At 69.2% G+C, this 57,334-nt stretch carries 51 protein-coding genes and 1 pseudogene (2 of these 52 running past the window's edge); 33 read left to right on the top strand and 19 right to left on the bottom strand.

Annotated elements, in window-relative coordinates:
* Positions 1-1,023: the 5' portion of an NAD(P)/FAD-dependent oxidoreductase gene (locus ACZ63E_RS14050; RefSeq protein WP_465336323.1), read on the bottom strand. 156 nt of this gene lie to the left of the window's left edge; 1,023 of the gene's 1,179 nt are visible here — the first part of the coding sequence; it begins with the start codon at positions 1,021-1,023; the stop codon falls past the left edge of the window.
* An 80-nt stretch (positions 1,024-1,103) separates the two neighbouring features.
* On the opposite strand from ACZ63E_RS14050, the gene ACZ63E_RS14045 reads away from it, so the two are divergent.
* The 8 genes from ACZ63E_RS14045 to ACZ63E_RS14010 all read left to right on the top strand — a co-directional run bounded on the left by ACZ63E_RS14045 (position 1,104) and on the right by ACZ63E_RS14010 (position 7,633).
* The gene (locus tag ACZ63E_RS14045; RefSeq protein WP_465336322.1) at positions 1,104-2,468 is read left to right on the top strand and encodes a WS/DGAT/MGAT family O-acyltransferase; all 1,365 of its coding nucleotides are present in this window, start codon (positions 1,104-1,106) and stop codon (positions 2,466-2,468) included.
* Positions 2,469-2,585: 117 nt separating this feature from the next.
* Complete coding sequence (gene pqqA / locus ACZ63E_RS14040; RefSeq protein WP_465312752.1) at positions 2,586-2,681, top strand: pyrroloquinoline quinone precursor peptide PqqA; 96 nt, start codon at positions 2,586-2,588, stop codon at positions 2,679-2,681.
* Positions 2,682-2,684: 3 nt separating this feature from the next.
* The gene (gene pqqC / locus ACZ63E_RS14035; protein ID WP_465336321.1) at positions 2,685-3,374 is read left to right on the top strand and encodes a pyrroloquinoline-quinone synthase PqqC; all 690 of its coding nucleotides are present in this window, start codon (positions 2,685-2,687) and stop codon (positions 3,372-3,374) included.
* Positions 3,371-3,637: a pyrroloquinoline quinone biosynthesis peptide chaperone PqqD gene (gene pqqD / locus ACZ63E_RS14030; RefSeq protein WP_465336320.1), complete on the top strand. Its 267-nt coding sequence runs from the start codon at positions 3,371-3,373 to the stop codon at positions 3,635-3,637. Before pqqC ends, pqqD begins: the two co-directional genes overlap by 4 nt.
* Complete coding sequence (gene pqqE / locus ACZ63E_RS14025) at positions 3,628-4,692, top strand: pyrroloquinoline quinone biosynthesis protein PqqE (RefSeq protein WP_465336319.1); 1,065 nt, start codon at positions 3,628-3,630, stop codon at positions 4,690-4,692. Before pqqD ends, pqqE begins: the two co-directional genes overlap by 10 nt.
* The gene (pqqB, locus tag ACZ63E_RS14020) at positions 4,689-5,522 is read left to right on the top strand and encodes a pyrroloquinoline quinone biosynthesis protein PqqB (RefSeq protein WP_465336318.1); all 834 of its coding nucleotides are present in this window, start codon (positions 4,689-4,691) and stop codon (positions 5,520-5,522) included. Before pqqE ends, pqqB begins: the two co-directional genes overlap by 4 nt.
* Positions 5,523-5,646: 124 nt before the next feature.
* Complete coding sequence (locus ACZ63E_RS14015) at positions 5,647-6,156, top strand: ArsR/SmtB family transcription factor (RefSeq protein WP_465336317.1); 510 nt, start codon at positions 5,647-5,649, stop codon at positions 6,154-6,156.
* 247 nt (positions 6,157-6,403) lie between these two features.
* Positions 6,404-7,633: an MFS transporter gene (locus ACZ63E_RS14010; protein WP_465336316.1), complete on the top strand. Its 1,230-nt coding sequence runs from the start codon at positions 6,404-6,406 to the stop codon at positions 7,631-7,633.
* On the opposite strand, the gene ACZ63E_RS14005 is transcribed toward ACZ63E_RS14010, so the two are convergent.
* The 4 genes from ACZ63E_RS14005 to ACZ63E_RS13990 form a co-directional block, all read right to left on the bottom strand.
* A complete protein-coding gene (locus ACZ63E_RS14005) occupies positions 7,611-8,063 on the bottom strand; it encodes a MaoC family dehydratase (protein ID WP_465336315.1) in 453 nt (150 codons plus the stop codon). The two genes, ACZ63E_RS14010 and ACZ63E_RS14005, sit on opposite strands and share 23 nt — an antisense overlap.
* Positions 8,064-8,344: 281 nt before the next feature.
* The gene (locus ACZ63E_RS14000; protein ID WP_465336314.1) at positions 8,345-8,533 is read right to left on the bottom strand and encodes a hypothetical protein; all 189 of its coding nucleotides are present in this window, start codon (positions 8,531-8,533) and stop codon (positions 8,345-8,347) included.
* A 127-nt stretch (positions 8,534-8,660) separates the two neighbouring features.
* Positions 8,661-10,043 (bottom strand): amidase, encoded by a 1,383-nt coding sequence (locus ACZ63E_RS13995; RefSeq protein WP_465336313.1) that lies wholly within the window; start codon positions 10,041-10,043, stop codon positions 8,661-8,663.
* Positions 10,040-11,038, bottom strand: coding sequence for a D-2-hydroxyacid dehydrogenase (locus ACZ63E_RS13990; protein WP_465336312.1), 999 nt, complete (start codon positions 11,036-11,038; stop codon positions 10,040-10,042). Before ACZ63E_RS13990 ends, ACZ63E_RS13995 begins: the two co-directional genes overlap by 4 nt.
* A gap of 101 nt (positions 11,039-11,139) precedes the next feature.
* Between ACZ63E_RS13990 and ACZ63E_RS13985 the strand changes: the two genes are divergently transcribed.
* Genes ACZ63E_RS13985 through ACZ63E_RS13975 form a run of 3 tightly spaced genes read left to right on the top strand, consistent with a single transcriptional unit; the run spans position 11,140 to position 13,407 of the window.
* Entirely contained in the window at positions 11,140-11,880 is a 741-nt protein-coding gene (locus ACZ63E_RS13985; protein ID WP_465336311.1) for a maleate cis-trans isomerase family protein, read from the top strand.
* A gap of 59 nt (positions 11,881-11,939) precedes the next feature.
* Complete coding sequence (locus ACZ63E_RS13980; protein WP_465336310.1) at positions 11,940-12,686, top strand: maleate cis-trans isomerase family protein; 747 nt, start codon at positions 11,940-11,942, stop codon at positions 12,684-12,686.
* Position 12,687: 1 nt separating this feature from the next.
* On the top strand, positions 12,688-13,407 hold the full coding sequence (locus ACZ63E_RS13975) for a GntR family transcriptional regulator (RefSeq protein ID WP_465336309.1): 720 nt from the start codon (positions 12,688-12,690) through the stop codon (positions 13,405-13,407).
* 223 nt (positions 13,408-13,630) lie between these two features.
* On the opposite strand, the gene ACZ63E_RS13970 is transcribed toward ACZ63E_RS13975, so the two are convergent.
* Genes ACZ63E_RS13970 through ACZ63E_RS13960 form a run of 3 tightly spaced genes read right to left on the bottom strand, consistent with a single transcriptional unit; the run spans position 13,631 to position 16,674 of the window.
* Positions 13,631-14,095 carry a DUF4262 domain-containing protein gene (locus ACZ63E_RS13970; protein WP_465336308.1) on the bottom strand — a complete coding sequence of 155 codons (465 nt, stop codon included), beginning with the start codon at positions 14,093-14,095 and terminating at the stop codon, positions 13,631-13,633.
* A gap of 60 nt (positions 14,096-14,155) precedes the next feature.
* Positions 14,156-15,214 (bottom strand): tartrate dehydrogenase, encoded by a 1,059-nt coding sequence (locus ACZ63E_RS13965; RefSeq protein ID WP_465336307.1) that lies wholly within the window; start codon positions 15,212-15,214, stop codon positions 14,156-14,158.
* Positions 15,211-16,674, bottom strand: a complete 1,464-nt coding sequence (locus ACZ63E_RS13960) for an NAD-dependent succinate-semialdehyde dehydrogenase (protein WP_465336306.1) — start codon at positions 16,672-16,674, stop codon at positions 15,211-15,213. Before ACZ63E_RS13960 ends, ACZ63E_RS13965 begins: the two co-directional genes overlap by 4 nt.
* Before the next feature lie 92 nt (positions 16,675-16,766).
* Between ACZ63E_RS13960 and ACZ63E_RS13955 the strand changes: the two genes are divergently transcribed.
* The gene (locus ACZ63E_RS13955) at positions 16,767-18,023 is read left to right on the top strand and encodes an aspartate aminotransferase family protein (RefSeq protein ID WP_465336305.1); all 1,257 of its coding nucleotides are present in this window, start codon (positions 16,767-16,769) and stop codon (positions 18,021-18,023) included.
* Between the two features lie 2 nt (positions 18,024-18,025).
* Positions 18,026-18,523 (top strand): DUF3830 family protein, encoded by a 498-nt coding sequence (locus tag ACZ63E_RS13950; protein ID WP_465312772.1) that lies wholly within the window; start codon positions 18,026-18,028, stop codon positions 18,521-18,523.
* Between the two features lie 541 nt (positions 18,524-19,064).
* Here ACZ63E_RS13950 and ACZ63E_RS13945 read toward each other — a convergent pair.
* The gene (locus ACZ63E_RS13945; RefSeq protein ID WP_465336304.1) at positions 19,065-19,886 is read right to left on the bottom strand and encodes an aldo/keto reductase; all 822 of its coding nucleotides are present in this window, start codon (positions 19,884-19,886) and stop codon (positions 19,065-19,067) included.
* A 156-nt stretch (positions 19,887-20,042) separates the two neighbouring features.
* On the opposite strand from ACZ63E_RS13945, the gene ACZ63E_RS13940 reads away from it, so the two are divergent.
* The 7 genes and pseudogenes from ACZ63E_RS13940 to ACZ63E_RS13910 all read left to right on the top strand — a co-directional run bounded on the left by ACZ63E_RS13940 (position 20,043) and on the right by ACZ63E_RS13910 (position 27,020).
* The gene (locus ACZ63E_RS13940; RefSeq protein WP_465336303.1) at positions 20,043-20,801 is read left to right on the top strand and encodes a PE-PPE domain-containing protein; all 759 of its coding nucleotides are present in this window, start codon (positions 20,043-20,045) and stop codon (positions 20,799-20,801) included.
* A gap of 143 nt (positions 20,802-20,944) precedes the next feature.
* Entirely contained in the window at positions 20,945-22,330 is a 1,386-nt protein-coding gene (locus ACZ63E_RS13935; protein WP_465336302.1) for an FAD-binding oxidoreductase, read from the top strand.
* 5 nt (positions 22,331-22,335) lie between these two features.
* On the top strand, positions 22,336-23,889 hold the full coding sequence (locus ACZ63E_RS13930) for an acetolactate synthase large subunit (RefSeq protein WP_465336714.1): 1,554 nt from the start codon (positions 22,336-22,338) through the stop codon (positions 23,887-23,889).
* Positions 23,890-23,930: 41 nt separating this feature from the next.
* Positions 23,931-24,728, top strand: a complete 798-nt coding sequence (locus ACZ63E_RS13925) for an SAM-dependent methyltransferase (protein WP_465336301.1) — start codon at positions 23,931-23,933, stop codon at positions 24,726-24,728.
* A complete protein-coding gene (locus tag ACZ63E_RS13920) occupies positions 24,725-25,528 on the top strand; it encodes an SAM-dependent methyltransferase (RefSeq protein WP_465336300.1) in 804 nt (267 codons plus the stop codon). Before ACZ63E_RS13925 ends, ACZ63E_RS13920 begins: the two co-directional genes overlap by 4 nt.
* Positions 25,529-25,630: 102 nt before the next feature.
* Positions 25,631-26,032: pseudogene (locus tag ACZ63E_RS13915) on the top strand (histidine phosphatase family protein); the annotation flags it as partial.
* A gap of 181 nt (positions 26,033-26,213) precedes the next feature.
* A complete protein-coding gene (locus tag ACZ63E_RS13910) occupies positions 26,214-27,020 on the top strand; it encodes an SAM-dependent methyltransferase (protein ID WP_465336299.1) in 807 nt (268 codons plus the stop codon).
* Here the strand turns inward: ACZ63E_RS13910 and ACZ63E_RS13905 are convergent.
* Entirely contained in the window at positions 27,017-28,432 is a 1,416-nt protein-coding gene (locus ACZ63E_RS13905) for an MFS transporter (RefSeq protein WP_465336298.1), read from the bottom strand. The genes ACZ63E_RS13910 and ACZ63E_RS13905 overlap by 4 nt on opposite strands.
* Positions 28,433-28,518: 86 nt before the next feature.
* A complete protein-coding gene (locus ACZ63E_RS13900; protein WP_465336297.1) occupies positions 28,519-28,968 on the bottom strand; it encodes a DUF3761 domain-containing protein in 450 nt (149 codons plus the stop codon).
* Between the two features lie 164 nt (positions 28,969-29,132).
* Between ACZ63E_RS13900 and ACZ63E_RS13895 the strand changes: the two genes are divergently transcribed.
* The 3 genes from ACZ63E_RS13895 (at position 29,133) to ACZ63E_RS13885 (ending at position 33,032) form a co-directional block, all read left to right on the top strand.
* Entirely contained in the window at positions 29,133-30,191 is a 1,059-nt protein-coding gene (locus tag ACZ63E_RS13895; protein ID WP_465336296.1) for a sensor histidine kinase, read from the top strand.
* A 7-nt stretch (positions 30,192-30,198) separates the two neighbouring features.
* On the top strand, positions 30,199-30,867 hold the full coding sequence (locus ACZ63E_RS13890) for a response regulator (protein ID WP_465312781.1): 669 nt from the start codon (positions 30,199-30,201) through the stop codon (positions 30,865-30,867).
* A 113-nt stretch (positions 30,868-30,980) separates the two neighbouring features.
* On the top strand, positions 30,981-33,032 hold the full coding sequence (locus ACZ63E_RS13885) for an MMPL family transporter (protein ID WP_465336295.1): 2,052 nt from the start codon (positions 30,981-30,983) through the stop codon (positions 33,030-33,032).
* Here the strand turns inward: ACZ63E_RS13885 and ACZ63E_RS13880 are convergent.
* A complete protein-coding gene (locus tag ACZ63E_RS13880) occupies positions 33,029-35,365 on the bottom strand; it encodes a GH92 family glycosyl hydrolase (protein ID WP_465336294.1) in 2,337 nt (778 codons plus the stop codon). The genes ACZ63E_RS13885 and ACZ63E_RS13880 overlap by 4 nt on opposite strands.
* A gap of 120 nt (positions 35,366-35,485) precedes the next feature.
* Here ACZ63E_RS13880 and ACZ63E_RS13875 point away from each other — a divergent pair, with 120 nt between their 5' ends.
* Positions 35,486-35,752 (top strand): hypothetical protein, encoded by a 267-nt coding sequence (locus ACZ63E_RS13875; protein WP_465336293.1) that lies wholly within the window; start codon positions 35,486-35,488, stop codon positions 35,750-35,752.
* Between the two features lie 41 nt (positions 35,753-35,793).
* Here ACZ63E_RS13875 and ACZ63E_RS13870 read toward each other — a convergent pair whose 3' ends face one another.
* Together ACZ63E_RS13870 and ACZ63E_RS13865 are read right to left on the bottom strand one after the other, a co-directional pair.
* A complete protein-coding gene (locus ACZ63E_RS13870; protein ID WP_465336292.1) occupies positions 35,794-37,965 on the bottom strand; it encodes a 3-hydroxyacyl-CoA dehydrogenase NAD-binding domain-containing protein in 2,172 nt (723 codons plus the stop codon).
* A gap of 8 nt (positions 37,966-37,973) precedes the next feature.
* A complete protein-coding gene (locus ACZ63E_RS13865) occupies positions 37,974-39,185 on the bottom strand; it encodes an acetyl-CoA C-acetyltransferase (RefSeq protein WP_465336291.1) in 1,212 nt (403 codons plus the stop codon).
* 147 nt (positions 39,186-39,332) lie between these two features.
* Between ACZ63E_RS13865 and ACZ63E_RS13860 the strand changes: the two genes are divergently transcribed.
* The 3 genes from ACZ63E_RS13860 (at position 39,333) to ACZ63E_RS13850 (ending at position 43,525) form a co-directional block, all read left to right on the top strand.
* Positions 39,333-40,535, top strand: a complete 1,203-nt coding sequence (locus ACZ63E_RS13860) for a TetR/AcrR family transcriptional regulator (RefSeq protein WP_465336290.1) — start codon at positions 39,333-39,335, stop codon at positions 40,533-40,535.
* A 981-nt stretch (positions 40,536-41,516) separates the two neighbouring features.
* Entirely contained in the window at positions 41,517-41,714 is a 198-nt protein-coding gene (locus ACZ63E_RS13855) for a hypothetical protein (RefSeq protein WP_465336289.1), read from the top strand.
* A 2-nt stretch (positions 41,715-41,716) separates the two neighbouring features.
* Positions 41,717-43,525, top strand: coding sequence for an HEXXH motif domain-containing protein (locus tag ACZ63E_RS13850; RefSeq protein ID WP_465336288.1), 1,809 nt, complete (start codon positions 41,717-41,719; stop codon positions 43,523-43,525).
* Positions 43,526-43,530: 5 nt separating this feature from the next.
* On the opposite strand, the gene fxsT is transcribed toward ACZ63E_RS13850, so the two are convergent.
* The 4 genes from fxsT to ACZ63E_RS13830 all read right to left on the bottom strand — a co-directional run bounded on the left by fxsT (position 43,531) and on the right by ACZ63E_RS13830 (position 51,590).
* Positions 43,531-47,925: an FxSxx-COOH system tetratricopeptide repeat protein gene (fxsT, locus tag ACZ63E_RS13845; RefSeq protein ID WP_465336287.1), complete on the bottom strand. Its 4,395-nt coding sequence runs from the start codon at positions 47,923-47,925 to the stop codon at positions 43,531-43,533.
* 1 nt (position 47,926) lies between these two features.
* Positions 47,927-48,985 carry an AAA family ATPase gene (locus ACZ63E_RS13840; protein ID WP_465336286.1) on the bottom strand — a complete coding sequence of 353 codons (1,059 nt, stop codon included), beginning with the start codon at positions 48,983-48,985 and terminating at the stop codon, positions 47,927-47,929.
* Positions 48,963-50,456, bottom strand: a complete 1,494-nt coding sequence (locus ACZ63E_RS13835; protein ID WP_465336285.1) for a VMAP-C domain-containing protein — start codon at positions 50,454-50,456, stop codon at positions 48,963-48,965. Before ACZ63E_RS13835 ends, ACZ63E_RS13840 begins: the two co-directional genes overlap by 23 nt.
* 93 nt (positions 50,457-50,549) lie before the next feature.
* Positions 50,550-51,590, bottom strand: coding sequence for an effector-associated domain 2-containing protein (locus tag ACZ63E_RS13830; RefSeq protein WP_465336284.1), 1,041 nt, complete (start codon positions 51,588-51,590; stop codon positions 50,550-50,552).
* On the opposite strand from ACZ63E_RS13830, the gene ACZ63E_RS13825 reads away from it, so the two are divergent.
* The 6 genes from ACZ63E_RS13825 to ACZ63E_RS13800 all read left to right on the top strand — a co-directional run bounded on the left by ACZ63E_RS13825 (position 51,583) and on the right by ACZ63E_RS13800 (position 56,551).
* A complete protein-coding gene (locus tag ACZ63E_RS13825; protein WP_465336283.1) occupies positions 51,583-52,788 on the top strand; it encodes a low temperature requirement protein A in 1,206 nt (401 codons plus the stop codon). The two genes, ACZ63E_RS13830 and ACZ63E_RS13825, sit on opposite strands and share 8 nt — an antisense overlap.
* Before the next feature lie 100 nt (positions 52,789-52,888).
* On the top strand, positions 52,889-54,184 hold the full coding sequence (locus ACZ63E_RS13820) for an acyl-CoA dehydrogenase family protein (protein ID WP_465336713.1): 1,296 nt from the start codon (positions 52,889-52,891) through the stop codon (positions 54,182-54,184).
* Between the two features lie 22 nt (positions 54,185-54,206).
* Positions 54,207-55,409, top strand: a complete 1,203-nt coding sequence (locus ACZ63E_RS13815; RefSeq protein ID WP_465336282.1) for an acyl-CoA dehydrogenase family protein — start codon at positions 54,207-54,209, stop codon at positions 55,407-55,409.
* Positions 55,410-55,456: 47 nt separating this feature from the next.
* Positions 55,457-55,672, top strand: coding sequence for a hypothetical protein (locus ACZ63E_RS13810; RefSeq protein ID WP_465336281.1), 216 nt, complete (start codon positions 55,457-55,459; stop codon positions 55,670-55,672).
* A 93-nt stretch (positions 55,673-55,765) separates the two neighbouring features.
* Positions 55,766-56,374, top strand: coding sequence for an N-acetylmuramoyl-L-alanine amidase (locus ACZ63E_RS13805; RefSeq protein WP_465336280.1), 609 nt, complete (start codon positions 55,766-55,768; stop codon positions 56,372-56,374).
* The gene (locus ACZ63E_RS13800) at positions 56,375-56,551 is read left to right on the top strand and encodes a hypothetical protein (protein WP_465336279.1); all 177 of its coding nucleotides are present in this window, start codon (positions 56,375-56,377) and stop codon (positions 56,549-56,551) included.
* Here ACZ63E_RS13800 and ACZ63E_RS13795 read toward each other — a convergent pair.
* Positions 56,540-57,334, bottom strand: the 3' portion of a protein-coding gene (locus ACZ63E_RS13795) for an alpha/beta fold hydrolase (RefSeq protein WP_465336278.1). The gene runs 267 nt beyond the window's last position; the window shows 795 of its 1,062 coding nt (coding positions 268-1,062); its start codon lies beyond the right edge, outside the window — the gene reads right to left on this strand; the stop codon is at positions 56,540-56,542. The genes ACZ63E_RS13800 and ACZ63E_RS13795 overlap by 12 nt on opposite strands.

The following is a 57,334-nucleotide window of genomic DNA, read 5'->3' as shown; positions in this document are numbered from 1 at the left end:
GGTCGCGTAGAAGAACCGCGACAGGAGGACGCTTTCCCCGATGATCTGGTTGCGGTCCGGCGTCATTTCGTACAGCCCGGCCCAGGCGGTCCGGACTCCGGCGTCGACCACGGCCGGAATCCGCCGCCCGGCCACCTCGGCCAGCCGCGGCAGCCACTCGCCGGCTTCGTAGTGGATGTCGAAGCCCGGGAAGCCGTCGTCGTCGCAAACGGACATCGCCAGACCTGCACCCTCCCGATGGAAGTAGAACGCCGACGACATCTCTATGGTCAGCGGCACCTGCTCCGGCAGGTCGGGCACAGGTCCGGTGAAGACGACCTGCCGCCGAAAGGGACGCACCGGCAGGTCCAGCCCGGCAAGCTCCCCGACGCGCCCCGACCACGCACCTGCCGCGCACACGACCGCGCCGGTCCGGACGAACCCCGCCGACGTGTTAACGCCGGTTAACTGATCGCCGTCCCGCTCGATGCCGGTGACCTCCACGCCAGTCCGCAGCTGCGCACCTTTCGCGCGCGCAGCTCTCGCGTAGCCCTGCACGACCGCGTCCGGAGTCGCCTTCGCATCGTCCGGCGACCAAAGCGCGGCGACCAGGCCGTCCGTCTCCAGCAGCGGCATGACGCGCTTCGCTTCGGAGGGCTCGAGCAGGTAGCTCCGGACGCCGTGCGCCTGTTGCAGCTCTGCGCAATGTCCGAATGCGGGCACGTCCGCGGGGTCGGTGAGCAGGTACAGGTAGCCGTCCCGCCTGAAGTCGATCTCGACGCCGAAGTCCTCGGAGAAAGCGCTGTACGCCGCGAGCCCGCGCAGGCCCAGCTCGACGTTGACACCGCTGGTGAACGACGAGCGGATGCCGCCGGCCGCCTTCGCCGTCGAGCCCTCGCCCAGGCCGTCGCGCTCCAGCAGCAGGACGTCCACCCCGGCCTCGGCCAGCCGGAACGCGCAGCTCACCCCGATCACCCCGCCGCCGATCACGACACACTCGGCCATCGGTGGCAAGGACGTTTCCCCAGCGCCGCGGACGGTCATACTCGCCAATGTAGAACGTGATCCACCCACGGTCGCCGAGCGCGTAGAGTCGGCGTGCCGAGTGCGGAAGGTGATGTCCCATGGCGATGATGCCCGTGACCGACTCGATGTTCCTCCTGGTCGAAACGCGCGAGCATCCGATGCACGTGGGCGGTCTGCAGCTGTTCAAGAAACCGGACGGCGCGGGCCCGGACTACCTGCGCGACGTCCGCCGGAACCTGCTCGAATCGGACAACATGCGGTCGGTGTTCCGGCGCCGCCCGGCCCGCCCGGTCAACACGATGGGTCACGTCGCCTGGCGGGCCGAGACCGACCTCGAGCTCGACTACCACTTCCGGCACTCGGCGCTGCCGCAGCCGGGCCGCGTCCGCGAGCTGCTGGAGCTGACGTCACGCTGGCACAGCACGCTCCTCGACCGGCACCGCCCGCTGTGGGAGACCCACCTCATCGAAGGCCTGGCCGACGGCCGGTTCGCCGTCTACACCAAGGTGCACCACGCGCTGATGGACGGCGTCTCCGCGTTGCGGCAGCTGCAGGGCACGCTGTCGGACGACCCGGGTGACCTGGACTGCCCGCCGTGGTGGGGCAGCCGGCGCAAGCCCGGTGAAAAGCCCGCCAAGAGCCCTCGCTCGCTCCTCGAGACCGCGGGCAAGACCGTCAACCAGCTCGCCGGCCTGGCGCCCGCCGCGATGAAGGTGGCGCGGGAGGCGTTCAGCGAGCACACGGTGACCCTGCCGGGGCAGGCGCCGCGGACGATGTTTAACGTCCCGATCGGCGGCGCGCGGCGGTTCGCCGCGCAGTCGTGGTCGCTCGATCGCGTCCGGAAGGTCGCCAACGCCGGCGGAGTGTCGCGCAACGACGTGGTGCTCGCGATGTGCTCCGGCGCGCTGCGCGACTACCTCATCGAGCAGCGCGCGCTGCCGGACGCGCCGCTCGTCGCGATGGTGCCGGTGTCGCTGCGCCGCCAGAACGACCCCGGCGAAGCGTCGGGCAACAACATCGGCGCGCTGCTGTGCAACCTCGCCACCGACCTGCCGGACGCGGGCAAGCGGCTCGTCACGATCCACCAGTCCATGCGCAACGGGAAGCGGCTGTTCTCGGAGCTGACGCCGTTGCAGACGCTGTTGTTATCGGCCGTTAACGTCGCGCAGCTGGGCGTCTCGCCCATCCCGGGCGTCGTGAACAACACGCGCCCGCCGTTCAACCTGGTGATCTCGAACGTGCCCGGCCCGCGCAAGCAGATGTACTGGAACGGCGCCCAGCTCGACGGCATCTACCCGGCGTCGGTGCTGCTCGACGGCCAGGCCGTCAACATCACGCTGACCAGCAACGGCGACAACCTCGACTTCGGCGTCACCGGCTGCCGGCGCAGCGTGCCGCACCTGCAGCGGATCCTGACGCACCTCGACACGGCGCTGGTCGAGCTGGAGGCCGCGGTCAGGTAGCACCGGTGAGCGGCACCCGCACTCGGCCATCGGAAGGAAAGTTTCCGAACTGCTCTGGCCAGCTCGCTCTCCGCGCTCCTACGGTGGCGGAGATCAGTTCCGCGAGAGGAGCAGGAAATGACCGAAGGCACCGAAGTGTGGACCACGCCCGACTTCGTCGAATACGAAACTCCCATGGAGGTGACCGCCTACGCGGCTCGCATGGCGGACTGAACCGTGACCGTCGAGCCATTGCCGGAAAGCGCATTCACAGCTGAGCTGCGCGGTCTTTCCGGCCGGTACTGGGGCACGCACCCGTTCCACCACCGCTTGCACGCGGGTGAGCTGACCGAGCGCGGGTTGCGCGTCTGGGCGGCCAACCGCTGGTACTACCAGCAGGCGCTGCCGCAGAAGGACGCGGCGATCATCAGCAACTGCCCCCTGCCGGAGATCCGGCGGCACTGGCTCGACCGGATCGTCTACCACGACGGCACCACCGCCGGGGACGGCGGCGCCGAACGCTGGCTGCGCCTCTGCGCCGCGGTCGGCCTCGACCGCGACGAGGTGCTCGACCAGCGCCACGTCGTCCCCGGTGTCCGCTTCGCCGTCGACGCCTACGTGAACTTCGCGCGCACCAAGCCGTGGTGGGAGGCCGTAGCCTCCGGCCTCACCGAGATGTTCGCCGGGCACCTGATGCAGCAGCGCGTCGCGGACATGCTGGCGAACTACGCGTGGATCGCGCCCGCGGACCTCGCCTACTTCACCAACCGGATCGACAAGGTCTCCGGCGAGGGCAAGGACACCCTCGACATCGTGGTCCGCCACTGCGTCACGCGCGAACAGCAGGACCGCGCGATCGCCGCACTGGCCTTCAAGTGCGACGTCCTGTGGACCATGCTGGACGCGATCGAGCGGGCGGCAGGATGATCACCGCGGCGTCCATCCCACAGCTGCGCCGCGGCGTGCGACTGTCCTTCGACCACGTTCGGGAGACGCACGTGCTGCTGTTCCCCGAAGGTGTCCTGGTGCCGAACGCCACCGCGGCCGCGGTGCTCGAACTCTGCGACGGGGCGCGATCCGTCACCGAAATCACGACGGTCCTGGGAAAGCGCTTTTCCGGCGTCCGGGCCGACGACGTCCTCGACGTGTTGTCCCGGCTGGGTGAACGGCGGGTCGTCGCATGGACGTGACCCCGCCGCTCGGCCTGCTCGCCGAGCTGACCCACCGTTGCCCGTTGCATTGTCCTTATTGCTCCAATCCTCTTGAACTCGTGTCGCGCGACGCCGAGCTGTCCACCGAGGACTGGATTTCGGTGCTTTCGCAGGCACGCGAGCTGGGCGTGCTGCAGGTGCACATGTCCGGCGGTGAACCGCTGGCCCGCCCCGACCTGCCGGAGCTGGTGGCACACGCCGGCGAACTCGGCTGCTACGTCAACCTCGTCACCTCCGGGCTGGGGCTCACCGCGGCGCGGCTGGACGACCTCGTCGAACGCGGCTTGGCGCACGTCCAGCTGTCGGCGCAGGGCGCAACGCGGGAGCGCGCGAACCTGCTGGCCGGCGCCAAGGCGCACGACCGAAAGCTCGCCGCGGCCGCGCTCATGAAGGCGGCTGGTCTGCCGCTGTCGCTGAACGTCGTGCTGCACCGGCAGAACCACGACGAGCTGGCCGGGATCATCACCCTGGCCGAGCGGATGGGCGCCGACCGGCTGGAGCTGGCGAACACCCAGTACTACGGCTGGGCGCTGCGCAACCGCGACGCACTGATGCCGACGCCGGCCCAGCTCGAGGCCGCCGAGCCGATCGTGCGCGCGGCCGTCGCGCGGCTGCGCGGCACGATGGAGATCGTCTACGTCGTCGCCGACTACTACGAGCCGTACCCGAAACCGTGCATGTACGGCTGGGGCGCGCGGCAGCTGACCGTCGCGCCGGACGGCACCGTACTGCCCTGCCCGGCGGCGTCGGCGATCTCGACACTGCAGCTGTCCTCGATACGGGACACCCCGCTCGCCGACATCTGGTACCGCTCCGAGTCCTTCAACGCCTACCGCGGCGAGGACTGGATGGCCGAGCCGTGCCGCACGTGCGACCGCCGCGGGCTCGACTTCGGCGGCTGCCGCTGCCAGGCGTTCCTGCTCACCGGCGACGCCGCGGCGACCGACCCGGTGTGCTCGCGGTCGCCGCAGCGCGACGTCGTCGACCTGATCCTGTCCCGGCCGGGCACGTCCGAGCTGGTCATGCGCCGGTGAAGGTCATCCTGCTCGGCACAGCCGCGGGCGGCGGTTGTCCACAGTGGAACTGCGCGTGCCGGTTGTGCACGTCCGGGCTCCCGCCGCGCACGCAGGACTGCGTCGCGGTAAGCGCCGACGGCGCCGGCTGGTACCTGCTCAACTGCTCACCCGACATCCGGTCCCAGATCCTTTCCACGCCGGCGTTGCGGGCCGGGCCCGGCCCGCGCGAGATCCCGGTGCGCGGAGTGCTGCTCACCGACGCCGAGCTGGACCACTCGCTGGGTTTGCTGATGCTGCGCGAGTCGGGCGGTCTCCCGGTGTGGGCGCCCGACGCGGTGCGGCAGGGGCTCTCGCCCGTGCGCGCGATCCTCGACAGCTACGGCGGCTGGGACTGGCGGCCGCCGGAGGACCTGCCGGGACTGCGCGTCGCCTGCCTTCCCGTGAGTGACAAGCGGCCGAAGTACGCAGCCGCGCAGGACGGCCCGTGGGTGGTCGCCTACCGGATCGAGGACCCGGCCACCGGCGGTGTGCTGGTGTACGCGCCGTGCCTGAAGAGCTGGCCGCCGGGCTTCGACTCGTTCGTGGAGGGTGCATCTCTGGTGCTGCTCGACGGCACGTTCTACGCACCGGACGAAATGGCCGGCGTCGACGGGCCGGACCAGCTCGCGATGGGGCACCTCCCGATCACCGCGAGCCTGGCCCGCATCACCGGGCGGCCAGGACCACGCTGGGCGTTAACGCACGTTAACAACACGAACCCGGCGCTGGACCCGACATCCCCCGAGCACGCCGCAATGCTGACCGCCGGCGCACTGCTCCCGGCGGACGGCACGGAGTTCTCGCTCTAGGCGACGCCTTCGGGAGCGGCGCCGGCGACCTGAACGGCGTCGGCGGTGATCAGACGAATGCGTCAGTCTTCCCGGCCAACGAAACCCCCAAATAAGTCTTTGACAGTCGTGGCAGACTCGGACCATGCCCCACGACCACCTGCGTGTCCTGGCCCACCCGCTGCGCATGCGCATCCTGTCCCTCCTGACGGGCACGGCGATGAGCGCGGCCGAAGCGGCGCGAGAGCTGGACGACACGCAGGCCAACATCAGCTACCACCTGCGCCGCCTGCACGAAGCGGGCCTGGTGGAGGTGGCCGAGGAGGTCCAGATCCGCGGCGGCCGGGCGAAGCGCTACCGCCACCACCCGGACTCGGGGCGCCGCCTGACGCGCCACGACCCCGCGGAGGAGCAGCTCTTGACGAAAGCCATCGCGGGCGAGCTGCTCCGGCGGGCGAGTTCCCGTGCGGCGGACCGCCCGGCATCGCTGACGGACGCGGAGCTGTGGGTGGACCCGGCGGTCTGGGCGGGGTTGCTCGAGCGGGCGACGGCGTTGAGCCAAGAGCTGCACGACGCGGCGCAGCCACCGCGAACCCCGGGGACGGTGCGGGTCAGCGCAAGCGTGGCCCTGTTCGAACTGGGCGAACCGCGGTGAGCGCGCAGCCTGGGAGGTACGACGCCGGTGCCCGTCGGCGCGCTCGCGGAGCGGCTAGAGCATCGCTACTGGCCGTCGTCGCAGCGAAGCGGCTACGCCCGCGTCCGCGGCCAACCACAAGCAGCCGCGTGAACGCTCGTTAACCGAGCCGCCTGAACTCCGCCGCCAAGCTTCGCGCGAATCCTCTTGTCCCACCGGCCGTCACCCTCGCCGTCGAGTTGCCACCCACGCCCCCGGAGCTTCTCCCATGAACCCACTGCTCGCCCCGCTGCGCGAGACCCGCTTCCGCGCCCTCGTCACCGGCCGGACGTTCGCCGACTTCGCCAACGCCGTCGCGCCCTTTGCGTTGGCCTTCGCGGTCGTCGACCTGACCGGGTCGGCCGTTGATCTCGGGATCGTCGTCGGGGCTCGGTCGATCGCCAACGTCCTGCTCGTGCTGTTCGGCGGCATGCTGGCCGACCGGCTGCCGCGGTCGGTGATCCTGCAGGGCACCGAAACCGCGGCCGCGCTCACCCAGGCCGCCATCGCCGCGAGCGTCCTTTGTGGATTCGCCTCGATCCCGCTGCTGGTCGGGCTCAGCCTGCTCAACGGCGCCGTCTCGGCGATCTCCCTGCCCGCAGCCGCCTCGCTCACGCCGTTGACGGTGCCTTCTCCGTTGCTCGCCCAGGCGAACGCGCTGGTCCGGCTACTCTCGAACGTCGGCCGCATCGCCGGCGCCGGGCTCGCCGGGATCCTCGTCGCGTTCGTCGGCTCCGGCTGGGCGCTCGCCGGGAACGCCGTGCTGTTCCTCGCCGCCGCGCTGTCGTACCGCCGAATCCGGCTGCCGCGCGGAGAGCGGATCCCGGGCAGCCGTCCGCTCGCCGAGCTCGCCGTGGGTTGGCACGAGTTCCGCGCCCGCTCGTGGGTGTGGCTGGTGGTGCTGCAGTTCATGGTGGTCAACGCCGTGAACGCGGGCGCCCTCCTGGTGATCGGCCCGCTCGTCGCCGACGAGACCTTCGGTCGCACCGGCTGGGGGCTCGCGCTGGCCGTGCAGACCGCGGGGTCACTGCTCGGCGGCATCGTCGCCGCGCGCTGGCAACCGCGCCGGATGCTCCTGATCGGCGTCGCACTGGTCATGGTCGACGCGCTGCCGATGCTCGCCCTCGGCGAGACGCCGTACCTGCTGCCGCTGTTGTTCGCGATGTTCCTGTCCGGGATCGCGATCGAGCAGTTCTCCGTCGCGTGGGACGTGTCGCTGCAGGAGAACATCCCGCCCGCCAAGCTCGCCCGCGTCTACTCCTACGACATGCTCGGCTCGTTCGTCGCGATGCCGCTCGGCCAGATCAGCGCCGGTCCCCTAGCCGAAGCCGCCGGCCACGAGGCAACACTGCTCGGCGGCGCGGCCCTGGTCATCGCCGCGACGGCGCTGGTGCTGGTCAACCCGCAGGTGCGCGGCCTGGTCCGCCACGCACCGGTCAGCTCGGGCGAACCAGGATGAAGTTCAGCAGGCTCGCACTGAAGACGACATCGTCCCCCGCGTCGACGAGCTCGACGTGCGTGCGCACCAGCCCACGATCCGGCTTCGAACGGGAGAGCCGCGCCTCGGTGACGGTCGCCCGCAGCCGAAGCACGGCCCCCGGTCGCACCGGACGCGGCCACCGCAGCTCGTCGACGCCCGGGCTCCCCAGACTGGACACAGTGGACAGGTAGTGGTCGGCGTAGAGCCGCATCATCAGGCTGGCGGTGTGCCAGCCACTGGCGATCAGCCCGCCGAAGGGCCCCTCCGCCGCGGCGATCGCGTCGGTGTGGAAGCTCTGCGGGTCGTAGCGCCGGGCGAATTCGAGGATCTCGGTCTCGGTGACCTCAACGCTGCCGCAGTCATAGGTCGTGCCCTGGACGTAGTCCTCGAAGTAGCGGTCGCTCGTCATGGCCGCAGCGTGCCACAGACGAAAGGCTCAGCATCGATTGCTCCCACGGCACGCGGTTGTCCCCACCCTCAGCCGGTTGTGGACAACTCCGGCGCGAAACCCCCGAAAAGCCAGAACCGCCCACACCGCCCGATAGACTGGCCAGGGGGCCGACCCCCGGGATAGGGCGGGCCCTGGCCGGGATCGCTCCGGCGCGAGAGGTGCACTCGCTTTGGCCACGGAGAGCTGCTGGTTCTGACCGTGGAGAGCTCCTGGTTCGCCCGGCGCGAGAGCTGCTCCGGTCAACGTCTCGCGCGAGGTTCCGGCGTCAGGTCGCGGTGGCCGTCGAGGCGCCACCAGTTCTCCAGCGTCTCGCGCAACGCCTTCAGCAACTCGCCGCCCGTCTCCAACGGGACCAGCGCCGCCTTGCCGTCGTCCACCCGGACCGCCGCCGCCAGGCGGTCGCCCTGCTCGATCAGGCCGACCACCACCCGGGTTGGCTGTCCGGCCGCGTCTACCGTGGGAATGGCTCGTTCGTACCGCCAGCCTGGAGCGTTCACCCGGCCGACAGTGGCACAGCTTTCTCCGCGACGGCCCGGGTTTCACCCTCAAGTGTGGTCAGGCGGCCGCCCAGGGCCGGACTTCCTCCAGGAGCTTCGCCACGGCCAGCACGAGGTCGTCCGAATGGCGCGGACCGACGATCTGCAGGCCCACCGGCAGCCCCGCGGACGTGCGGCCGGCCGGGACGCTGATCGCCGGCTGCTGCGTCATGTTGAACGGGTACGTGAACGGCGTCCACTCCGGCCACTCGCTCAGCCCGCTGCCCGGCGGCACGTTGTGCCCGGCTTCGAACGCGGCGATCGGGATCGTCGGGGTGATCAGCACGTCGTAGCGCGTGTGGAACTCGCCCATCAGGATGCCCAGCGCAGCCCGCTCGGCCGTGGCGTCGAGGTAGTCGCTCGCGCTCCACGTCTTGCCCAGCTCCCAGACCTTCCGCAGGCCCGGGTCGGTCCGGTCCTCGGAGCCCGGCGGGAACGAGTCGAGCAGCTTCGCCGCACCCGACGACCACAGGACGTCGAACGCCGGCTTCGGGTCGGCGAACCCCGGGTCGGTCTCCTCGATGTGCAGCCCCGCGTCGCCCAGCGCGCGCACCGCCGCCGCGACGATCTCGGCGATCTCCGGGTCGACGTCCACATACCCGAGCGTCGGCGAGAAGGCGGCGATCAGGCCCCGCACGTCCCGGCGGACGGCCTCGCGGAACGACGCCACCGGCGGCGCCAGCGCGGCCGGGTCACGGTGGTCGGGCATCGACAGCACGTCCAGCAGCAGCGCGGTGTCGTCCACCGAACGTGCCATCGGTCCGGCGTGCGACAGCGGCCCGAACGGGCTCGCCGGGTAGAGCGGGATCCGGCCGTGGGTCGGCTTGAGCCCGACGATCCCGCAGAACGACGCCGGGATCCGCACCGAGCCACCGCCGTCGGTGCCGACCGACAGCTCGCCCATCCCCGCCGCGACGGCCGCGGCGCTGCCGCCGCTCGAGCCCCCCGCGGTCTTCGACGGGTCGACCGGGTTGCGCGTGATGCCCTGCAGCGGGCTGTCGGTGACGCCCTTCCAGGCGATCTCGGGCGTGGTCGTCTTGCCGAGCAGCACCAGGCCGGCCTCACGCATGCGCGCGGCGACCGGGCTGTCGACGTCCCACGGCTGGTCCGCGCTGATGCTCTTCGAACCCCGGACGGTCGGCCACCCCTGCGTGAGGAACATGTCCTTGATCGAGGACGGCACGCCGTCGAGCAGGCCGATCGGGTTGCCGTCCCGCCACCGGATCTCGGACGCCTTGGCCTGTTCGAGCGCCCCGTCGGCGTCGACGAGACAGTAGGCGTTGCACTCGCCGTCCCGGTCCTCGATGGCCTGCAGCGCGTTTTGCGTCGCCTCGACCGGCGAGAGTTCGCCGGTCGCGTACGCGGCGACGAGCTCGCTGGCGGTCAGCATCCTGTCGTTCATCCGGCTCCCTGGTTCCCCGACGGCACGTAGCCGAGCGACTTGTCGACGACATTGCGCAGCGGCTCCCCAGCGCGCCAGCGGCGGAAGTTCTCGGCGAACACCTCGACCAGCGTGTTCCGCCAGCCGACGAAGTCGCCGGACATGTGCGGCGAGACCAGCACGTCCGGCATGCGCCAAAGCGGGCTCTCCGCGGGCAGCGGCTCGGTGTCGAACACGTCGAGCGCCGCGCCGGCGATGGTCTTGTCCGCGAGCGCCGCGACCAGGTCCGAGGTGACCACCAGCTCACCCCGCCCGACGTTCACGAACCGCGCGGACGGCTTCATCGCGGCGAACACACGCGCGTCGAACATGCCTTTGGTGTGCTCGGTCAGCGGCGCGACGGCGACGACGTAGTCAGCGTGCGGCAGAAACTCGATGAGCCGCGAAGACTCGTGCACAACGCCGAAGTCAGGGTCGCCGGTACGTTCCCGCCGGCCGGCGCCACTGACCCGCATCCCTGCGGCGCGCAGCAGCCGCGCGATGGCCCGGCCGATCGGCCCAGTTCCGACAACCACGACCTCGCGCCCGGCGATGCGCTCGCTCTCGCGGTGCTGCCAGCGACCTGCGAGCTGCAGGTCGCGAGACCGCGCGAAGTCCTTCGCGAATGCCAGCACGACGCCGAGCACGTACTCCGCAATGGCGTCGTCGAAGACTCCGCGCGAGTTGGTCAGGAGGACGTCGCTCTCGACCAGCCCGGGGAACAGCACGGGGTCGACGCCCGCGCTGGCGATGTGCAGCCAGCGCAGCCGGTCGGCGGCGTGCCAGGCGCCCGGCACTGCTGTGGAGAGGAAGTCGTAGACGAAGAGTGCGTCCGCTCCGGCCAGGGCATCCGCGAGGCCGGCCGCGTCCGTGTAACGCACGACCGCCCCGGATTCGACAGCACGCATGTCCGGTGGACGGTGCTCGCCGCAGAGCACGGCCAGGACGGGAGTTTCCCGGTTTTCCGAGGCGATCACGTTGACACGGTAAAAGCGGCTCGTATGATTGTCAACAATCCGAGGAACGACCCCCGGAGCACCGGACGTGTCAAGTTCAGACGTATTCCGGAGGCTGAGCCTTGGATTTCGACTTCCTGGCGTTCGACGGCCCGCTGGCGCAACGCGGCATCGGGGTCATCGCGCCCTTCGACCTCGCACTGGAGCGCGAGCTCTGGCGATGGGTGCCGATGGAGGTGTCGCTGCACCTCGCCCGCACGCCGTACGAGCCCGTGCCGGTGAGCATGGAGATGGCACGTCTCGTCAGCGACAGCCACCACCTGGCCAGCGCCACCCGTGACGTGCTGCACGTCGAGCCCGAGGTGGTCGCCTATCTCTGCACGTCGGGCAGCTTCGTCAACGGCGTCGACTACGAGCGCTCCCTGACCAAGGCGATCTGCGACGCAGGCGCACCGGACGCGGTCACCACCTCGGGCGCGCTGGCGGAGGTGCTGCACCAGCTCGACCTGCACCGCGTCTCGGTGCTGACGCCCTACGACGCCGACCTGACCGCAGCTCTGCACGACTTCCTGGGCGAGCTGAACGTCGAGACGGTGGCCAGCGACCACCTCGGACTGGGCGGCGGCATCTGGAAGGTCAGCTACCGGACGATCGCCGAGCGGATCCTCGCCGCCGACCACGGCGACGCCGAGGCGATCTTCGTCAGCTGCACCAACCTCCCGACCTACGACCTGATCGAGCCGCTGGAAGCAGCGCTCGGCAAGCCGGTGCTCACGGCCAACCAGCTGACCATGTGGGCGTGCCTGCGCCGGATGAACCTGCCGATCGTCGGACCCGGGAAGTGGCTTCGTGACGTGTCGTGAAGGATTTCCTTGACCAGCCCTCTAGGATTGTCGACAATTTGCGTCCCTCCGGAGGTTTCGTGACCACCATCGGTTTCATCTACCCCGACCACGCGGCCGAAGACGACTACCCGCTGGCCGAGCAGCTGCTCGGCGGCGCGGCGGCCGACGAGGGCGACATCCGGCTGGCGGTCGAGCACATCTACGGCACCGACAAGCACGCGGTCGCCGAACTGCTCGACCTCGGCAGCGAAGCCCGTCTCGCCGACGGCGCCGCCCTGCTCGGGAAACACGAACCGGACGCGGTCGTCTGGGCGTGCACCAGCGGCAGCTTCGTCTACGGCTGGGAAGGCGCGCGCGACCAGGCCGACCGCCTCACCGCCGTCGCCGGGGTGCCGGCCTCCAGCACCTCCTTCGCGTTCGTGCACGCCGCGCGTGCTCTGAACGTCAAGCGGGTCGCCGTCGCCGCGAGCTATCCAGACGACATCGCCCAGCTGTTCGTGGACTTCCTCAAGGCCGGCGGTGTCGAAGTCGTCGCGATGGCCAGCGCCGACATCATCACGGCCGCGGAGGTCGGTTCGATGACGCCGGAAGCCGTCATCGAACTCGCCGTCAGCCACGACCACCCGGACGCCGACGCCGTGCTGGTGCCGGACACCGCGATGCGGACACTCCAGGAGATCAACGCGGTCGAATTCGCGCTGAAGAAGCCCGTGCTGACCGCCAACCAGGTCACCGTCTGGGAAGGCCTGCGCCTGACCGGACAGCACCGGCTCGTCCGCTCGCTCGGCGCACTCTTCCGGCATCTGCCGGACGGGAGCGCCTGAGATGGCGCTGCCACCGGGCATGCTGCCCGAGATCGAGCCGGTGAGCCGCGAGTCGACGGCCGCGGTCATCGCGCGTCAGCTGCGCGACGCGATCATGACCGGCGCCCTCCCGCCGGGCACCCAGCTCGGCGAAACCGAGCTGGCCTCACGGTTCCAGGTGTCACGGGGGCCACTCCGGGAAGCGATGCAGCACCTGGTATCCGAAGGCCTCCTGCGCAGCGAGCGGCACCGTGGGCTGTTCGTGATCGACCTCGAGCCCGGCGACGTCTACGACATCTACGCCGCCCGCTCCGCGATCGAACGGGCCGCGATGATCCGCGCCGTGCGTGGCGGGGAACGGGACCGGATCGCGGACGTCCTCGAGCACACCGTCACGGAGATGGCGACGGCCGCGAGCGAAGACGACCCGAGCGCGCTTTCCACGGCGGACCTCAAGTTCCACGAGGCCCTCATCAACGCCTCCGGCAGCAAGCGGCTCGTCCGGATGGCCCGGACCCTGCTCATCGAGACGCGGATGTGCCTGACCGCGCTTCAGAGCACCTACCAGCGGGTCGAGGAACGGGTGGAGGAGCACACGAAGCTCATCCAGGCCCTGCGCGACGGCGACGAGGACACGGCGCTGGCCCTGCTCGACTCGCACATGGAGGACGCGGTGCAGCGGCTCGCGCCGGGGACGAGCCTCAAAGAGGGGCACGCCCCGCCGGTGCCGGGAAACGCGTGATCGGAGCGCCGACGCCCGTGATCTGACGGCCGACACGCGTGATCGCAGAGCCGACATGCGTGGTTGCGAGGCCGGCACACGCACCCGGACGAACGGTTCGCGGGCCGGAACGGACGACGCGCGCACCCGGACGGTCTTTTCCCGCGCCGGAAAGGACGGCACGCGTACCTGGACGGACGGCACCGGTATCGGGAAGCAGCCCACCGGCACACCGCACCCGCAGTCAGCGCGCATGACGGACTCCCAGGACCGGCTGGCCACCACGGCCGTCGCGGAAATCCGCGGACCACGGGAAACGGCCCCGCGGATCCGCGTACACCAGTTGCAGCGCACGGACTCCCGGGCCGTACAGCGCCACCGCGAACACCAGGTGCGCGGACGGCTCCGTGACCGGAACGACCTCGATCGGCGGTTTGCCGCGCAGCGCAACGGATTCCCCCGGCGAGGGCGGCGTTGCATGCAGCGCGTGCAAAGCCATGTCGTTGAGCAGTTGCGCGGCCTCCGGCACGGGCAAGCCGGTCACGACCAGTTCGGGCAGGCTGTACCCGCTGAGGCCGATCGTGTAGGCCCACGGCGGGTACAGCCCGCTCCCTTCCACGCCCTGCACAAGCCAGCCCCGGTCGGCCACGCCGTCCCGAAGCCGTTCCACGTACCCGGATCTGTCCGGGTCCTCGCACTGCCAGCACATCGGTGCCTCCTCCCCCTCGATGGACTTGGGGCCACCGTGCCGGAGGGCACCGACAAAAACTCAGCCCAGCGCTTCGGCCACCGCCGTGCCGAGCCGTTCTGTGGTATGCGTGCCGCCGAGGTCGGGGGTCCGCACGCGGCCCTCGTCGAGCACCCGGTCCACCGCGGTCCGGATCGCTTGCGCGGCAACGGTTTCGCCCAGGTGTTCGACCAGCATCGCGGCCGCCAGGATCTGTGCCACGGGGTTGGCAATCCCCTGTCCCGCGATGTCCGGAGCACTCCCGTGGACGGCCTCGAACATCGACGGGAATTCACCCGATGGGTTGATGTTGCCGGACGGCGCCATGCCGAGTCCGCCGGTGATCGCGGCCGCGAGGTCGCTCAGGATGTCGCCGAAGAGGTTCGACCCCACGATGACGTCGAGCCGGTCCGGCGCCTGGACCATCCGCGCCGCCAACGCATCCACGTGCATCTGTTCACTGTGGACATCGGGGTACCCCGCCGCGACCTCGGCGAAGATCTCGTCCCAGAACGGCATCGAGTGGATGAGCCCGTTCGACTTCGTCGCCGAGCAGACGCGCAAAGACCGCGTCTGCGCCAGCTCGAACGCGTACCGGATGATCCTTTCGACACCGACACGCGTGAAGACCGACTCCTGCAGCACGAACTCGTCGGGACGGCCAGCGTTATGCCGCCCGCCGATCGCGGAGTACTCCCCTTCGGAGTTCTCCCGGACGATGACCAGCTCCAGCTCCTCGGCCTTCCGGCCGGCCAGCACGGACGTCGTGCCTGGCAGCAGCCGCACCGGGCGCAGGTTGACGTACTGCTGGAACGCGCGCCGCAGCGGGATCAGCAGGCCCCACAGCGAAACGTGGTCCGGCACGCCGGGGAAGCCGACCGCGCCGAGCAGGATGCCGTCGAACGCCGAGAGCTGCGCGACACCGTCCTCCGGCATCATCGCGCCGAGCTGGGCGTACCGCTCGCAGCTCCAGTCGAACTCCGTCCATTCCAAGGAGAAGCCGAAGAGCGCGGAAGCTCGGTCGAGGACCTTGCGGGCCTCGACCGTGACGTCCACGCCGATCCCGTCGCCGGGGATGCTCGCGATGCGGTAGGAGCTCACAGGGCCACCGCGATGTACTTGGTCTCGAGGAACTCCTCGATGCCGACCGTGCCGCCTTCGCGGCCGAGCCCGGACTGCTTGATTCCACCGAAGGGCGCCGCCGGGTTCGAGACGATGCCCTGGTTGAGCCCGATCATGCCGGATTCGAGCGCTTCGGAGACGCGCAGCGCGCGCTTGAGGTCGCTGGTGTAGACGTAGGAGACCAGGCCGAACTCGGTGTCGTTCGCCTTCGTCACCGCCTCTTCTTCGGTGTCGAAGGGCGTGATCGGGGCGACCGGCCCGAAGATCTCCTCGTGCGTCAGCCGCGCCTCCTGCGGGACGTCGGTAAGCACAGTGGCCTGGTAGAAGTGGCCCGGACCGTCGACGCCGGAACCGCCAGTAAGCACCTTTGCGCCGCGGTCAGTGGCGTCCTTGACCAGCTCTGTCACCTTTTCGACGGCCTTTTCGTCGATCAGCGGTCCGACCACGACGTCCTTCTCCGTGCCGCGGCCCATCGGCAGGGCCTGCATGCGCTCGGTCAGCCGCCGGGAGAACTCTTCGACGACGCCGCGCTGCACGTAGAACCGGTTGGCGGCGGTGCAGGCCTCGCCGATGTTGCGCATCTTCGCCTGCATCGCGCCGTCGATGGCCGCGTCCATGTCGGCGTCGTCGAAGACCAGGAACGGTGCGTTGCCGCCCAGTTCCATCGACGTCCGCAGCACCTTGTCGGCGCACTGCTCCAGCAGCTTCCGGCCGACTCCGGTGGACCCGGTGAACGAGAGCTTGCGCGCCCGCCCGTCGCGGATCAGCGGCTCCATCACGCCGCCGGAGTCGCTGGTGGTGATGACGTTGAGCACGCCTTCGGGCAGTCCGGCCTCGGCGAGGATGCCGGCCAGCGCGAGCATCGACAGCGGCGTCTGCGCGGCCGGCTTGATCACCGAAGTGCAGCCCGCGGCGATGGCCGGGCCGATCTTGCGGGTGCCCATCGCCATCGGGAAGTTCCACGGCGTGATCAGCAGGGTCGGCCCGACCGGCTGCTTGGTGATGAGGAACCGGCCCGTGCCGTTCGGGGCGGTCGCGAAGCCGCCGTCGATCCGGACGGCCTCCTCGGCGAACCAGCGGAAGAACTCGGCGGCGTAGGCGATCTCACCCTTCGACTCGGCGAGCGGCTTGCCCATCTCGAGGGTCATGAGCAGGCCGAGCTCGTCCTGGCGCTGCATCAGCAGCTCGTACGCCCGGCGCAGGATCTCTCCGCGCTCCCGCGGCGCCATCTTCGCGAAGTCCGCCTGGGCGGCGACGGCGGCATCCAGAGCTGCAACGCCGTCCGCCGGGGAGGCGTCGGCGACCTGGCACAGCTCTTTGCCGGTGGCCGGGTCGACCACCGGGAACGTCTTCCCGGACCCGGCGGCGACCCACTTGCCGCCGATGAACAGTTCCTTGCCGACCGCGTCGACGACGCCGGACTCGGTGCTCGCGCTCATCCCGACTGCTCCTCACGTGTTGTCCCGAGGGCCATGCTATGGATATTGTCAACAATCGACAACCCGCTCAACCGACCAAGGAGCACGCTGCCATGGCCCAGCTATCTCCGCTGCTCAAGCAGGCAACGCCCGTCGTGGTCGACCACGGTGAAGGGGTTTACCTCTACGACGTCGACGGCAAACGCCACCTCGACTTCACCGCCGGCATCGGCGTGACGAGCACCGGGCACTGTCACCCACACGTCGTGCGCGCGGCGCAGGAGCAGATCGGCAAGCTCGTCCACGGGCAGTACACGACCGTGATGCACCAGCCCCTGCTCGAGCTGACAAAACGGCTCGGCGACGTCCTGCCGAGCGGGCTCGACTCGCTCTTCTACTCGAACTCGGGCAGCGAAGCCGTCGAAGCTGCGTTGCGGCTTTCGCGGCAGGCGACAAAACGTCCGAATGTCATCGTCATGCAGGGCGGCTTCCACGGCCGAACCGTCGCGGCGGCGTCGATGACGACGTCCGGAACGCGGTTCAGCGCCGGCATCGGCCCGCTGATGGCGGGCGTGCACGTCGCGCCGTTCCCCTACGCCTACCACTACGGCTGGGACGAGCAGACCGCCACGAAGTTCGCGCTGCGCGAGCTGGACTACCTGTTCCAGACGGTCAGCGCGCCCAACGAGACCGCCGCGATCTTCGTCGAGCCCGTGCTCGGCGAGGGCGGGTACGTCCCGGCCAACACGGAATTCATGGCCGGGCTGCGCGAGCGCGCGGACCGGCACGGGATCCTGCTCGTCGTCGACGAGATCCAGACCGGTTTCGGCCGCACCGGGAAGTTCTGGGGGCACGACCACTTCGACGTCTCCCCCGACATCGTGCTCATCGCGAAGGGCCTGGCCAGCGGCTTCCCGCTGTCGGGCATCGCTGCTTCGCAGGAGCTGATGGCGAAGGCGCTCCCGGGTTCCCAGGGCGGCACGTACGGCGGCAACGCCGTCTCGTGCGCCGCGGCGATCGCGACGCTCGAGGTCATCCAGCAGGAGAACCTGGTGGAGAACGCCGCCGAGCGCGGACGCCAGCTGCTCGAAGGCGCGCGAGTGATCGCGGACAAGACGCCGGCCATCGGCGAGGTGCGGGGGCTCGGCCTGCTGGTCGGTTCGGAGTTCACCACCGCCGAGGGCGAGCCGGACGCCGCGACCGCGGCCGCCGCGCAGCAGACCGCCGCCAAACACGGGCTGCTGCTGCTCACCTGCGGGCCGTACATGAACGTCGTGCGCATGGTGCCGCCGCTGATCGTCAACGCCGAACAGGTCGACGACGCGCTGCGCACCTGGGGCGAAGTCGTCGCCTCCGTCACGGGGAGCTGAGCATGGCCCGGTACATCACGATCACCCTGGACAAGCGCGGGGTGACCTGCCGGGCGAGGCTGCTCGACGACGAGGCGCCGCGCACCTGCAAAGCGGTGTGGGACGCGTTGCCGCAGAGCGGCTCGGCCTATCACGCGAAGTACGCGCGCAACGAGGTCTACACGCTCGTGCCGCCGTTCGCGGAGCCGAAGCCCGGGCGGGAGAACCCGACGATCACGCCGATCCCCGGTGACGTCGTGTACTTCGGGTTCGAAGCCTGGGAGATCGGCAACCCGGCGTACGGCTACGACGAAGACAGCGAAGCGCACAGCGACCAGGGCGCGACCGACCTCGCGATCTTCTACGGGCGCAACAACCTGCTGATCAACGGGGACGCGGGCTGGGTGCCCGGCAACGTATTCGCCACGATCGAGGAGGGCCTGGCCGAGATGGCGGCGGCCGCGCAGGATCTCTGGTTGCGGGGCGTCGAGGGCGAGACGCTCTCGTTCGCGCGAGCCTGAATCCTTTACCCGGCAAGGGGACGCCGGGTGCGGATCTCCGCACCCGGCGTCCCCTTTTTGCGTTTCCCGCCACCCGAAAGGGTGATCATCGCGAATTCACCTTTCGTGTCCGGTGATCACCACATCGAGCTACGCGAGTGCCCAGGATGCCGGATCAAGGTCGGAACTACCGACGGTGATGTTCACCCCGCTCGCTACCCAGGGTGGTTGACCGCCAAAGCGGGTACCCCGGCGTCAAACACGAAGGGATTACGTGTTTAGCATGGGAAGATTCCGCGGTGTTGGTGTCGTTCGGGAATGGCTCTTTGACACCTCGCCAGCACGGTGAAAACCTGATTCCGCTCTCCACGGAGAGCACTCCAGGGAATCCATGAGTTATTCGACAAGGAGCCATTCCATGCAGATGTTCGCCCAGCACGCCCACTACTGCCACGACATTCTCACCGGCGCGCTGGCGCACCTGGCGCACGTTCTCGGCTGGCTCGTCTGACCCAGGCGGGAGCCGGACGCCCGGCCGCGGGAAACCGCGGCCGGGCCGCTTTCACGCCAGCGCGTCCAAGCGCCGGAAATCGTCGTCGGAAAGCGTGATTCCGGCGGCGGCGCAGTTTTCTTCGAGGTGCGGAATCGAAGACGTTCCAGGAATGGGAATCACCACCGGTGAACGGCGGAGCAACCAGGCGAGGGACACCTGAGCGGGTGTCGCACCGAGGCCGGCCGCGACCTTTCCGAGCGCTCCGCCCGCCGTCGCGTGGTCACCCCGCGCGATCGGCAGCCACGGGACGAACGCGATCCCCTCGCGCTCGCAGTACTCGAGAACGTCGTCCGACGCGCGGTCCGTCAGGTTGTAGCGGTTCTGCACGCTCGCGATGGGCGTGATGGCCCGCGCTTCGGCGAGCTGCGCCACGCTGACCTCGGACAACCCGATCCGGGCGACCTTGCCCTCCGTCCGCAGCCGGGCGAGCGCACCGATCTGGTCGGCGAGCGGCACCTGCGGGTCGAGGCGGTGCAGCTGCAGCAGCTCGAGCCGTTCGACGCGCAGCCGCCGCAGCGAGAGTTCCGCCTGCTGCCGCAGGTACTCGGGCCGGCCGAGCGGCACCCACTCGCCCCGGCTCGGGCGCGCGTGGCCGCACTTCGTCGCCACGAGCAGCCCCGGATAGGGGTGGAGCGCGTCGGCGAGCAGCTCTTCGTTCAATCCCAGGTCATAGGCGTCGGCGGTGTCGAAGAAGGTCACGCCGAGCTCGGCCGCGCGGCGCGCGACGGCAGCGGCGCCGTCGGGCACGTGGTCCCATTCCGTGAGCCGCATGGCGCCGAAACCCAGCCGCCGCACGGAAAAGCCGTCTTCGAAGGTGTGCGTCGATGTCATGCCGGGAAGCATCACCCGGCGCGGAGTCACCCACCAGAGATTTAGTCAGGACTAAATCCTCGTCTGTAATCGGCTGATCACCGGTTTCATCCGGATTTCATCAACCCTCCCTAACGTCCGCCGCGGCAGTGATCAACTGACGGAGGGGACTGCGAAGTGAAGAGGTTGAAACGGCTTTCGCTGATCGGCGCCGCAGTGGCGGCGCTCGTCACCGGATTCGTCACCACACCAGCCGCGCACGCCGAAGGCGCGCACTACTACATCCTGATCGGCGGGACCTGCAACGGGAACGCGGACCAGTACCAGGAACCGTGGCTGCGCGGCGGGATCCGCAAGGTCGTGAACTACCCGGCCGGCGCGTCCGGGCTCCCGGGACCGTGCGGCGCGACACCGATGGACCAGAGCGTCGCCATCGGCCGTGAGGAGGCGAAGCGCATCGCCCAGGATTCGTTCAACGAGGACCCGGGCGGCGAGTTCACCGTCGTCGGGTACTCGCAGGGCGCGATCGTCGCGAACTTCCTGCTGAACGACATCGCGGACGGCGTCGTGAACGTCGACCGCGGCCACTTCAACGCGAAGCTGTATGCCGACCCGATGCAGCCGGTCGGCCCGCCCGGGCTCGGCATCAGCGCGGTGATCCCGGCCGGCGCGGGCGCGCCGTCGCCGTTCGGCGGGTACGTCTCGTTCGGCCCGGGCCGAACGGACTTCGGCGGCATCCCGTACATCCGCTACTGCATCCAGACCGACGGCGTCTGCCACTTCAACACGCCCGAGGCGCCGGGCGGCTACTTCGCCCAGCACTGGTGCTACGTCGAACGCCCGATCATGGCCGACACGCTCGCCGACGGGGTCTACACGAACTCGTCGATCGAGCTGCCGCGCCAGGACTGCCGGCCGCCCTGGCCGATCGGCTGAGTCACTTCTCCGGGCGGGCGCCGGCCCGGCGTCCGCCCGGACTCGTCCACGTCCGAAGAACATGAAAATCCTTCATAGCGGCGTACCGGCGGTACGTACTACGCTGCGGTAACCACAGCAACGGCGCGGAGGAGAGACTGTCGATGGGCGACGTGGCAGCACGGCTGGCCGAGATCGTCGGGGACAAGAACCTGCTGACCGGCGACGCGATCTCCGAGGACTACGCGCACGACGAAGCGTTGACGGCGGAGCCGCAGAAGCCCGCGTACGTCGCGAAGCCGGCAACCGCCGAAGAGGTCGCGGAGCTGCTGAAAGCCGCTTCGGAGCACAACGTGCCCGTGACCGCGCGCGGCTCCGGAAGCGGCTTGTCCGGAGCTGCACGTCCCCGCGCGGACGGCCTGCTGATCTCCTTCGAGCGCATGAACGCAGTCCTGGAAGTCGACACCGGGAACCACGTCGCCGTTGTGCAGCCCGGGGTCACGCTCGCCGAGCTCGACGTCAAGACCGCCGAAGCCGGGCTCAGCTACACCGTCTATCCCGGTGAGCTCAGCGCGAGTGTCGGCGGGAACGTCGGCACCAACGCCGGCGGGATGCGCGCGGTCAAATACGGCGTCACGCGCAACAACGTGCTCGGCCTGCAGGCCGTGCTGCCGACCGGCGAGATCATCCGGACCGGCGGCAAGACGTCGAAGATCTCCACCGGCTACGACCTCACGCAGCTGATCATCGGCTCCGAGGGCACCCTCGCGCTGGCCACCGAAATCACCGTCAAGCTGCACCCGCGGCTCACCCACGGCGCCACCGTGCTCGCCCCCTTCGGCGACTTCGACCAGGTCATGGCCGCCGTCCCGGCGATCGTCTCCAGCGGGCTCGCGCCGCACATCCTCGAGTACATCGACAACATGACGATGGCCGCCATCGTCTACAACGAGAAGCTCGAGCTCGGCGTCCCGGACAAGATCCGCGAGACATGCGACGCATACCTGGTCGTAGCGCTGGAGAACCGCGAGGGCGGGCGACTCGAAGAGGACGTCGAAACCGTCGGCGAGCTGCTCGGCGAGCTGGGCGCGGTCGACGTCTACGTCCTGGACGGCGGTGCCGCGCGCAAACTCATCGAGGCCCGCGAGAAGGCCTTCTGGACCGCGAAGGCGGTCGGCGCCGACGACGTGATCGACGTCGTCGTCCCGCGGACCGCCATGCCGCAGTTCATCACCAAGGCGCGGGAGCTCGCGATGGCCGCGGGCGGCGGCGCACTCGGCTGCGGGCACGCCGGCGACGGCAACGTCCACCTCGGGATCTTCTGCAAAGACGCGGACCGGCGGAAGCAGCTGCTCACCGATATCTTCTCCTTCGCCATGGAGCTGGGCGGCGCGATCTCCGGCGAGCACGGCCTCGGCCGCACCAAGGCGGGCTACCACCAGGCACTCGAGGATCCGGCGAAGATCGAGCTGATGCGCCGGATCAAGCAGAGCTTCGACCCCGCCGGGATCCTCAACCCCGGCGTTCTCTTCCCCGAAGGAACCGCATGAGCGAGATGAACGGCGCCCAGTCCCTGATCCGCACGCTGGTCGACGCCGACGTCGACGTGTGCTTCGCGAACCCCGGCACGTCGGAGATGCACTTCGTCGCCGCACTCGACTCCGTTCCGGAGATGCGCGGCGTGCTCGCGCTGTTCGAAGGTGTGGTCACCGGCGCCGCCGACGGTTACGCGCGCATCGCCGACAAGCCCGCCGCGACGTTGCTGCACCTCGGCCCCGGCCTGGGCAACGGCCTCGCGAACCTGCACAACGCACGTCGTGCGCACACGCCGATCGTCAACATCGTCGGCGACCACGCGACCTACCACAAGCAGTACGACGCGCCGCTGGAATCGGACATCGAGGCGGTCGCGGGCTCGCTGGAAGGCTGGGTGCGCCGCTCGGAGCACACCAAGGACGTCGGGGCCGACGCCGCCGCCGCGGTCGCCGCCGCGCAGGACGCGCCCGGCCGCGTCGCCACGCTGATCCTGCCCGCCGACGCGTCGTGGGGCGAAGGCGGCGAGACGTGCGCGCCGATCCCGCCGCGCGTGCCGCAGGCCGTGGACGCGACGACCGTCAAGGAGGTTGCCGCGGTGTTCGGCGCCGGTGAGCCGGTGGCGCTGCTCGTCGGCGGCAGCGCGTGCCGCGAGGAAGGTCTGCGCGCGGCCAGCCGGATCGCCGCCGCGACCGGCGCGAAGGTTTTCGTCGAGACGTTCCCGTCTCGTCTCGAGCGTGGCGCGGGACTGCCGGCGATCGAGCGGCTCGGGTACCTCGCCGAGCAGGTCACCTACCAGCTCGACGGCGTCAAGCACCTCGTCGTCGCGGGCACGAAGGCGCCGGTGTCGTTCTTCGCCTATCCCGGCAAGCCGAGCGACCTGGTGCCTGAAGGCGCGCAGGTGCACACGCTCGCGTCCGTCGGCCAGGACGTCACGCGCGCACTGAACGAGGTCGCCGACCTCGTCGCCGCGGACACCGAGCCGGTGCTGCAGCAGGCGTCCCGGCCCGCGCTGCCGAGCGGTCCGCTGACCCCGCAGAACTGGGTCGACGTCATCGGCGCGCTGCTCCCGGAGAACGCGATCATCGCCGACGAGGCGAACACGTCCGGCCTGCCGCTGCCGACGGCGACGGCCGGCGCGCCGCGGCACGACGTGCTGACGCTCACCGGCGGCGCGATCGGCTACGGCATGCCGGTCGCGACCGGCGCGGCGGTGGCGGGACGGGACCGTCCCGTCCTGAACCTGCAATCGGACGGCAGCGCGCTGTACACCATCTCCGCGCTGTGGACGCAGGCACGGGAAAACCTGAACGTCACGACAGTGCTGCTCAACAACCGCGCGTACGCGATCCTGCGGCTGGAGCTGCAGCGCGTCGGCGCGGCGTCGGGCGGGCCGAAGGCGAACGACCTGCTCGACCTGTCGCGGCCGGACATAGACTTCGTGAAGATCGCGGAAGGCATGGGCGTCCCCGCGACGCGCGCAACCACCGCCGAAGAGCTCGCCGAGCAGCTGCAGCGCGCGTTCGCCGAACCCGGTCCGCACCTGATCGACGCCGTGGTGCCGCCGCTGCTCTGAACCGGACTATTCTCCCGTCACACCGAGGACGAGGAGTGGCGATGAGCGAAGACGAACACGCGAAGCGCGGTATCGATCTCGAGAGACCGAACGCGGCGCGCGTGTACGACTACATGATCGGCGGCAAGCTCAACTACGCCGTCGACCGCATGTTCGCCGACCAGATCATCGGGGTGCTGCCGAACGCGCGGCACATGGCCCTGGTCAACAGGGCGTGGCTGCGGCGGGCCGTGCGGTTCGGCGCGGAGCAGGGCATCCGGCAGTTCCTGGACATCGGCTCCGGCATGCCGACGGTCGGGCACGTGCACGAGGTCGTCCAGGCGATCGACCCGGAGTCGCAGGTCGTCTACGTCGACAACGAGCCGATCGCCGTCGCGCACAGCGAGATCGTGCTGGAGGGCAACGACAACGCCGCGATGGTGCAGGCCGACGCCGAGTACGTCGACGACGTGCTGGAGCACCCGACCACCGAGGCGATGCTGGACTTCGACCAGCCGGTCATGGTCGTCATGGCCGCGTTCGTGCACTTCATCCCCGACTCCCGCGACCCCGCCGGCCTGATCTCGAGCTACTTCGACGCGTTCGCGCCGGGCAGTTACCTGGCGCTGTCGTCGGGCACGTGGGAAGGACAGGGCGAGGAGTCGCGGCGCTCGGTCGCGCTGTACGAGAAGGGCGGCACCCCGTTGACCCTGCGCTCCCCCGACGAGATGCGCGCGCTCGTGAAGGGCTTCGAAATCCTGCCGCCGGGCGTGGTGTTCACGCCGGAATGGCGTCCCGACGAACCCCTCGAGGACCCGCCGGCGCTGTCGGGCGGCCTCTCCTTGGTGGCGCGTCGGTGACCGACGAGCACGCGAAACGCGGGATCGACTTCGACAAGCCGAACGCGGCGCGCGTCTACGACTACCTGATCGGCGGCAAGCTCAACTACGCCATCGACCGGATGTTCGCCGAGCGGATCCTCGCGGTGCGGCCGGAGTCCCGGGACCTGGCGCTGCTGAACCGGCGGTGGTTGCGGCGGGCCGTGCGGTTCGGCGCGGAGCAGGGCATCCGGCAGTTCCTGGACATCGGCTCCGGCATGCCGACCGTCGGGCACGTGCACGAGGTCGTCGAGGCGATCGACCCCGCGTCACGGGTGGTCTACGTGGACAACGAACCGGTCGCCGTCGCACACAGCGAGATCGTGCTGAAGGGCAACGACAACGCGGAGATGGTGCAGGCCGACGCCGAAGTCCCGGCGGATGTCCTCGAGCACGAGACCACCGAGCGGCTGCTGGACTTCGACCAGCCGATCATGGTGATCATGGCCGCGTTCGTGCACTTCATCCCGGACGAGCGCGACCCGGCGGGGCTGGTCGCGGCGTACCGCGACGCGCTCGTCCCGGGCAGCTACCTGGCGCTGTCGTCGGGCACGTTCGAGGGACAGGGCGAGGAGGTGCGCCGCGCGGCGCAGCTCTACCAGCAGAGCGGCACGAACGTCTTCGCGCGCTCGCGCGAAGAGCTGCGCGCGCTGGTGGACGGGTTCGAGATCCTGCCGCCGGGAATCGTGTTCACGCCCGAGTGGCGGCCGGACGACCCCGGCGAAGTGGGTGAGCAACCGGAGCTGGCCAGCCAGCTGGCTCTGGTGGGGCGGAAGAACTGAATCGGCTCCACGTCGTCACGCATCCCGAGGCGACGCACCACGTGGAGGACCGGGTCGGCGGCTGGTTCGACTCGGCACTGACCGCCCGCGGCCGCGGCGGCGATCGCGGCGCGGCTGCGCGAGCTGATCCCGGCGGCCGCGCCGATCGAGCTGTACAGCTCCGACCTCCGGCGGACCGTCGAGACCGCGGAACCGATCGCGAGCCTCTTCGGCGTCGAACCCGTGCTCGTGCGCGACCTCCGCGAGAAGTCCTACGGTCTCGCGGGCGGACGGCCGCAGTCTTGGCTCGACGAACGCTTCGTCCCGCCGCTGGCGAACGGCGAGCGGCTCGACCACAACGAGGGCATCGAAGGCGCCGAGACCAAGCTCGAGTGGGTCACCCGCGTGTACCGCGCGACGGACCGTGTCATCCGGTCCGGCGGCGAGCACCAGGTGGTCGTCACCCACGGCGGGTCGCTGAGCTGGGTCGTCGCGGCGTGGCTGGGCCTGCCGCTCCCGGCGTGCGCGCACGTGTCGTTCCGGTCGAGCCCCGGCGGCATCACAGTGCTGCACGAAGACGACCATTTCCACAACCGCACGGTGCACACGCTGAACGACACCCGCCACCTCACCGAGGGCGGTGATCAGCTCACTGCCCTGCGTGTCCGGCTATTCTCGCGTCATCCCCCGAGCCCTGGAGTGGCGGATGACCGAAGACGAGCTCATGCGGCGCGGCATCGACCTCGAGAAGCCGAACGCCGCACGCGTGTACGACTACATCCTCGGGGGCGAGCTCAACTACGCCGTCGACCGGATGTTCGCGGAGCAGGTCCTGACCGCCCAGCCGAACGCGCGCGAGCGGGCGCAGCTCAACCGGCAGTGGCTGCGGCGCGCCATCCGGTTCGGGATGGACAACGGCATCCGGCAGTTCCTCGACATCGGTTCGGGCATGCCGACCGTCGGGCACGTGCACGAAGTGGCCCAGGCCATCGACCCGCGGTCGCGCGTCGTGTACGTCGACCACGAGCCGGTCGCCGTCGCGCACAGCGAGATCGTGCTGGAAGACAACGAAAACGCCGCCATGGTGTTCGCCGACGCCGAGTTCCCGGACGACGTCCTCGAGCACGAGACCACCGAGATGATGCTGGACCTGGACCAGCCGGTGATGATCGTGATGGCGTTGTTCGTGCACTTCATCCCGGACGAGCGCGACCCGGCCCGGCTGCTCGGCACCTACCGCGACGCGCTCGCGCCCGGCAGTTACCTGGCGCTGTCCTCCGCGACGCACGAGCTCCAGAGCGACGGCACCGCGCGCGCCGTCGCGATGTACCAGAAGAGCTCGAACCCGGTCATCCCGCGCTCGGCCGACGAGCTCCGGGCGCTGGCCGACGGCTTCGAGATCGTCGACCCCGGCGTCGTGTTCATCCCGGAATGGCGGCCGGACGCGCCCGCGGACGTGCCGCTCAACCCCGCGGAGTGCGGCGGCCTGGCGTTGGTGGCGCGCAAGAACTAAGCGACGCCGACCAGCTCCGGCGCCACCCGCGTCTTCGGCACGAGCGCGGCCAGCACCACTCCGGTCAGCGCGGCGAACGCGGCCACGGCGAACGTCGCGCGGAAGCCGAACAGGGACGGCACCGGAAGGCCGCCGACGCTGATCGTCAGCTGCGCCAGCATCGCCGCCATCACGGCGCTCGAGATCGCCGTGCCGACCGAGCGCATCAGGGAGTTCAGGCCGTTCGCCGACGCCGTTTCGGTGACCGGCACCGAGCCCATGATCAGCGCGGGCATCGCCGCGTACGCGATGCCGACCCCGGCGCCGATGATCACCGACGCCGTGATGAGCTCCAGCGCGTTGTCCATCAGCACGATCGCGAACAGGTACCCGACCGCGATCACCAGCGCGCCGCTCATCAGCGTCGGACGCGGGCCCAGCCGCGTGATCAGCCGCGCCGACACCGGCGACAGCAGCATCATCACCAGGCCGTTCGGTGCCAGTGACAGCCCGGACTCCACCATCGTCTGGCCGAGCCCGTACCCGGTCGACGCCGACGCCTGCAGCAGCTGCGGGAACGACAACGCCATCGCGTACATCGAGAACCCGACCATGATCGACGCCAGGTTCGTGAACAGCACCGGCCGGCGCGAGGACACCCGCAGGTCGACCAGCGGGTCGCGGCGTCGTAGCTGGTAAGCGCCCCAGCCGACCAGGATGACGACGGCCGCCGCGGCGAGCCCGAGCGTCGGCGCGCTCGTCCAGCCCCAGGCGGCGCCCTTGACCACCGGCAGCAGCAGGCAGAGCAGACCGGCGGCCAGCCCGAACGCGCCGAAGTAGTCGAACGGCGCCGGCGTGCGCACCGGCGACTCCGGCACGAACTTGACGATCAGCAGCACGAAGAAGAGCCCGAGTCCCGCGGCCATCCAGAACAGCACGTGCCAGTCGGCGTTCTCGGCGACGATCGCCGCGACCGGCAGCCCGATCGCGCCGCCGACCCCGAGCGTCGCGCTCATCAGCGAGATCGCGCCGCCGACGCGTTCGGGCGGGAGCTCGTCGCGCATGATGCTGATGCCGAGCGGGATGACGCCCATCGCGCAGCCCTGCAGCCCGCGGCCGAGGATTTGCAGCGCCAGCTCGCTCGACGTCGCGGACACGACCGAACCGGCGATGAGCAGCGCGAGGCTGACGAGGATCATCCGCCGTTTGCCGTAGAGGTCGCCGAGCCGGCCGCTGACCGGGGTGATGACCGACGCCGCGAGCAGCGTCACGGTGACCACCCAGGACGCGTCGGCGGCGGAGGCGTTCAGCAGCCGAGGGAACACCGGGATCAGCGGCACCACCAGCGTCTGCATGAACGACGCGACCAGCCCGCACGAAGCGAGCACCACGACGATCGCGCGCGCGGACCGCCCGGGACGGGACACCAGCACACCCCCGGTGTGTAGTTAGTACACATCATGCAACTTCATGCACTGTACCTACGGGATGGCGGGTTTCGTCTCGATTGGTGCTCTTGTCACAGCCAGGTGCGCACGCCTCCGTGTCCGGAGCAGGTGCCCGAGCGGTGCTGGCTGTAGCTGTAGCTGCCGTCCTTGCAGAGGGCCGTCGCGCCGGCCGGGTTGTCGCTGGGCCGGTGGACGCAGTTGCCGCTCGAGTTCACGTAGTAGTCGGCGCCGCATTCGGCGGGCTTCGGCGCGGCCTGCGCGGTGGTCTTCGGGGCCTTCGGCTTGGTCGCGGTCGTCTTCGGCGCCGGCGCGACGGCCTGTGGCGTGGTCGCAACCGGTGCTTCAGAAGTGGTGGCGGGCGCTTCGGTCGTGACCGGAACGGAATACGTCGGCGTCGAATACGTCGACGTCGGTGTTTCGAGGACACCGACGTTTCCGACGTCCTTAGTCGGCACCGAGCCGACGCCACAGCCCGCGACCAGCAGGCTTGCCGCCAGGACCAACCCCAGTTTCTTGCTCACTCGCACTCCTTGGCCACGCGAATCAATGCCGACTGGTCGGTGACGGGAAACCCTTTGTTACAAACGAAAATCCCGTTCGCGGACGGCGATTACGCTGTGAGCAAATCCCGCCCTTCGCGCACGGCCCCGGCCGCAAGCTGCGCGAAGCGCCCTAAACTCGGCGTATGCGGCGCTACCTACCCGAGCTCGCGGTCACCGTCGCGGTGCTCGTCGGCACGCTCTTCGCCGTGCTCAGCGACCACGACGAGCCGGGCCGCCACGCCGTTCTGGGCTGGGTGCTCACCGTTCTCTGCTGTGCCGCCCTGTTCTTCCGGCGCCGCCACCCGCTCGGCGTCGCCGGGTTCGCTCTCGTCTGCTGTGCGCTGTACTACCCGCTGACCGATCCCGACGGCCTGGTGCTGCTGGCCTTCGCGTACGCCCTGTACGCAGCTGCGGCGGCCGGGCGGATTCGCGGCGCCGCGCTGCTCGTCGTCGCGGCGATGGCGGGCGTGGTGGTCGGCGAGATCAGCTCGCGGACCGGGCGGCACGTCGACAACTTCGCGTTCTTCCTGATGACCGGCTGGTTCGTGGCCCTGGTCGCCGGCGGCGCCGTCACGCACTACCGCGCGGAAGCCGAGCGCACGAAGGAGGCCGAAGCCCGGGCGCGCGCCACCGACGAACGCCTGCGCATCGCGCGAGAGCTGCACGACGTCCTGGGCCACCACCTCGCGCTGATCAACGTCCAGGCCGGTGCAGCGCTGCACCGGCGTGACCCCGCGCAGTCGGAAGAAGCGCTCGGAACCATCAAGGACGCGAGCAAGACCGCGCTCCAGGAGCTGCGCGCGACGCTCGGCATGCTCCGCCAAACCGGCCAACCGGGTCTCTCGCGGGTCGCCGACCTGGCCGAGTCGGTGGGTGCGTCCGGGCTGACCGTCCGCACGGAGATCGACGGCGTCGCCCGCGACCTGCCGCCGGACGTCGAGCACGCCGCGTTCCGCGTGGTGCAGGAAGCGCTGACGAACGTCGCGAAGCACGCGGCCGCGAAGACCGTCGTCGTCCGGCTCGGTTACGGCGCCGACGAGCTGTCCGTGCAGGTCGACGACGACGGCCGCGGCGGCGCGGCCTCGCCCGGAAACGGCATCCGCGGCATGGCCGAACGCGCTCGCGCCCTCGGCGGCGAAGTGACGGCGTCGCCGCTCGAAAGCGGCGGTTTCCGGGTGCGCGCCCGGCTGCCGGTGCGATGATGGGCCGATGATCCGGGTCCTGCTCGTCGACGACCAGCGGCTCGTCCGGGCCGGTTTCCGCTCCATTTTGGACGGCGAGGCCGACATCGACGTCGTCGCCGAAGCCGCCGACGGACGCGAAGCGCTGCAGGCCGCGCACGACCACCACCCGGACGTCGTGCTGATGGACATCCGGATGCCGGTGCTCGACGGCCTCGCGGCCACCCGGCACCTCCTCGCGGACCCGGCGCTCGCAGGGACGAAGGTCGTCATCCTCACGACGTTCGACCTCGACGAGGACGTCTACGGCGCTTTGCGCGCGGGCGCGAGCGGGTTCCTGGTGAAGGACACCGAGCCCGAAGAGCTGATCCACGCGGTGCGCGTGGTGTCCCGCGGCGACGCGCTGCTGGCGCCGTCGATCACCCGGCGGCTGATCTCCGAGTTCGCCGCGCGGGTCACGCGCCCGGCTGCAGCTCCGGCGCTCGACCGGCTCACCGACCGCGAACGCGAAGTGCTCTCCCTGGTCGCGGCAGGCCTGTCGAACGACGAGATCGCGCGGGAGCTCACACTCAGCCCGGCGACGGCGAAGACACACGTCAGCCGGATCATGACCAAGACCGGCACGCGCGACCGCGCACAGCTCGTCGTCCTCGCGTACGAGTCCGGCGCGGTGACGCCGCGCTGGCTCACCCCCTAGCCGTACTCCCGCGGGGGTACGGGAAACGCCTTAAGGGACACCGCCGGGAGCACGTCAAGTGTCCTCCGCCGCGCGACGCGGAGTAGGGCCTCACCGGCGAATCCTTGTCGCCCATGGACACCATCACTCGCACCACCGGGGGACGGCTGGCGCGCTTGGCCGGCTGGGCGCAGCGTCACCGGTGGCTCGCCGTCGCACTCTGGGCGCTGGTTCTCATCGGCGTCACGTTCACCTCTCGTCTGGCCGGCGACTCCTACCACGACGACAACTCGCTTCCGGGCACCGAATCCCAGCAGGTCGTCGACCTGCTGCAGCACACCGCGCAATCGGGCGCGAGCGCGCAGATCGTCTTCAAAGCCGAGAACGGGCTCGCAGGTCAGCGCGCTGCAGTCGATGCAGTTCTGGGAAATGTCCGATTGCAGCCGCACGTGAGGGCAGTGACCGAGCCGTTCGAGACACTGTCGCCCGACGGCCGGATCGGCTACGCGACCGTCACCTTCGACGCAGCGTCGGCCGACCTCCCGTACGACGACCTCGTGAAGTTCGCCGACGTCGCGAAACAGACCGGCGCTGTGCAGGTCGCGCTCGCCGGCGATCCGGTCGAGCGGGTCTCGGGAGGCGGCGGGCCCGCGGAGGGCGTCGGGCTGCTGGCCGCGCTGGTCATCCTCGTGTTCCTGTTCCGCTCACTGCTCGCGGCCGGCCTGCCGGTGATCACCGCGGTGTTCGCCGTCGGCAGCACGCTGGGCGTGATCACGCTCGTCTCGCACTACGTCGACATCGCGAGCTACACCGCGCCGCTGATGATGCTGGTCGGGTTCGGGGTCGGCGTCGACTACGCGCTGCTGATCTTCTCGCGCTACCGCGGCGAGATCCTCGCCGGACACGACCGCGACAGCGCGGCGCGGCGAGCCCTCGACACTGCCGGCCGTTCGGTGCTGTTCGCCGGGACCACGGTCATCATCGCGCTGCTCGGCCTGCTCGCGCTCGGGCTCGGCGGGCTGCGCGGGGTGGCGGTGGCCGTCGCGCTGACCGTCCTGATGACGATGCTCGCGTCGGTGACGCTGCTCCCAGCGCTGCTGTCGCTGTTCGGCAACCGGCTCGAACGCGGCATCCGCCGTCACGCCGCGAAGCGCGACCACGGCAAGGCGTGGCGCCGGCTCGCCGACGGCGTCCAGCGGCGTCCGCTGGCCCCGCTCGCTCTCGGGCTCGCCGTCCTCATCGGCCTGTCCCTTCCGGCCGCGGGCATACGGCTCGGCTTCGCCGACTCGAGCACCGACCCGGCCGGAACGACGACGCGCCAGGCGTACGACCTCCTGGCCGAGGGCTTCGGGCCGGGCTTCAGCGGCCCGCTCGCGATCGTCACCGAAGACGGCGACCCCGGCGCGATGCAGCAACGGCTCGCGTCGACCCCGGGCATCGCGCGCGTGCAGCCGCCGACGGGCCCGACCGTCTTGGTCTTCCCGACGACGTCACCCCAGGACGAAGCGACGGCCGAACTGGTGACACGCCTCCGTACCGACGTCCTGCCGACGCTGCCCGGCCACTACCTCGTGGGCGGTTCGGTCGCGGCCGCGACGGACTTCGCCGACGCCGTCGCCGACCGGCTGCCGCTGTTCGTGCTGGTCGTCGTCGGGTTGTCGGCGCTGCTGCTGATGGTCGTGTTCCGGTCGATCCTCATCCCACTCAAGGCCGCGCTGCTGAACCTGCTGAGCATCGGCGCCTCGCTCGGCGTCATGACGCTGGTGTTCGGCGACGGCTGGTTCGGCGCGCAGCCCGGACCGATCGAGGCGTTCGTGCCGGTGATGATCTTCGCGATCGTGTTCGGGCTGTCGATGGACTACGAGGTCTTCCTGGTCTCGCGCATGCACGAAGAATGGCGCCGCACCGGCGACGCGCGGCTGGCGGTGCGCGAAGGTCTCGCGTCGACCGGCGGCGTGATCACCGCGGCCGGCGCGATCATGGTGCTGGTGTTCGGCGCGTTCCTGCTCGACCCGTCGCGGATGCTGGCGCAGTTCGGCCTCGGCCTGGCGGTCGCGGTGCTGCTGGACGCGCTGGTGATCCGCTGCCTGCTCGTCCCGGCGATCATGCGGCTGCTCGGCGAACAGGCCTGGTGGCTGCCGCGGTGGCTGGACCGCCGGCTCCCGCACATCGCGCTGGAGCCCTAACTCCCCCAGGTCGTCGGCGTCTCCGACAGGCGGAAGTCCAGCGTGCCGCCGCTGCGCTGGAAGGACGCGTCGAGCTTCCAGTCCCGCTGCGGCCGTCCGCCGCGGCGGACTTCCTGGACGTACTTCCCGCTGCCCGACGTCGTGATCCGGATCGGCGCGCCGCCCGCCGGCCGGATCACGGCGCTCGGGAACAGCGGACTCGAGAGCAGCAGCTCCGCGGAACCGGGTGTTCGCGGGTAGAGGCCGAGCGCGGCGAAGACGTACCAGGCGGACATCGTGCCGAGGTCGTCGTTGCCGGGCAGGCCGGACGGTCCGGTCGTGTAGACGGAGCTGACCAGCTGGCGCACGGTTTCCTGCGTCTTCCAGGGCTGCCCGAGCTCGTTGTACAGCCACGGCGCGTGGATGTCGGGCTCGTTCGTCGGGTCGTACTTCAGCGGGCCGCCGCCCTTGAGCTGCCAGTTGCCGTTCGCGTCGTGGAAGAAGCCGTCGAGCCGGGTGACGGCGGTGGTCTTGCCGCCCATCGCGGCGGCGAGCCCGGAGACGTTCTGCGGGACCATCCAGGTGTAGGCCGCTGCGCTGCCCTGTGCAAAACCGCGGTCGCTGGCCGGGTCGAACGGCGTCACCCAGCCGCCGTCGATGTTGCGGGCCTGCGTGTAACCGGTGGCCGGGTTGAAGACGTTGCGCCAGTACTCCCCGCGCGCCTGCAGCTCTGCAGCTTCGCGAGTGCGACCCAGCAGCTCTGCGAAATGTCCGATTGCGGAGTCGGCGACGGCGTCTTCGAGCGTCTCGGCGGCGCCGCCCCAGCAATGGCAGACGTCGTTGGGCGCGTAATGAGAGGTCAGGTACTGCGCGAGGTTCGGGCGCTGGCCGACGCACTGGCCCGGGCAGCCGCCGTCTTGCAGACCTTCCGGCCGCGGGACGGTCGCCTGCTTGTACAGCGAGTCGAACGCGCCGCGGTAGTCGAAGTTGCGGACGCCCATGGCGTAGAACGTCGCGACCGTGGCGGCCGACGGGTCGCCGGTCATCACGTGGGTCGCGCCGTTGACGTGCACCCAGCGGTCCCAGACACCGTCGTTCTGCTTCGCGTAGTTGTAGAGCGACTGCGCAAAGTTCCCGGCGACGCGCGGTTCCAGCAGCGCGAGCAGCTGGATCTGCGCGCGGTACTGGTCCCAGCCGGAGAAGTTCGAGTACTGCGCGTCCTGCCCGCGTTCGACGCGGTGTGGCTTTCCGTCCATCCCGAGGTACCGGCCGTCGACGTCGCTGACGAGGTTCGGCTGCTGCAGGCTGTGGTAGAGCGCGGTGGTGAAGACGATCCGCTGGTTGGCGCTGCCGCCCCCGACGTCGACGCGGCTCAGCTCGGTGTTCCAGGCTCGCTTGGTCCGCTCCGCGATCGTGTCGACCGTGGATCTCCTGGGCTGCTCGGCCTGGAGGTTGCGCTCGGCGCCGTCGAGGGAGACGTAGGAGATCCCGATCCGCATGGTGACCTTGCTGCCCGGCGCAAAGGTGACGTAGCCGCCGGAGCCGCGCCCGGCGCGGTCGTTGCCGGTCGCGTACCCCTCACCGCCGGTCTGGTCGGTGCCGCCGGGCTGCAGGGTCGCGTCCCTCCAGGTCCCGGTGCCGGTGACCGGCTGGTCGAACTGCGCGGTGAAGTACAGGCGGTAGTAGGACTTGCGGTTGTTGACGCCGCCGTTCGCGCGGCGGCCGCAGAAGGCGCCGGTGAGCACGGACCCGGTGACCTTGCGGTTCGCCGCGTCGATGTGAGTCTCGGCGTCCTCGCTGCCGTTGAGTGAGTTCGAGGTGCGGAAGAGCAGGCTGGCCGGCTTCTGGGCGGGGTACTGCAGGGTGCCGATCGCGGTCCGCTCGGTGGCGGCGACATCGGTCGTCACGGCGTTGGCCAGGCCGAGACGGTACCGTCCCGGCGACGCTCCCTCGTCCGCGTGGCTGAAGTTGCTCGCGTAGATCGCGTCGGTGGTGTCGGCGGTCGGCGAAGAGGTGACGTCGCCGGCGAACGGCAGGATCGGCACGTCCCCCGCGGCGCCGGGGTTGCAGCCCGCGCCGTTAACGTGCGTTAACGCAAAGCCGCGGATCCGGGTGGTGTCGTACTGGTAGCCGTTGGCGGCGCCGGTGGATGTCTGATCGCCGCGAGTGCTGGTCGGGCTCCAGGCGAGCATCCCGAAGGGCGCGGTGGCGCCGGGATAGGTGTTGCCGTCCCCGGCGGAGCCGATCAGCGGATCAACGAAGTCGGCGGGGCTCAAGTCGGCGGCGGCTGACATCGTTGTCAACGCGGAGGCGAACAGGGCGGCGGCCAGTGCCACCGTGACGGGACGGCGCATGGGCGGAGATTAACCCGCGTTTGATGGCCTTCGGGCGAACTGGAGCGGACAAACAGGCGGACACGCACTTCGCGCCGGTGCCCGACGCAGTGACAAGTAGATCACCGCGGCGACACTCGAGTGCGGCGCGGCGACCTCAACGGCGCCCAAGTGACCGTCGCGAACGAGAAGAACGAGATCATCGGCGTCACCACTCTCAAGCTGGTGAAGCTCGACGACCTCGATCTGGCAGCTCTGGACCTCTACAACCGGACGTTCACGTTCACCTTCACCGGGATCGAGAAGGGTGCAGCACGCTACGGCTTCCATGCCGGGGACAACACCCGCGCCACCGTCTGGAAGACCGAGGCCGAAGCCGCCAAGGAGGTCGACCTCGTTGTGAAATGACGAAGGCCGCCACCGAAGTGACGGCCTTCGTCGCTCACGCCTTATTCGTAGATCTCGCCTTTGGCGGCCTTCTCCACGAGCGAAGCCGGCGGCTCGAAGTGGTCGCCGTACCGGGCGGCCAGCTCACGCGACCGGTCGACGAAGCCCTGCAGGCCACCCTCGTACTGGTTGATGTACTGGATGACGCCACCCGTCCACGCCGGGAAGCCGATGCCGAAGATCGAGCCGATGTTGGCGTCCGCCACCGACGTCAGCACTCCCTCGTCGAAGCACTTCACCGTCTCGAGCGCCTCGGCGAACAGCATCCGCTCCTTGAGGTCCTCGAACGGGACCTCGGCGGAACCGGACTTGAAGGCGTCACGCAGGCCCGGCCAGAGCCCGGCGCGCTTTCCCTCGTCGTCATAGGAATAGAAGCCCGCGCCGGTCGAGCGGCCCTTGCGGTCGAACTCGTCGACCATCCGGTCGATGACACCCTCCGACGCGTGCGCCTTCCACGTGCCGCCGGCCGCCTCGATCGCCTCGCGCGTCTCCTTGCGGATCTTGCGCGGCAGCGTCAGCGTCAGCTCGTCCATCAGCTGCAGCGGCGGCGCCGGGTAGCCGGCCTGCGAACCCGCCTGCTCGATCGACGCCGGCTCGACGCCCTCGCCCAGCGCGGCGACGGCCTCGTTGATGAACGTGCCGATGACGCGCGAGGTGAAGAACCCGCGGCTGTCGTTGACGACGATCGGGGTCTTCTTGATCTGCAGTGTGTAGTCGAAGACCTTCGCCAGCGTCGCCGGCGACGTCTTCTCGCCGCAGATGATCTCGACCAGCGGCATCTTGTCCACCGGCGAGAAGAAGTGGATCCCGATGAAGTCCTCGGTCCGCTGCACGCCCTCGGCGAGCGTGGTGATCGGCAGCGTCGAGGTGTTGGAACCCAGCACCGCGTCGGCGTTGACGACGCTCTCGATCTCGCCGAACACCTTGTGCTTCAGCTCGACGCTCTCGAACACAGCCTCGATGACGAAGTCGACGCCCGCGAAGTCGGCCGGGTCACCGGTCGGCTTGATCTTCGCCAGCAGCGCGTCCGACTTCTCCTGCGTGGTCTTGCCGCGCGAGAGGGCCTTCTGCTCGAGCTTGGCCGCGTAGCCCTTGCCCTTCTCGGCCGCCTCGAGCGAGACGTCCTTGAGGACGACGTCGATGCCCGCCTTCGCCGACACGTAAGCGATCGCGGCACCCATCATCCCGGCACCGAGCACACCGACCTTCTTGGCCGTGTACTTCTCGAAACCGTCCGGCCGCGAGCCGCCGGAGTTGATGGTCTGCAGGTCGAAGAAGAACGCCTTGGTCATGTTCTTCGAGACCTGGCCGGTGGCGAGGCTGATGAAATAGCGCGTCTCGATCAGGATCGCGGTGTCGAAGTCGACCTGCGCGCCCTCGATCGCGGCGGCCAGGATCGCCCGCGGCGCCGGCATGTTCGCGCCCTTGATCTGCTTGCGCAGGTTCGCCGGGAACGCAGGGAGATTGGCCGCGAAGCTCGGGTTGGACGGCGTGCCGCCCGGGATCTTGTAGCCCTTGACGTCCCAGGGCTGGACGCCGCCCTCGGGGTTCGCCTTGATCCACGCCTTCGCGGCGGGGACGAGCTCCTCGACCGTGCCGACCAGCTCGTGCACCAGGCCGAGCTCCAGCGCCTTGGCCGGACGGTGCCGCTGACCCTGCAGAAGTACGTTGAGCAGCGCGCTCTGGATACCCAGCAATCGGACAGTGCGCACAACACCACCGCCGCCGGGCAGCAGGCCCAGCGTCACTTCCGGGAGGCCGATATGGCTGCCCTTGACGTCCGCGGCGATGCGGTGGTGCGTCGCCAGCGCGATCTCCAGGCCACCGCCGAGCGCGGCGCCGTTGATCGCCGCGACGACCGGCTTGCCGAGCTGCTCGATCCGCCGCATCTGGCCCTTCATCAGGCCGGACGACTCGGTGAACTCGACCGCGTTCTCGGGCTTCGCCTGGATGAGGTCGTTCAGGTCGCCGCCGGCGAAGAACGTCTTCTTGGCGGACGTGATGACAACGCCGGTGATGGAGTCCTTCTCGGCCTCCAGACGGTCGACCGTGACGCCCAGCGACTCGCGGAAGTCGGCGTTCATCGTGTTCGCCGACTGCTTCGGGTCGTCGAGGGTCAGCGTGACGATGCCGTCCGCGTCCTGCTCCCAGCGGATGGTCTTGCTCTCAGCCATTAGTGTCCTCACACCCGCTCGATGATGGTGGCGACGCCCATGCCGCCGCCGATGCACAGGGTCACCAGGGCGCGGCGCGCCTGGCGGCGTTCGAGCTCGTCGACCACGGTGCCGACCAGCATCGCGCCGGTGGCGCCGAGCGGGTGGCCCATGGCGATCGCGCCGCCGTTGACGTTGACCTTCTCCTCGTCGAGGTGCAGGTCCTTGATCCACTTGAGCACGACGGACGCGAACGCCTCGTTGAGCTCCCACAGGTCGATGTCCTCGGGCTTGAGGCCCGCGGTCTTCAGGACCTTCTCGGTGGCCGGGGTCGGGCCGGTGAGCATGATCGTCGGCTCGGAGCCGATCGACGCGGTCGCCACGATCCGGGCGCGCGGCGTCAGACCGAAGGTCTTGCCGACCTGCTCGGAGCCGACGAGCACCAGCGCGGCGCCGTCGACGATGCCCGAGGAGTTGCCGCCGGTGTGGACGTGGTTGATCTTCTCGACCGAGTGGTACTTCTGCAGCGCGACGGCGTCGAAGCCGCCCATCTCACCGATCATCGAGAAGGCCGGCTTGAGCTTGCCGAGGCCCTCGACGGTGGAGCCGGGACGGCGGTGCTCGTCGTGGTCCAGGACCGTGACGCCGTTGATGTCCTTGACCGGCACGACGGACTTGGCGAAGTAACCGCCGGACCAGGCCGCCTCGGCGCGGTCCTGCGAGCGGACGGCCCAGCGGTCGACGTCCTCGCGCGAGAAGCCCTCGATGGTCGCGATCAGGTCGGCGCCGGTGCCCTGCGGGACGATGTAGTTGTCGTACGCGGTGGCCGGGTCCATGAACAGCGCGCCGCCGTCGGAGCCCATCGGCACGCGCGACATCGACTCGACGCCGCCCGCGATGATCAGGTTGTCCCAGCCGGAACGGACCTTCTGCGCGGCGGTGTTGGTGGCCTCCAGGCCGGAGGCGCAGAAGCGGTTGAGCTGCACGCCGGCGACGGTCTCGGGCAGGCCGGCGTTCAGCGCGGCGGTGCGTGCGATGACCGCGCCCTGCTCACCGACCGGGGAGACGACGCCGAGCACGACGTCGTCGATCACCGCGGGGTCGAGGTTCGGGTGGCGGACCTTGAGCTCTTCGATCAGGCCGACCACCAGGTCGACCGGCTTGGTGCCGTGCAGGGCACCGCCCTTGTTCTTGCCGCGAGGCGTGCGGATCGCCTCGTAGATGTAGGCCTCGCTACTCACAGAACCTCTCCTCGCGAGCGGTGGACGTCGTCGTTCCGTGGCCGATGATACCGACCGGTAGTGCTAATGGCCATTAACATATCGCCGGATAACCCCATGGTGTCAATGGGTTGCGGGTGTGCCGTTAGCCGCTATCGTTCACTCACCATGACCGAAGCCCGCAATGCGCGCCCCCGCGACCGCAAGGCCCAGCTGGCCGCGGTGGCGGCGGAGCTGTTCCGCGCCCGCGGCTTCCCCGGAGTCGGCATCAAGGACATAGCGGACGCGGCGGGCGTCACCGGGCCGGCGCTGTACCGCCACTTCGCGGACAAGCAGGCGATCCTGGCGTACGTCGTCCTCAGCGGATTTGAAGACCTGGAGGCGGCGACGGCGGAGGCGCTGTCGGACTCCGTTTCGCCCGCTGACCAGCTGGAATCACTTCTGGGCCGGCTGGCGACGCAGGCCGTCGAACGTCGCGAGATCGCCGCGCTGTGGCGCTGGGAAGGGCGTCATCTCCCGAAGGAGGACCAGCGGGAGATCGCCCGCCGGTCGACGCTCGCGCTGACAGCGTGGTCGAAGGCGCTGCAGGTCCGGCGCCCCGATCTGCCGGGCGAGGACGCGGAGCTGCTCTGCTGGGCGGCACTGTCCGTGTTCGGCAGTGTGTCGGTCCACCACACGTCAGTGGCGCGCCGCCGCTTCGCCCAGTTGCTCGTCGAACTGGCCCTGGGTGTGCTCGACACCACACTCCCGCCGCCGGCAGTGTCGGAGCCGCCGTTGTCGCGTCTCGGCACCCCGTCCCGCCGCGAGCAGGTCCTGGCGGAGGCGACAACGCTGTTCGCCCAGCGCGGCTTCCACGACGTGAGCATGGAGGACATCGGAGCAGCGGCGGGCATTGCGGGCCCCAGCGTGTACCGCCACTTCCCGAGCAAGGCGGCCCTGATGGTCGCAATCGGACATCGCGCGGCAGACAGGTTGGCGTTGGCGGCCGAGCGAGCGCTGCAGGCCCCGGACGAGCACACGGCCCTGCGCCGCTTGGCTGCGTCGTACGTGCACACGATTCTGCACACGCCGGAGCTGCTGGTGTCGTTCTCGGCGGACCGCGTGACGATGCCGGACCGCGACAAGGCGGACCTGCTGCGGGTGCAGCGGGACTACGTGGCCCAGTGGGTGACGCTGCTGTCGGAGGTGCGCCCTGCACTCCCCCCGCGCGAAGCGAAGATCACCGTGCACGCGGCGTTAACGATCGCTAACGACCTGGCCCGGACCCGGCGAGTGGCGGCCCGGCCGAACTTCGAAGCGGAACTCACGACACTGCTGCAAGCTGTCCTGGACGTCACGAGAGTACAAGAACGGGCAACCCGAAAGAGCTGAAGAAGGTCGGAATCAGTCGATCTGAACTGGGCTCCTTGAGCCAAGCCCATCATTCGATGCAGCAGCGCGACACGGCCACTTGGGTGATGGCGCCGATCCGGTCCGAGCGATGATTGACCTGCGGTTTTCTTGGGCGGAGTGTGGATGCAGATCTCGGCGGAGTGGTGTGCCCGACCGGCCGGCGTCCGCAGGTCGCGGGACGCGGGACGCGGAAGAGGCTTCGGGCAGCACCGGCGAGCCCAGAGCAGAACCTGTCGGCGATGGCCGGGAACTCCCGCGTCCTCGCCGAAACGCGGTGTTGCCCGAGTGCCACAGATCCACCGTCGCTCCGCGGTGGGGTGCCTTGGGTTTCATCTGGTCACCGCGACCCGATCACACCGGTAGCGTCGCGGAACCAGGGCAGCCCCAGGACCGCCTGCCGGTACCGGGGACGACGCCCACGCTGCGCGGCGGGTGCCTCGTCGTCGGCGTTCACATCTGTGATGAACAATGCCACGTCGAAACGTGGCGCCATAGGTGATCACGTAGGACCGCCGGCAGTGGGTCCGATCTTCACCAATCCGGTCTCACCAGGGCTCCATGCCTCATCTCGGGCCAACACGCACTCCCACCCAGCACTCCGAACTGTGCATGTCTCGCGCATTACGAGCGACAATCGGAGGTAGCACCATGGAGCGCACCGGCGTGAGTGTCCAGCGGGCTCTCGGGCGACGCAGCCTGCGGCAGACCGCGACGTCGATTGGCGGATCCGTCGCATCAACCTCCGAAACCCGCTTGAGGGATCCGCACCAGGTCGGGGATGGCGTCCGGTGAAGAGTCGTCCGATCGTGGCAGACCCACGGCTTCCTGCAGGCCGTGAGGATCAGCCCGACCGGCCTCGCCTGATCGGCGCACGGCGTCCGTCCCTGTCGCAATCGCGCAAAATGCGGGACAATCAAGGTGGGCCGACGGGGTCCGCTCTCCCTGAGGAAGGGGAAAAGCGTGATGCAGGCAGCTCGTACCGGCACAGATGAAGGAATCGAATCGGAACTCATAGATCTTGGCGCGGTCCCGCTGTCGAAGCTGCGCACCCTGGACGGCAACGAATTGCGCAACGCGCTACGGCATGCCGTGGAACGAGTTTCCTACATCCCTGTGACCGCAAGCGACGGCTCCAACGGCGCGGAACGCGTCGACTGACAGTGATCACCAGCGAGCTGTTCCCCCACCGCATCTCGTGGAGCGATTTCGACGCACTCGCACGTGGCAGCGGTGATCCGCAGCCGGTGCGGCGGCTTCGTGCGGCCGAGCGGAGCAGGCGGCTGCTTCTCCTGCGAGGAATAATCGACCTGGCTGCGAAAACGCCGGAACTGTCCGGACCGCTTCCGCCCGCCGAATCGGCGTGGGAGTTGCTGGCTCGTGTTCAGGAAGCAGCCCCCGCCGCCGTCGAATCCATTCTCGCCCATCCCTATACCGGAAGCTGGGCCGGCTACACCACCCGGTTGTGCCGTCAGGATGTGACCGGTGTCTGCCCGTTGTGGGTCCACCTCGGCCACGTGCACTGCCTGGCCGCCGCGGCCGCGATCCTCGGCGGGGTCGTGTTCGAGACGGAGCTCCCGGTTTGGCAGGGCAGTGCGGCGTTACCGCTCCTCGGGACCATCCGGCTTCGCAGTGCAGAAACCTTTGGCGTGGTTCGGGTCTGCACCGAAAACGGCCGCATCGTGGTCCGGCACCGGCACGCCGAGATCACGTTGCCGGCCGATTTGAGTTGCGAAACCGTGAGCTGGCTACCGGTCCGCCGCATAGCTAGCTGGCACGCCCACCGCCGGCTTCACCTTCGGCTCGACGACCTCGACCCGTATCGGGGGCTCTACGAACCGGTACCGCCCAGACGACTCACGCCGCTGGAGGTCGAATCGTGGCGGACGGTTGTCGACGGCGCGTGGCAGCTGCTGAGTACCTGCACGCCCGGTATCGCCGATGCGATGCCATGGGGCCTCGAGTCGTTGGTGCCCATGCCGGCAGTGGCTTTCCGGCTGCCGAGCGCATCGACGGGCGAGGCGTTCGGCAGTGCGATCGTCGCGTACGGTGAAGATCCGGCGCAGCTGGCCGCCGCACTCGTGCACGAGTTCCACCACATACGGCTTGGCGGCATCCAGCACCTGGCGACCCTGCACGTCGATGACCCTCGCGAACGGCTATACGTGCCATGGCGGGCCGATCCTCGGCCAATCGGTGGAGTTCTGCAAGGGATCTACGCCTTCTTCGGCGTCACCACGTTCTGGCGGGCGCTGGCTGCGGCCCAGGCGGACAACGCCCTGGCGGCCTTCGAGTTCGCCCTCTGGCGAGCTGCCACCTGGCGCACTCTGTGCGCAGTGCGCCACGACGAAAGCGTCACTCCGAGCGGACGCAGGTTCCTCGACGGCATCGCGACCGAGCTGGGACCATGGCAGGACGAACCGGTTCTCTCCGAACCCGGCACCTGGGCGGTGAAGGCCGCCATCGATCACTACGCAACCTGGCGCCTCCGTCACCTCCGCCCCGACAGCGGGACGGTTTCGGCACTCGCGGAAGCTTGGCGCCGCGGCGAACCGTGGCCCAAGATCAATGAACCGCCTGAACCACGCACTCCCACCCCGGTCCAAGACGGATGCTGGACCGACGCACGGACTGACCTGCTTCGTCTGCGGTTCAACCGTGAAACGACCGCCCTCGGCGAGCACGGCCCCGAAGTTCCCGGAGTCACCAGCGCCGACCTCGCACTGGTGACTTCCCAAACCGACTCGGCGCTGACCTCTTACCGGAACACACTGGCGGTGGACCCTGACATCCCCGCGGCGATAGTCGGACTCGGGCTGGCGCTGATGGCCCGCGGTACGGGACCCGCGGCTCGCGCTTTACTGCACCGCCCTGAACTGGTCCGAGCCGTGCACCGGCTAGTGCGCGCGAGCACCGATCACATTCCGACGGTCGAAGCCGTCGCGGGGTGGCTCGGCCGCTTCACCAACTGAACTCGTTACAGTGGTGTCGGATCGATATCGCAGTCCGCACGAACTCGTTGTGACGCCGCGACCGTACCCGGGTGCGTCTCGCCCAGGACCTGCCGATAGCGACTGATCACATCTTCATAAAGTTCGTCCGCTTCACCGGTCCGTCCAAGCGCCCCTAGATCCAGAGAGTAATTGAGCTGGACAGCCAGTGTGGTCGGGTGGTCCAGGCCGAACACCCGGCGCGCACGCTCCAGCAGCTCCGCATCGCGTTGCGCGGCCTCGTCGACGCGATCCAGCGCGGCGAGGTCGCTGGCGACTCCCACAGCGCACACAATGGTGTACGGGCTGTCCTCGCCCAGCTGCTCCCGGAACCCTTCGAGCGATCGTTCGTCCAGTACACGGGCTCCCGACGGGTCGCCGGAAAGGCGCAACGTGACGCCAAGGTCCAGCGCCGCGGCCAGCGTATGAGGATGCTTTTCGCCCAAGCTCTCACGATAAAGATCGAAGACCTCTTCACCCAGCTCGCGGGCTTTCGTGAAATCGTGGGTGTGCCGGAGATCGATCGAGTGTCCGAGCGCACAAGCCAGCGCGTTCGGATGTTTGTCGCCGTAACGGATCCGGAAGCGGCGGAGAGCGTCCTCGGAGATCCGACGGGCCTCCTCGTGGTCGCCGTCCTTCCGGCATGCCACCGCCAGGTGGTTCTTGCGCCGAAGAGTACTGACGTTGTCCTCACCGTAGAACTGCGTGACGCGGTCGGTGATCTTTTGCTGCTCGATCCTCGCCCACGGGTAGTCACCCAGCTCGCGCCGGGCGATGACCATGAGGACCTGCGTTCCCACCGTCAGGGCATTGTCGTACCCGAAGACTTCCACTCGCCGGCGGTAGGTCTCGGACGCGAGATCGTTCGCCGTCCGATAGTCGCCGACCAAGAGCAGTGCGACCACATAGTCGTGCGCCGCGCCCAAAGTGAGCGGTTCATCCTTGCCGAAGAGGTTGCGTGTCTTGAGATAGATCTCTTCGTTGAGCCGGGCTGCCTCGACAAAATCGCCCCGCGCTTTCAGGATGACCGCGTAGGTCAGCTCGGCGTTGAGCGTCTCTTCCCGGTCCTGGCCGATGAGCCTCTTGTAGCGGTCTCGAGTGTCTTCGATGGTCCTTGCCGCTTCGGCATAACGGCCGACCGTCCATTGGAAGAAGGCCAGCCGCTCGGATGCCTCCAGCTCTTGCAACGGAGGTTCCTCGATCAATGCCTCGCCACGGCTCTGCCGTTCCGAGCGGTCCCTTGCCCACTCTTCGACTGCTCGCCCGGCGAGGGCGACCGCGCCGTCGTGGTCGCCCCAATGGTAGAGGAACTTCGTCAGGTTGATCACCAGCTGGCGGACCCACTTGTCCGTGCATTCGATCAGCTCGGCGTCGTAGATGTGCGGCAGCACTTCCTGGTAGCGCTGCCACTGCCGCGGCGAAGCAGGGTCGTTCGGATCCAGGTTGGCCAGCAGCTTGTGCGCGCCGTGACGCATCTCGCGTCGCCCTTGTTCGGTCATACGATTGCGCAGAACCAGCTGTACCAGGCGGTGCAGGAGAATGGTGTCGGTTCGGTGGTCGATCTTCGCCAGGCCGAAGCGGTTGATGTCGCGGACCGCCCGTCCGAGTTTGATCGGGTCGCCCAGGGCGGTGTCCAGCTCAGGCGACACCGTGAGGCCACGGACGCCCGTGAACAGGCTGCGAGACACCGGTTCGGGAGCGAAGAACGCGCACACCTGGAGCAGCTGGTGAGCGGCGGGACTGCTCACGCTCAGCTGGTCGAACGACACGTTCCACGCCGCCGCCACGGAAGTTTCGTAGTCCTGCGGGTTCGATGTATCGAGGATCTCGGCAACTTTCTCGTCGAACAGGCGCAGGTACTCCCCGGCCGTCATTCCGGTTTCGGCCAGCCACGCCGCCGCCTGCTCGATGGCGAGCGGCAGGTCACCCAGCTTGTCGGAGATGCGGTCCGCGTCGGCGTCGTCCAGCTGGGGCCCGCGCCTGCTCAGCAGCATCTTGCTTTCGCTTCGTTCGAATACCGCCACCTCGAGCGGGCGGGCGACACCGGCCCAGTTCGGGTTCCGGGATGTCACCAGGATGTCGCCCGGGCCGCCGACCGGGAAGAACGGGCGGACCATTTCCGGATCTTCAGCCGAGTCGAATACCAGTAGCCAACGCCGGTAAGGCCGGCCGAGGCGCAAAGCTTCCTTCACTGCGGGCACAGCAGTGATCGCTTCGTCGGCTCCCGGCAGGCGGAGGTGCTGGGCCAGTTCGGTCAACGACGCGTTGATCTGGGTCGGCCGGGTGGCCTGGATCCACCACACGATGTCGTAGTCCTGCAAGTGCCGGTAGATGTACTCCGTGGCCATCTGGGTCTTCCCAATGCCGCCCATGCCATGCAGAGTCGCCGGCAGGACCGCCGTCGTGCCGGCGCCCAGCCTTTCACCCAACTGGGACAGCAGTTCGCCGCGACCGGTGAAATTGGGATTGGGAGGGGGAATTGAGCCCCAGATCGGGGGAACCTCTTCACCCGATCGTCGTACTTGCCGGGACGTCGACGCTCCGACACTGGCGACCACGTTCGCCTTCTCGGCCGTCGCCGGATTCTCCTTGCCGGTCCGACCGCGTTGCGCCACATCCCGGCTCTCTCGATCGGCGGCTGCAGGATTGCCGGGAAGATCCGATTGCTCGAGATCGCGGGGCACAGTGGTCACGCGCGCAACGATATCGGTACTGACTCGATCCAGTCGACGGGGGCCCGATAGTTTACCCAAACGGTCCGCTCGGGACAGGTACGGCCCGGATAGAGCACTCATGACGTCCCGCTCGAGCGCTATCTCCGAACTCGTCGCCGTGCCGGGTTCCGGATCCGGCGTCGAGTCCGGATCGACCAGGGCCGCCTGGAGCCTTGCCAGCGCTGGATTCTGCTCACCGACGCGCCGAGCCGCCGCGCGAACCGCATGTGCAGTATCCGACCTTCGCGCTCCGCTGAGCAAGACCCTTCTGGTGTGGCCGGAAAATTCCCATGGAGTCGTCCGGTCCCACGGTTGCCGGCTTCCTTCGTGCCGGAGCAGCCCGCTGGTGAATACCTCGACCAGGTGATCCGGACCCGACCCGGGGAGCATTTCCTCCTGCACCGCGGCGGCGACGTCAATGTCCACCGGAACCGCGGCCAAAAGCGTGACCAGGCGAAATGCCGAGGGTGATGCTTGACTGTGAAAATCTCTCACTCGGCTCTGTGCGGCAATCTCGCTTTCCGGCTGCTCGAGAACATCACTTTCCCCGGGGGCGGATACCGGCGGTTGATCGCGGATCACCACGACCGAACATCGGCGTGGCCGCTCCTCCCTTCCGGTGACGACCTCCGCCCATCTGCGGAACCAGCGTTCTTCCAGTTCGAGCACCGGCACCGCGACCGCATCGCCGGTCAGCTCCGCCTGGCCCGGATCTTCGAACAGGTCCGTCAGGCGCACCCGGTACGAGTCGTTGGGCAGCACGGGGCCTTTGGTGGTGATTTCGGCGCTCTGCGCATCTACGCCGCCCCGGCCCCAGAGGCGTCTCGGCAGAAGGTGCACGATCGCCACCGGGACTTTGCGGCCCCAGCGGGCGATCAGCGGCTGGATCAGGTCCCGGTGCCAGGCGTCGCTGATTCCGTCGGTCAGCACCAGCATCAAGCGCCGTCCGGACGTGTCGACAGGCTCGCCCGGACCGCGCGCGGGGCTGTCCGGAGTTCCGCCGCGCAACACCGGCCCCAGGACCAGGCCACCCTCGGCGCGGCCGGCTTTGCCTGTCTCCAGCAGCCGCACCTGAACGGATCTGAAGATCCCGAGCCGCCGCTGGCAAAGCGTCACGAATGCCGTCACGGTCGGAGCCCACAGCGCCATCGACGGCGCTTGCTCGACCACCAGCGTCAAGTCCAGCCACGGCAGCCGCTTCCGCTTGGTGACCGGGCTCCACACTCCCGCTTCCACGCTGTCCTCGGCGGTCCGCTCCTCGTCGAGTTCGACGTCTTCCGGGTGTGTCGAAGGCACCTTGCGCTTGAACCCTCGGAACGCCCGTACGAGACGGCCGATGTCAGGCAACGGAGACGGAGCCGCAGGGTATGACGTTCCTTCGCCTCCCAGCAGGCCACCAGCGCCCGCGTTGCCGACGGCCGGAATCTCCGGCACCGGGCGCTCACCAGCGCTCTCCGGCTTGTCATCGGAGAGAGGGACATCGGCGAGAACAGACGACTCGGGACGGCGAGGGGAGACGGGAAGCGGAGCTTCGAGATGGTTCGGAGACGCCGGCGGTTCGACCGGCGGGATCGCCTCGGTTGCGGTCGCCGCGATGGCCGCCATCAGCCACAGCCCGTCGGCAATCTCATCGGGCGTCAGCTCGTGGGGCTCCGGTCCGCCCGGCATTTCAGTGGCCCTGCTGGTTCAGCTGTTGCCACAGTGACTCGACCAGTCCCGGCCAGCCCGGGTCGTCGGGCTGGTAGGCCCCGGAGGTCGCCAGGAAGATCGCGTCGAGCAGCTTGTCCGACGGCAAGCCGCCGAGCGCGGTGCGCCGAGCGACGAAGTCCTCGATCAGCACTCCCCGGTGTCGCGGGTCAAGTGCATGGGCTGCGACGATGGCGGCGAGCTGAGCCGGATCCGGGTCCTTCATGTCCAGACGCAGGCATCGCCGCAGGAACGCGGGCGGGAAATCCCGCTCCCCGTTGCTGGTGATCACGACAACCGGGAACGCCGAACACCGGACGACACCGTTCTCGATCTGCGCGGTATACCCAGGATCGGCCGTGAACACCTCGGCCACCGGCGAGCGACGGGCATCGCGCGCGAGCTCCGGGATCAGGAACTCGCCGTCCTCGAAGATCGACAGCAGGTCGTGGGGCAGATCGGACTCGGCCTTGTCGAGCTCGTCCACCAGCAACACACGCGGCAGGCGCCGCGGCAGGAACGCCGTTCCCAGTTCGCGCAGACGGACAAAGTCGCCGATCGGCGCTTCCTCGCCGCTGCCATCGCCAGGACCGGCGTGGCGAGCGGCCGAGGCCTGCACCCTTCCGATGGCATCGTAGTCGTAGAGCCCGGATTTCAGGGTCGTCTGCGAAGTGACCGACCAGCGCAGCACGCGTCCCAGCCGCAACTCGCGTGAAATCCGGTAGGCCAGGCTGGACTTACCGCTGCCGGGTTTCCCGGTCACCAGCAGCGGCCGGCGCAGGTACAGCGCGGCGTTGACCATGTCGACTTCCGCACGGTCGGCCTGCCCGGACGTGAAGCTCAGCTCGACACCCAGGCGCCGGTCGGTCTCGGCTTCGTCCTGCGGCACGTCGACCGCGAGCAGCTCGCCGTCGCGCCGGAAGTCGCGCCAAGGCGGTGGCGGCGGTAGCCGGTCGGCCAGGTGCGTGTCCTGTAAAGGGTGGCCTGTGCCGCGGTAGATCCACCACTCCGGCACACGGTCAGGAAGCTCTGTCGTGCTCATCCGCACCCCCTTCCCCGACCGGATCGGTTCCGCCGCCGTCCAGGGGGAGCGTGCGGTTCGGGTCATCCCACAGCACTACCAAATCGCCGACGATGCCGCCGTCCGGGTGCGACGACCGATTTCGCATTGCGTCGATACGGTGCTTCCTGGTCAGCGTCGGCAAGTTTCCCAAATCGTCAGTGTCGGCCAACCAGCTTACCACCTCACGCACGATTTCCGAAGACTTCGCGGGGTGCCAAGCGATGACGGGCATGCCTGCCTGCAATGCAGCGAAAAGCTCGTCCCGGCCCGGAATCGGGCTCGCTGACGGCGCCTCCGTCAGAACGGTCATGAGCCACCGCTCGTCGCTGAGAATCGCGTCGAGGCGGTGATGATCTTCGGTGTCCTCACGGCCACAAAAATACACTCGGTCGAACGAAGGCTCTGCGGTCCATGACGCCCACCTTCGCCGCCATACCCGGTGCAAACGCCGGGACTTCATCCGTTCCAGTGAACGAATTACCGTGGGATATGTCAGATAGAGCGGCCGAGGGGACCCGAAGTCACGCTCCGTGTTCCAGGCATGCACCGGAAGGTCCAGCAATCCGCGCGGAAGCACGAACTCCAGCAGAACTTCGGCGTCACGTTCCGACCACGCCTCTTCCGCGGCGAGGACCACCTCCGCCACTTCCGGCTCCAGTCCGGCGGACGTCGTCGTGACGGTTTGGCCGCGCGGGGGTGGCCACTCGCCTGGCTCGTCCTGCCGCCAGTGGGAAAGTTCGTACCGATCCGGGTCGACGGGATCCTGGTTGATCATGATGGTCAGGTGCAGCCGCCCGGATCCGGCAAGATGCGGTGCGCCGGTCGCACGAAGCCCGTGAAGCGCGTGGTCGAGCCGGAGACGGTGTGCCTGTCCGTCAGCCCACTTGCGGAGCTGCCCGGCCAGTGGCTGGTCGCATTCGTCCGCGATCAGCTCGGCGAACGCCACGACCGGCGGCAATTCTCCGGGCGCAGCGTTGAAGTCCGCAAGACCGACGAAGGCTCCCGCTGCGTCGGTGTAGTGCGGGGCCGGCACGACGAACGGGGCAGCGGCACGCACGGCTGCCCGAAGCCCAGGTGGCGAGAATCCCGCCAGCTGCTGCCGGAACCGCTCCTGCTCCGCCTCTGTTACCACGTCGTGCAGCGGGACGGAATCCACCAAAGCGCAGAATTCCGCGTACTCTTTCGTCCCCGGTCGGAGTAACTCGAGCACATCGGCCAGCACCGCGAGGCCTTCGTCGAGCCCACTGCACTCGTTGACGATTTCGACCAGCTGGGCCCGCGGATCCAACTGGTCCGGCACGGTGAAAGGACTGTCGAATGTTCTCCGCAGCTCCGCGACCATCAACGTCCGGATCGACTTGTCGTCGGCGAAGCCGGCGATCACCAAGACATCGACGAGCGCTCGCCGGATCGCGATGCCGACTTGGGGGCGCCCTTGTCTCGTCGACACCGGCGTACCACCTCCCGCCCCCGCGAAGTGTCCCGAAGATCGCGAGTCTACCTATCCGGCGCTCCGCGAAAAGGGGCAAAAGGCGGACAACTGTTAACGAACTCCAAGCCGTGCACGACTCGCGATCACGACACCGAGGTGGTCGACCTGAGGTGATCCCGGCTCGAAGAGGCGCACGGTGGCGAGCAGTTCCTCGAGACCGCCGTCGTACCGTTCGCACGTCCGCGCCAGCGCGATCACGTGCAGCCGATCTTCCGCCTGGTGGGGAACCGCGTCGGCGATCTCGCGCCGGGCGAGCCCCTGCAGCAGGAGCCGGCGGCTTTCCGCGTCCCGCAAGCACGCCACCGCCAGCATCGCCTCGACGAGGTCCGCGAAGGGGCGCGGACTGGCGACCGATCGCAGTGCCGACACGGCGACCTGTGCGGCCGGGGCACCCAGAAGGCGCAGCCACGCTTCGGTCTTCGTTTCCTTGACAGATACCGGAATCCGGTGATATGCGGCGGCATCGGCAGCCGGGTCCGCTCGGACAACGTCCTGGTAGAACGTGTCCGAGACGATCAGGACCATTACCGCGCCCGACTCCTTCAGCACCTTCTTCGCCGCCGGCTCCTCCAACAGCCGGAACGCGAAGCTGTTCGCGTCGCTGATCGTGCCGTGACTGCCCTGGTAGACCTCGCCCGCGTGCAGCGCCACCCGCAACCGGATGCCCGCCTCCTCCGCGTAGACCGCGTTGTACCGGCGCAGCTCCGCCAGCATCCGGTCCGGCAGCTGCGCCACCAGGTCCGCCTTCGCCACCTCCGGTGGCAGCTGGATCATCGCGCCGTCGCCCGTGTTCTCCACGAACAGCGCGTCCCACGGGATGCCCACCTCGGCGAACGCCGTGCGCATGAGCTTCCAGAACCCCTCGTGAACGACGAGCCGATGAGCTGTCGTGCGTTTGGGGTCGTTGTAGCCGGCGATGTCGACGGCCATGATCGTCTTGTGGTGCGCGGTCGCATAGGGATGCACGACCCACCTCCCCACGTCCCGGTCCCATTGTCCCAGACACATGCACGCCCGGCCATGTTCGCGGACAGCGTTACCGGGAAAGCGGGGCTCCTTGTCCTTGTTTCGTCCATAATTCGGCGTGCCCACGAGACGACTGCACCTGGTGAGCGCGGATGAGGACCACCGCGTCTCGACCATCGAGCTCTTCTTCGACCTGGTCTTCGTCTACGCCATCACCCAGACCACCCAGCTGATGGCCGACCACCTGAGCCCGCTCGGGGTCGGGCAGGGGGTGACCATGCTCGCCGTCCTGTGGTGGTGCTGGTGCTCCTATGCCTGGCTCGGGACCACCATCCACGTCGATCACGGGATCGCGCGGCTGGCGATGTTCGGGGCGATGGCCGTGATGTTCCTCGTCTCGCTCACCATCCCCGAAGCCTTTGTCGACTTCCCCGGTGGGTTGTACGCACCTGTGCTCTTCGTTGTCTGCTACGCGCTCGTGCGGCTGTTGCACCTCGTCGCCTACCTCGGCGCCGCGAAGCACGATCCCGGGTTGCGCAAGGTGCTGCTGCGGATGTTCGTCGGGCTGCTGCCGAGCGTTGTCCTGCTGGGGATCGCCGCCTTCCTGAGCGGGCCGTGGCAGCTCGCGCTGTGGGGCGTCGCGTTGCTGGCCGACTACCTCAACGTCTACTTCGCCGGGCCCGAAGGCTGGCGGCTGAACTCGCCCGCGCACTTCGCCGAGCGGTTCGGGCTGATCGTGATCATCGCGCTCGGGGAGTCGATCGTCGCGATCGGCATCGGGATCGGGGCGCTGCCGATGTCGTGGCTGGTCACCGGGGCCGCGGTGTGCGGGCTCGCGCTGGCCGCCGGGATGTGGTGGACCTACTTCGACGTCGTCGCGCGTGTGTCCGAGCACCGGCTGACGCGGGCGACCGGCGTCGAACGGGCGAAGCTCGCCACGGACTCCTACACCTTCCTGCACCTTCCGCTGATCGCCGGGATCGTGCTCGTCGCCCTCGGCCTGAAGAAGTCCTTCCTCTACATCGCCGACACCGAGCACCACACCCCCGGCGAAGCGCTCCACGGCGTGCCGATCTGGACGCTCACCGGCGGGCTCGCGCTCTACCTGATCGCGCTGAGCGCCCTCCGCAAGCGCAACCTCGGCAGCTGGAACCACCAGCGGCTGGTCGTCGGCGTCCTGCTCGTCGCGGCGACGCCGTTGCTCGAACACGTGCCGGCCGCGGTGCTGCTGCTGATCGTCGCCGCGGTGGTGCTCGGGCTCATCACCTTCGAACGGCTTCAGTTCGCGGAATGGCGCAAGCAGGTGCACGCCGACCACTCGTAAGTGAGCCCACACTGGCGCGCAGCCCGATACCGCGTTAACCTACTCGCGAGTAGGTAACGGGATGGAGGGCCACATGGCTGCGCCAAGGAAACGGGACGCGATGGGCTGGGGCCTTTCCGCGCTGACCCGGCTGGCCGGGAGCAGGGTCGTCGACCGGGCGGGGCTGCGCAAGCCCATCGAAGGCCTGGTCACCGCGGGGACGCGCAACGGCTTCCGCGTCGCCGGCGCGGCGACCCGGTCGTTCAAGTCGGTGCAGAAGCTGGGCAAGCCCGCCCGGCTCACGCCGGCCGCCGACACCGGGCTGTTCGACCTCACGCCGAGTGAGGACCAGCAGCTCATCGTCGAGACGGTCACGGAGTTCGCCGCCGAGCAGCTGCGCCCGGCCGCCGCGGACGCCGACGCCAAGCTCGAAGCGCCCGAAGGACTGCTGAGCCGGGCCGCCGAGCTGGGCATCAGCCTGGTCGGCATCCCCGAGGAGCTCGGCGGGGTCGGCACCGAACGCTCGGTCGTCACCAACGCGCTCGTCGCGGAAGCTCTCGCGCACGGGGACCTCGGCCTGGCCGTGGCGGTGCTCGCGCCGTCCGCGGTCAGCACCGCGCTGGTCAGCTGGGGTGACGAGCAGCAGCAGGCCGACTACCTGCCCGCGTTCGTCGGCGAGAACGTGCCGGCCGCGGCGCTCGCGCTGCAGGAGCAGCGAGCGCTGTACGACCCGTTCAAGCCCGCGACGAAGGCGCGTCGCACGCCGAAGGGCTACCAGCTCGACGGCGTGAAGTCGCTGGTCCCTCGCGCGGCGCAGGCCGAGCTGTTCATCGTCTCGGCCGACCTCGAAGGCCGCGGACCGGCGTTGTTCCTCGTCGAGTCTTCGAACGCCGGAGTGACGATCGAGGGCGAACCGGCGATGGGCCTGCGCGGCGCCGCGACCGGCAAGCTGCACCTGGAGAAGGTGTCCCTGCCCGCGGGCGCACTGCTCGGCGGCGGCAAGCTCGACGTCTTCACCGACCTCGTCCGGCTGTCGCGGCTGGGCTGGGCGGCGCTGGCCGCCGGCACCGCGAAGGCCGTCCTCGACTACGTCGTGCCCTACGTCAACGAGCGCGTCGCGTTCGGCGAGCCGATCAGCCACCGGCAGGCGGTTGCGTTCTCGGTCGCCGACATCGCGATCGAGCTCGAGGGCCTGCGACTGGTGACGCTGCGCGCGGCGGCGCGGGCCGAGCAGGGCAAGCCCTACGCGCGGGAGGTCGCGCTGGCGCGCAAGCTCGCCGTGGACAAGGGCATGCAGATCGGCAGCGCGGGCGTGCAGCTGCTCGGCGGGCACGGCTTCGTCAAGGAGCACCCGGTCGAGCGCTGGTACCGGGACCTGCGGGCCATCGGCGTCATGGAAGGCGCCGTCCTTCTCTAGGCTTTCGCGAAAGGCGTTAACGATGATTAACCTGGAAGCTCCCAAGAAGGCCGGTGCCCTGATCAACCAGGCGTACCAGGCCGCGGCCGAGGTGTTCCGGCCGATCTCGCGCAAGTACGACCGCGCGGAGCACACCTACCCGGCCGAGCTGGACATGTTCGCGGCGCTGCTGGACGGCCTCAACTCCTCCGGCGAGGGCGGCGCGGGCGCGGCGGGCGTGCGGCGTTCGAAGGACGAGAAGGAGAAGGGCAACCGCAACGGCGCGAACCTGAACGTCGTCCTCGGCACGATCGAGATGTGCTGGGGTGACGTCGGCCTGCTGCTGTCGATGCCGCGCCAGGGTCTCGGCAACGCGGCGATCGGCTCGGTCGCGACGGACGAGCAGCTCGAGCGCTTCTCCGGCATGTGGGCGGCGATGGCGATCACCGAGCCCGCGTTCGGCTCGGACTCGGCGGCGGTCGGCACGACGGCCCGCCTCGACGGCGACCACTACGTCCTGAACGGCGAGAAGATCTTCGTGACGTCCGGCGAGCGCGCCGACGCGGTGGTCGTGTGGGCGACGCTCGACAAGACCAAGGGCCGCGCGGCGATCAAGTCGTTCGTGGTGGAGAAGGGCACGCCGGGCTTCGAGGTGGTGCGCGTCGAGCACAAGCTCGGCATCCGCGCCTCCGACACGGCGGTGCTGCGCTTCGAGAATTGCCGCGTCCCGGCGGAGAACCTGCTGGGCACGCCGGAGATCGACACCGCCAAGGGTTTCGCGGGCGTCATGCAGACGTTCGACAACACGCGCCCCCTGGTGGCGGCGATGGCGATCGGCGTGGCCCGGGCGGCGCTGGAGGAGACGCGGCGCATCCTGTCCGAAGCCGGCGTCACGATCGACTACGACCGCCCGGCGAACACCCAGCACGCGGCGGCGGCCGAGTTCCTGCGCCTGGAGGCCGACTACGAGTCGGCGTACCTGCTGACGCTGGAGTCGGCATGGATGGCCGACAACCGCAAGCCGAACTCGCTGCAGGCGTCGATGGCGAAGGCCAAGGCGGGCCGCTCGGTGGTGGAGATCGCGCTGAAGTGCGTCGAGTTAACCGGCGCTTACGGCGAAGAGTCACTGCTCGAGAAGTGGGCGCGGGACGCGAAGATCCTGGACATTTTCGAGGGGACTCAGCAGATTCAGCAGCTGATCGTCGCGAGGCGCATCCTCGGGAAGTCCAGCGCCGAACTGAAATGAGCGGTGGGCGGTCGGCCTCCGGTACTCTCGCGGTCCGGAGGCCGATCGTGACCGAACCCGTCGAGACCCAGGTCGCCATGGTGTACGAGCCCGGCGACGTCACTCCGATCAAGACGCCCGAAGAGTGGGACGCCGAAGGCTGGGACGCCGATCGGCAGCAGCCCAAGACTCTCGAAGAAGCCCGCGCCGCGCTTGCAGCCCGGATCGCCGCCCATGACGCGCCCGAAGCGGACGCCGGCGCCTACGACGCGCTGGAGGGCTGAGCCCTGTACGTCCCCTGGCTCGTCGACGCCGCCCGCAGCACCGGCTATCCCGTAGTCGAGGTCGCCGGGTGGCAGACGCGCGGGCACGGCGGGATGCGCGTCGTCGAAGGGGTGGTCGGGCACCACACCGCCACCGCCGATTCCGCGCCCGGGGACTACCCCTCGCTCGGCATCGTCACCCACGGCCGCCCCGATCTCGCCGGGCCGCTGTGCAACCTCGGGCTCGGCCGCAGCGGGACGATCTACGTTGTCGCCGCCGGGTGCGCGTACCACGCCGGTGCGTCGCAGTGGCTCGGGTTCTACGACCTCAACGACGAGTTCCTCGGCATCGAAGCGGAGTCCGCGGGCGCCGGTGTCTGGACCGAAGCGCAGCTGGACGCCTATCCGAGGCTGGTCGGCGCGCTGCTTCGGTACATGTCTCGCGGCGTCGAGCGCTACGCCGGGCACAAGGACGTCTGCGTTCCGCCCGGCCGCAAGATCGACCCCGTCGGCATCGACACCGCGTGGCTTCGCGAGCGGGCCGCCAACCCGTCGGGCGCCGGGCCCGTCGGACGGGCGGAGGTCGAGATCCTGGAGCGCGTCACCGTCACTCCGCCGGACAACGGCGAGCACATCGTCCGCGTCTTCCTCTCCGGCGGCGCCGGAGCGGCGGTGGTCGTCCGGCCGCGGCTGGGCGGCGACGGCACCGTGCGGCCGATGTGAGTGCCGGGCATCTTGGCGTGGGGCTCGGACCACACGGGCATCGGCCATGACCCCGCGCAAAGAGCGGGCTACGACGCGAAGCTGACGTCGCACCGGCGCTACGAACTGCCCGGCGCGGTGTGGGCCGACGTCCGCTACAGCGCGGCGGAGCCGTTCGAGATCGACCTAGTCGGCTGAGGTCTGGTCGTCGAGGAATTCGTCCAGGTAACGCCACGTCGTGCCGCGGGCCTTGCGGCCGGTCAGCACACCAAGATGACCACCCGGGGCCGTCTTGAAGCGGACCTCGGGCGCCTTGTCCAGCAGCTCCACGACCCGCTCCACCGACGGCCGGGGCGCGATCGTGTCGTTCTCGCCCGCCACCACCAGTGTCGGCACGCGGACCGACGACAGCGAGATGATGCGGCCGTTGAGGTCCACCTTGCCCTCCGCCAGGTCGTTCGTGCGGAACAACCGGTGGTACAGCTGGCCGAACGTGCGGCCCGGGTAGGCGTACATGTTGCTCATGAAGTGGTCGACCGCCTCGATCTGGGCGAGGTAGTCGCGGTCGTCCAGGTGCGAGAGGATCGCGATCGGCTTCGTGATCTCCTTGCTGATGCCCGTCGCGCGGAACACGCGGCTGACCAAATAGGACGGTGCGCCGCCGAACGCCCGGTAGATCGGCGTCAGCAGGTGGCCGCCCGTGAGGTCCACCAGCGGGCGGAACGGCGCGACGATCGGGATCGCCGTGAAGTCCACCGGTGAGCCGATCGCGGTGATCGACGCGATCGGGAGGTCCGGCTGGTCGGCGTTCACCAGCAGCGAGAAGATCCCGCCGAGCGACCACGACACCAGGTGCACGGCCTGCCCGCCGTTGTCGGCGCTGACCTTGCGGATCGCGCGCGGCAGCACCTCGTCGATCCAGTGCTCGATGCCGAGGCGCCGGTCGGAGAAGGCGACCATGCCGTAGTCGACGAGGTAGGC

It is taken from the genome of Amycolatopsis sp. NPDC104819, from assembly GCF_055583145.1.
The sequence above is the reverse complement of the archived record's forward strand: the minus strand, read 5'-3'. Positions and strand labels throughout refer to the sequence as shown.

Bases quoted from the DNA above. Each gene is read 5' to 3' on its own strand.
- ACZ63E_RS14005 (WP_465336315.1), bottom strand. From the start codon at position 8,063: ATGACGAGCGACCGCTACTTCGAGGACTACGTCCAGGGCACGACCTAT.
- ACZ63E_RS13910 (WP_465336299.1), top strand. From the start codon at position 26,214: ATGACCGAAGACGAGCTCATGCGGCGCGGCATCGACCTCGAGAAGCCG.
- ACZ63E_RS13880 (WP_465336294.1), bottom strand. From the start codon at position 35,365: ATGCGCCGTCCCGTCACGGTGGCACTGGCCGCCGCCCTGTTCGCCTCC.
- ACZ63E_RS13950 (WP_465312772.1), top strand. From the start codon at position 18,026: ATGGCCCGGTACATCACGATCACCCTGGACAAGCGCGGGGTGACCTGC.
- ACZ63E_RS13840 (WP_465336286.1), bottom strand. From the start codon at position 48,985: ATGAGCACGACAGAGCTTCCTGACCGTGTGCCGGAGTGGTGGATCTAC.
- ACZ63E_RS13975 (WP_465336309.1), top strand. From the start codon at position 12,688: ATGGCGCTGCCACCGGGCATGCTGCCCGAGATCGAGCCGGTGAGCCGC.
- pqqA (WP_465312752.1), top strand. From the start codon at position 2,586: ATGACCGAAGGCACCGAAGTGTGGACCACGCCCGACTTCGTCGAATAC.
- ACZ63E_RS13885 (WP_465336295.1), top strand. From the start codon at position 30,981: ATGGACACCATCACTCGCACCACCGGGGGACGGCTGGCGCGCTTGGCC.
- ACZ63E_RS13930 (WP_465336714.1), top strand. From the start codon at position 22,336: ATGAACGGCGCCCAGTCCCTGATCCGCACGCTGGTCGACGCCGACGTC.
- ACZ63E_RS13925 (WP_465336301.1), top strand. From the start codon at position 23,931: ATGAGCGAAGACGAACACGCGAAGCGCGGTATCGATCTCGAGAGACCG.
- ACZ63E_RS14045 (WP_465336322.1), top strand. From the start codon at position 1,104: ATGGCGATGATGCCCGTGACCGACTCGATGTTCCTCCTGGTCGAAACG.
- ACZ63E_RS13945 (WP_465336304.1), bottom strand. From the start codon at position 19,886: ATGACATCGACGCACACCTTCGAAGACGGCTTTTCCGTGCGGCGGCTG.
- ACZ63E_RS13805 (WP_465336280.1), top strand. From the start codon at position 55,766: ATGCGCGTCGTCGAAGGGGTGGTCGGGCACCACACCGCCACCGCCGAT.
- ACZ63E_RS13935 (WP_465336302.1), top strand. From the start codon at position 20,945: ATGGGCGACGTGGCAGCACGGCTGGCCGAGATCGTCGGGGACAAGAAC.
- ACZ63E_RS14010 (WP_465336316.1), top strand. From the start codon at position 6,404: ATGAACCCACTGCTCGCCCCGCTGCGCGAGACCCGCTTCCGCGCCCTC.
- ACZ63E_RS13890 (WP_465312781.1), top strand. From the start codon at position 30,199: ATGATCCGGGTCCTGCTCGTCGACGACCAGCGGCTCGTCCGGGCCGGT.
- fxsT (WP_465336287.1), bottom strand. From the start codon at position 47,925: ATGCCGGGCGGACCGGAGCCCCACGAGCTGACGCCCGATGAGATTGCC.
- ACZ63E_RS13820 (WP_465336713.1), top strand. From the start codon at position 52,889: ATGGGCTGGGGCCTTTCCGCGCTGACCCGGCTGGCCGGGAGCAGGGTC.
- ACZ63E_RS13870 (WP_465336292.1), bottom strand. From the start codon at position 37,965: ATGGCTGAGAGCAAGACCATCCGCTGGGAGCAGGACGCGGACGGCATC.
- ACZ63E_RS13895 (WP_465336296.1), top strand. From the start codon at position 29,133: ATGCGGCGCTACCTACCCGAGCTCGCGGTCACCGTCGCGGTGCTCGTC.
- ACZ63E_RS14015 (WP_465336317.1), top strand. From the start codon at position 5,647: ATGCCCCACGACCACCTGCGTGTCCTGGCCCACCCGCTGCGCATGCGC.
- ACZ63E_RS13860 (WP_465336290.1), top strand. From the start codon at position 39,333: ATGACCGAAGCCCGCAATGCGCGCCCCCGCGACCGCAAGGCCCAGCTG.
- pqqE (WP_465336319.1), top strand. From the start codon at position 3,628: ATGGACGTGACCCCGCCGCTCGGCCTGCTCGCCGAGCTGACCCACCGT.
- ACZ63E_RS13960 (WP_465336306.1), bottom strand. From the start codon at position 16,674: ATGAGCGCGAGCACCGAGTCCGGCGTCGTCGACGCGGTCGGCAAGGAA.
- ACZ63E_RS13970 (WP_465336308.1), bottom strand. From the start codon at position 14,095: ATGTGCTGGCAGTGCGAGGACCCGGACAGATCCGGGTACGTGGAACGG.
- pqqD (WP_465336320.1), top strand. From the start codon at position 3,371: ATGATCACCGCGGCGTCCATCCCACAGCTGCGCCGCGGCGTGCGACTG.
- ACZ63E_RS13995 (WP_465336313.1), bottom strand. From the start codon at position 10,043: ATGAACGACAGGATGCTGACCGCCAGCGAGCTCGTCGCCGCGTACGCG.
- ACZ63E_RS13955 (WP_465336305.1), top strand. From the start codon at position 16,767: ATGGCCCAGCTATCTCCGCTGCTCAAGCAGGCAACGCCCGTCGTGGTC.
- ACZ63E_RS13815 (WP_465336282.1), top strand. From the start codon at position 54,207: ATGATTAACCTGGAAGCTCCCAAGAAGGCCGGTGCCCTGATCAACCAG.